The 51619-nt window shown below is 42.6% G+C and carries 40 protein-coding genes and 2 pseudogenes; 4 read left to right on the top strand and 38 right to left on the bottom strand.

Annotation, left to right across the window (positions count from 1 at the left end; all coding sequences use genetic code 11):
- Positions 1-489: pseudogene (locus JL57_RS19725) on the top strand (hypothetical protein); the annotation flags it as partial.
- Here JL57_RS19725 and JL57_RS34925 read toward each other — a convergent pair.
- From JL57_RS34925 to JL57_RS19885, 34 genes and pseudogenes are all read right to left on the bottom strand, one after another.
- On the bottom strand, positions 433-918 hold the full coding sequence (locus JL57_RS34925) for a hypothetical protein (RefSeq protein WP_291300311.1): 486 nt from the start codon (positions 916-918) through the stop codon (positions 433-435). The pseudogene JL57_RS19725 and the gene JL57_RS34925 sit on opposite strands and share 57 nt — an antisense overlap.
- A gap of 24 nt (positions 919-942) precedes the next feature.
- Positions 943-1947 (bottom strand): LacI family DNA-binding transcriptional regulator, encoded by a 1005-nt coding sequence (locus JL57_RS19730; RefSeq protein ID WP_034143690.1) that lies wholly within the window; start codon positions 1945-1947, stop codon positions 943-945.
- Positions 1948-2225: 278 nt separating this feature from the next.
- Positions 2226-4871, bottom strand: a complete 2646-nt coding sequence (locus tag JL57_RS34930; RefSeq protein WP_045691705.1) for an EAL domain-containing protein — start codon at positions 4869-4871, stop codon at positions 2226-2228.
- A 466-nt stretch (positions 4872-5337) separates the two neighbouring features.
- On the bottom strand, positions 5338-7596 hold the full coding sequence (locus tag JL57_RS34935; RefSeq protein ID WP_291300312.1) for an ATP-binding protein: 2259 nt from the start codon (positions 7594-7596) through the stop codon (positions 5338-5340).
- On the bottom strand, positions 7596-8768 hold the full coding sequence (locus tag JL57_RS19750; protein WP_034143691.1) for an ABC transporter substrate-binding protein: 1173 nt from the start codon (positions 8766-8768) through the stop codon (positions 7596-7598). The genes JL57_RS34935 and JL57_RS19750 overlap by 1 nt, the downstream gene beginning before the upstream one ends.
- A gap of 526 nt (positions 8769-9294) precedes the next feature.
- Positions 9295-10176, bottom strand: coding sequence for an HPr(Ser) kinase/phosphatase (gene hprK / locus JL57_RS19755; protein WP_034143692.1), 882 nt, complete (start codon positions 10174-10176; stop codon positions 9295-9297).
- Between the two features lie 78 nt (positions 10177-10254).
- A complete protein-coding gene (gene ptsP, locus JL57_RS19760) occupies positions 10255-11955 on the bottom strand; it encodes a phosphoenolpyruvate--protein phosphotransferase (RefSeq protein WP_034143693.1) in 1701 nt (566 codons plus the stop codon).
- Position 11956: 1 nt separating this feature from the next.
- Positions 11957-12226: an HPr family phosphocarrier protein gene (locus tag JL57_RS19765; RefSeq protein ID WP_034143694.1), complete on the bottom strand. Its 270-nt coding sequence runs from the start codon at positions 12224-12226 to the stop codon at positions 11957-11959.
- A 21-nt stretch (positions 12227-12247) separates the two neighbouring features.
- Entirely contained in the window at positions 12248-13627 is a 1380-nt protein-coding gene (locus JL57_RS19770) for a PTS fructose transporter subunit IIC (protein WP_034143695.1), read from the bottom strand.
- A gap of 25 nt (positions 13628-13652) precedes the next feature.
- Positions 13653-14108: a PTS sugar transporter subunit IIA gene (locus tag JL57_RS19775; protein WP_034143696.1), complete on the bottom strand. Its 456-nt coding sequence runs from the start codon at positions 14106-14108 to the stop codon at positions 13653-13655.
- A 2-nt stretch (positions 14109-14110) separates the two neighbouring features.
- Entirely contained in the window at positions 14111-15067 is a 957-nt protein-coding gene (pfkB, locus tag JL57_RS19780) for a 1-phosphofructokinase (protein WP_034143697.1), read from the bottom strand.
- 67 nt (positions 15068-15134) lie between these two features.
- Entirely contained in the window at positions 15135-15896 is a 762-nt protein-coding gene (locus JL57_RS19785; RefSeq protein ID WP_291300313.1) for a DeoR/GlpR family DNA-binding transcription regulator, read from the bottom strand.
- A 414-nt stretch (positions 15897-16310) separates the two neighbouring features.
- Positions 16311-16511 (bottom strand): annotated as a pseudogene (locus JL57_RS34940) (Ni/Fe-hydrogenase, b-type cytochrome subunit); the annotation flags it as partial.
- A gap of 110 nt (positions 16512-16621) precedes the next feature.
- Positions 16622-17383 (bottom strand): amino acid ABC transporter ATP-binding protein, encoded by a 762-nt coding sequence (locus JL57_RS19790; protein WP_034143699.1) that lies wholly within the window; start codon positions 17381-17383, stop codon positions 16622-16624.
- The gene (locus JL57_RS19795) at positions 17380-18054 is read right to left on the bottom strand and encodes an amino acid ABC transporter permease (RefSeq protein ID WP_034143700.1); all 675 of its coding nucleotides are present in this window, start codon (positions 18052-18054) and stop codon (positions 17380-17382) included. Before JL57_RS19795 ends, JL57_RS19790 begins: the two co-directional genes overlap by 4 nt.
- A gap of 158 nt (positions 18055-18212) precedes the next feature.
- Positions 18213-19016 carry a transporter substrate-binding domain-containing protein gene (locus JL57_RS19800; RefSeq protein ID WP_034143701.1) on the bottom strand — a complete coding sequence of 268 codons (804 nt, stop codon included), beginning with the start codon at positions 19014-19016 and terminating at the stop codon, positions 18213-18215.
- Positions 19017-19268: 252 nt separating this feature from the next.
- Entirely contained in the window at positions 19269-20624 is a 1356-nt protein-coding gene (locus tag JL57_RS19805) for a sigma-54 dependent transcriptional regulator (RefSeq protein ID WP_034143702.1), read from the bottom strand.
- Positions 20621-22630: a transporter substrate-binding domain-containing protein gene (locus tag JL57_RS19810; RefSeq protein WP_034143703.1), complete on the bottom strand. Its 2010-nt coding sequence runs from the start codon at positions 22628-22630 to the stop codon at positions 20621-20623. Before JL57_RS19810 ends, JL57_RS19805 begins: the two co-directional genes overlap by 4 nt.
- 262 nt (positions 22631-22892) lie before the next feature.
- On the bottom strand, positions 22893-23021 hold the full coding sequence (locus JL57_RS34945; protein ID WP_291300314.1) for a hypothetical protein: 129 nt from the start codon (positions 23019-23021) through the stop codon (positions 22893-22895).
- A 168-nt stretch (positions 23022-23189) separates the two neighbouring features.
- Positions 23190-26096: a VWA domain-containing protein gene (locus JL57_RS19815; protein WP_034143704.1), complete on the bottom strand. Its 2907-nt coding sequence runs from the start codon at positions 26094-26096 to the stop codon at positions 23190-23192.
- Positions 26086-27906 carry a BatA and WFA domain-containing protein gene (locus tag JL57_RS19820; RefSeq protein WP_034143705.1) on the bottom strand — a complete coding sequence of 607 codons (1821 nt, stop codon included), beginning with the start codon at positions 27904-27906 and terminating at the stop codon, positions 26086-26088. Before JL57_RS19820 ends, JL57_RS19815 begins: the two co-directional genes overlap by 11 nt.
- A gap of 396 nt (positions 27907-28302) precedes the next feature.
- On the bottom strand, positions 28303-29838 hold the full coding sequence (locus JL57_RS19825; protein ID WP_034143706.1) for a hypothetical protein: 1536 nt from the start codon (positions 29836-29838) through the stop codon (positions 28303-28305).
- 1558 nt (positions 29839-31396) lie between these two features.
- Entirely contained in the window at positions 31397-31597 is a 201-nt protein-coding gene (locus JL57_RS19830; RefSeq protein ID WP_034143707.1) for a hypothetical protein, read from the bottom strand.
- A 372-nt stretch (positions 31598-31969) separates the two neighbouring features.
- Positions 31970-32752 carry a hypothetical protein gene (locus tag JL57_RS19835; protein ID WP_034143708.1) on the bottom strand — a complete coding sequence of 261 codons (783 nt, stop codon included), beginning with the start codon at positions 32750-32752 and terminating at the stop codon, positions 31970-31972.
- Between the two features lie 172 nt (positions 32753-32924).
- Positions 32925-35090: a S8 family serine peptidase gene (locus JL57_RS19840; RefSeq protein ID WP_291300315.1), complete on the bottom strand. Its 2166-nt coding sequence runs from the start codon at positions 35088-35090 to the stop codon at positions 32925-32927.
- Positions 35087-35803 carry a BatA and WFA domain-containing protein gene (locus tag JL57_RS19845; RefSeq protein ID WP_291300316.1) on the bottom strand — a complete coding sequence of 239 codons (717 nt, stop codon included), beginning with the start codon at positions 35801-35803 and terminating at the stop codon, positions 35087-35089. The genes JL57_RS19840 and JL57_RS19845 overlap by 4 nt, the downstream gene beginning before the upstream one ends.
- A gap of 29 nt (positions 35804-35832) precedes the next feature.
- On the bottom strand, positions 35833-36723 hold the full coding sequence (locus tag JL57_RS19850) for a DUF58 domain-containing protein (protein ID WP_045691000.1): 891 nt from the start codon (positions 36721-36723) through the stop codon (positions 35833-35835).
- Positions 36724-36952: 229 nt separating this feature from the next.
- The gene (locus JL57_RS19855) at positions 36953-37939 is read right to left on the bottom strand and encodes a MoxR family ATPase (RefSeq protein ID WP_291300317.1); all 987 of its coding nucleotides are present in this window, start codon (positions 37937-37939) and stop codon (positions 36953-36955) included.
- Positions 37940-37963: 24 nt separating this feature from the next.
- A complete protein-coding gene (locus JL57_RS34950; protein ID WP_291300318.1) occupies positions 37964-39763 on the bottom strand; it encodes a hypothetical protein in 1800 nt (599 codons plus the stop codon).
- 2 nt (positions 39764-39765) lie between these two features.
- Complete coding sequence (locus JL57_RS34955) at positions 39766-40680, bottom strand: ABC transporter permease (RefSeq protein WP_291300319.1); 915 nt, start codon at positions 40678-40680, stop codon at positions 39766-39768.
- The gene (locus tag JL57_RS19870) at positions 40677-41606 is read right to left on the bottom strand and encodes an ABC transporter ATP-binding protein (protein ID WP_034143709.1); all 930 of its coding nucleotides are present in this window, start codon (positions 41604-41606) and stop codon (positions 40677-40679) included. The genes JL57_RS34955 and JL57_RS19870 overlap by 4 nt, the downstream gene beginning before the upstream one ends.
- The gene (locus JL57_RS19875) at positions 41607-44114 is read right to left on the bottom strand and encodes a hypothetical protein (protein WP_291300320.1); all 2508 of its coding nucleotides are present in this window, start codon (positions 44112-44114) and stop codon (positions 41607-41609) included. It abuts the gene before it with no gap.
- A 625-nt stretch (positions 44115-44739) separates the two neighbouring features.
- Positions 44740-45666, bottom strand: a complete 927-nt coding sequence (locus JL57_RS19880) for an arginine deiminase family protein (protein WP_034143711.1) — start codon at positions 45664-45666, stop codon at positions 44740-44742.
- 52 nt (positions 45667-45718) lie between these two features.
- Entirely contained in the window at positions 45719-46039 is a 321-nt protein-coding gene (locus JL57_RS19885) for a hypothetical protein (RefSeq protein WP_034143712.1), read from the bottom strand.
- 686 nt (positions 46040-46725) lie between these two features.
- Here JL57_RS19885 and JL57_RS19895 point away from each other — a divergent pair.
- Complete coding sequence (locus JL57_RS19895; protein WP_034143714.1) at positions 46726-47013, top strand: ABC transporter permease subunit; 288 nt, start codon at positions 46726-46728, stop codon at positions 47011-47013.
- Positions 47014-47074: 61 nt separating this feature from the next.
- On the opposite strand, the gene JL57_RS19900 is transcribed toward JL57_RS19895, so the two are convergent.
- Positions 47075-47275 (bottom strand): hypothetical protein, encoded by a 201-nt coding sequence (locus JL57_RS19900; RefSeq protein ID WP_034143715.1) that lies wholly within the window; start codon positions 47273-47275, stop codon positions 47075-47077.
- A gap of 489 nt (positions 47276-47764) precedes the next feature.
- On the opposite strand from JL57_RS19900, the gene JL57_RS19905 reads away from it, so the two are divergent.
- Positions 47765-48010: a hypothetical protein gene (locus JL57_RS19905; RefSeq protein WP_034143716.1), complete on the top strand. Its 246-nt coding sequence runs from the start codon at positions 47765-47767 to the stop codon at positions 48008-48010.
- Between the two features lie 176 nt (positions 48011-48186).
- Here JL57_RS19905 and JL57_RS19910 read toward each other — a convergent pair whose 3' ends face one another.
- The 3 genes from JL57_RS19910 to JL57_RS34960 form a co-directional block, all read right to left on the bottom strand.
- Positions 48187-48999: an RMD1 family protein gene (locus tag JL57_RS19910; protein WP_034143717.1), complete on the bottom strand. Its 813-nt coding sequence runs from the start codon at positions 48997-48999 to the stop codon at positions 48187-48189.
- Between the two features lie 13 nt (positions 49000-49012).
- Positions 49013-49837 (bottom strand): RMD1 family protein, encoded by an 825-nt coding sequence (locus JL57_RS19915; protein ID WP_034143718.1) that lies wholly within the window; start codon positions 49835-49837, stop codon positions 49013-49015.
- A gap of 552 nt (positions 49838-50389) precedes the next feature.
- Positions 50390-50527 (bottom strand): hypothetical protein, encoded by a 138-nt coding sequence (locus JL57_RS34960; protein ID WP_291300321.1) that lies wholly within the window; start codon positions 50525-50527, stop codon positions 50390-50392.
- Between the two features lie 243 nt (positions 50528-50770).
- On the opposite strand from JL57_RS34960, the gene JL57_RS19920 reads away from it, so the two are divergent.
- On the top strand, positions 50771-51619 hold an 849-nt coding region (locus JL57_RS19920; protein WP_034143719.1), incomplete at its 3' end, for a metallophosphoesterase.

Consider the following 51619-nt stretch of genomic DNA (forward strand, 5'->3'; position numbering starts at 1 on the left):
ACCCTGAATGAAGAGGAATACTGCAAATACCTCCTCATCCGCAGCTCGGAGAAATCCCCTTCCGGTTACACCATCAGCATTAAAGAGAATGTAATCAATAAGGAATTGGAAACAGCAGGCTGGTTGGTCATCATAACGAATGATGTGGCTGATGCCAAAGAATCAATCAGAATTTACCGGGAAAAGGATGTTGTTGAAAAGGGCTTCCTCCGTTTAAAAAACAGTCTAGACCTTGGGAGATTAAGAGTGCATAGAGAAGACATCATGCAGAACAAGCTATTTGTCGGTTTCATCTCATTAATACTTGCAGCACATATCCATAAGGTCATGCTGGAAAAAGAACTATACAAAAGGATGACTATGAAGAAGTTGCTGATTTCTCTGTCGAAACTTCGCTTACAAATAATAAATGGGACTCGAATTCTATTTCCACTAACCAAAGATCAAAAGGCGATCTATAAGGCATTTAATGTGGATGAGCCTGTGTAGGTATAATTTTTCAAGGGATTTTAGGATAACTTTGAAGAAAGCTTTAATCCTGTTGGCCCCAAGGCTTTCTACTGCCTCCATAAGTTCGGGCTCTATATTTTCCATTACGCCCACCAGGGTAGTAAGCAGTGGGAATACAGTGCACGCAATAAGTAATCCTCTTACTTTTTGTGAACTCTTCGAAATGAAATATGCCACTGGTATGCCCAAAATCGCACATACAACAGCTGCCATCAACGATATTTTCAGAGTTCTTACAAATATCCTCTGGAAATAGTCATCCATAAAAAAGTCTAAATAACGTACCAGAGTCAATGAATTACCTTCAAAGAAAGTAGGAAACGTGGTTAGCAGCAGTGGATATATAAGAAAAAATAAAATCATTGATAAACTCGGAACAAAAAGCATATAAAATAATCTTTTTTTCACCTGCAACCTCCATTTTAAAACATGCTATTCTCTACTTTTAACAGATCCGGTACTTTCTCTGACAACCAGCTTGGGGAAAAGTGTCAAGGCTTCTACACTGTTCCCATTGTCATTGATCTGTCTTAGAATCAATTCAATGACCACTTCACTCATCCTTACTATGGGATACTCTACTGTCGTTAATGAGGGAGTAATGCTTCCTGCCAGTTCAATATTATCAAAACCGAGTACTGAAACATCTTCAGGCACCTTTCTACCCGATTTATGCAAATAGTTTATTACTCCTATAGCCATCAAGTCATTGACTGCCAGTACTGCAGTAATTTCTTGATTATCTTTTAGCAGCATTTCAGCACATTCATAACCGCTTTGCATTGTATAATTGCCATAACTTATATTTCTTTCATCAACTGTTACATTATAAGTTTCAAGCGCTCTTATATATCCCATCTTTCTTTTTGTGGATATTTCCATATTCTTCGCTGCACCGATATAGGCTATGTTTTTATGGCCTAGCTTTATCAGATGCTCGGTAGCTATAAAAGCACCATAGTCGTTGTTTACACTAACAGATGTAATTTTATCATTCTTGATTTCCCTATCCAGAACAACTACAGGAATACCTTTATCCTGGGCAATATGTGCTATTTCCAGACTCCTGTATGAAGAAGCATAAATCAGTCCGTTTACCCTGTTATTCAATAAATCGACTAGAACTTCGTCCTTGTTCTCTTCAATACACTTAATATTGATGAGCAACAAATTATAGTTGAAAGAATTGGCGACACTACTTAAATGATTGGCCATTTTCCCATAGAAAGGATTTTCTATGTTCGGGACAATAAGTCCGAATGTTGTTGTTGCTTTTGCTCCGCCACTTCTTTCAAGAGGCTTATATCCAAGGGTCTTAATAGTTTCTTCTATTCTCTTTCTTGTTTCCAGTTTTACATATCCGCTATTATTTATAGCCCTTGAAACTGTAGTTATTGATGTATTAGACAGCCTGGCAACTTCTTTTATATTAATCATAAATCTCCTTTATGAAAGTATTTTCATATTGTATTCTGTATTGGAACTTGATATACAACCATTTATGCTTCATTCTAACATGAAAACATTTTCACATCTATACCAAATTTAAATATTTTATAATTTATCACATGACAAGTATACTTGTTCAATAAACAAAATTGATTTTCTAACAGAGAAAAACCCCTTTTGAATTGTGTTACTGCCTCTCGACACTTTCATCCTAACACTCTTCAAAAGGAGTTTCCCGGAAACTCAGTATATTCTTTTTTATAGCATTAAGGTATGCTTGCGTCAACATCTAAATCCTTGTACTTTGTTACAACATCAATCGGTAAATCCTTTAAAGTTGCTGGCCTTCCCAAAAAATAACCTTGTCCAAAATCAATCTTCAAATCGCCCAAGATTCTCCATATTTCCTCGTTCTCAACGTATTCTGCGATAGTGGCTTTACTGAGGGCATGGGCGACGGCGTTGATCGCTTGAACCAATGCCTTGTTAATCGGATCAACATCGAGATTTCGAATAAAGGAGCCATCAATTTTGAGATAATCAACCGGAAGCCTTTGGAGATGAGTAAACGTAAGAAAACCTACTCCAAAGTCATCTAGGGCGAACTTGCACCCAGTCAATTTCAACCTTCGAATCCAGTGCTCCGCTTGATCTAAATCCTTAATAGCTGCAGTTTCCGTAATTTCAAATCCGATTCGTGAAGGCAACACAGAACTCTCTGTGATTCTTAATTCAATAAATTTTAGCAGCTCTTCATCAGCAAAACTAGAAGCCGATAGATTCACAAAGAGAGATAGCTCCGTATGTTTAGTTAAAAATTCAATGGCCGAATTGACGACCCATCGATCAATTTGGGACATTAAGCCAAAACGTTCAGCAATCGGTAAAAACTCATTTGGAAAAATAAGATCTCCCTGTTGATCAAGCATTCTGAGTAAAGCCTCATAATGAACAATACTCCCGTCCATCTTAACAACGGGTTGAAAGTATAAGGTGAATCGATCTTCTTTCAAAGCATTGTTGATTAGAAGGATCGTTCGGTTTGACTTCAATAATCTTGCGCTATCGTAACTGGACTGAATCGAACTAATTCTATTTTTACCCTCTTCCTTGGCAGTGTATAAAGCTACATCCGCGTAAGAAAAAAGTGTCTGAGTATCTAGTGTCCCATCGATTATCATGATCCCGATACTCGCTGTCAATTTAATAGTTACCTGATGACCTTCCACTTTGAAGTCTTCCATCCGCAAGGCTTGTAGTAATTGGTTAGCGACGGAACTTGCCTTCTCTAAGCTAGTGTCCTTCAATACAACAGCAAATTCATCTCCACCAAGCCTAGCCAAAAAAGCAGTATCGCCCAAATGCATATCTAACTGTTTAATAACACTAAGCAGTATTTGATCTCCACTTGCGTGTCCAAAGGAGTCGTTAACTACTTTGAAATTATCAAGGTCAATAAATAAAAGAGCACTTTCCATGCGTTTACCAGTATTACTGAGCATTAGCTTATTGAGATATTCCTCTAAGTAATAGCGATTAGGGATATCCGTCAGAAAATCATGAGTAGCCAAGTAATGAAGTTGTTTGATTTCTTTGTTCCTTTGGGAGAGATGCTCCTTTTCACGGACTAACTCTTTCCGATTATAGTCTATGCAATTGCTTATGTGATTTGTCCCTTGCAAAACTGATTTAGCGAACTCCTGGCAATTGCCGAATCCACAGGCATAACAATTGACATTGCGAGATGCTTCTGTCGTTTTATGCAACTGTGTAAAAATCTGCTCAAGGTCAGAAATCTCATGATTACCAAGGACTCCAGACTTATCTTCATATAGCCTGCCAAAATCACTCAGACGGAGGTCCTTATAGAATAACTCATACTCCGAAAGAATCCCTGAACCTTGATTCCTTTTATGATACGTTTGAATTTTTTCCTTTATTAGTGCATTCATTTTATCATCAATATCATCAACACTGATTTTTCCACAGGTTCCAGTGCCGTTGTTACACCCACTCTGGCAGTTCAAAATGTCCACAATCAGCGGTAGTGGTTGATGCTCAATCATTCGTTTGGAGTATTCGTCTAGATATTTATAAACACGCTCTGGTCCTTCTATCTGTCTAATCCACGCATCAGGTGTGCGCAATTCTACGTTTTCTCTTAGTCCACCCGGACGACTGAAAGCAAGCCCAATCCCACAACCAACTTCATCGTAATCAGCTTCTTGATACTTATATAGATCGATATGGTTATTTATTAAATAATTCTTAATTTTTTTATACGTAACATTATATTCGATGAGCCCATCTGCATTTTTTTCACTAATCTCATCTATTTTACCGATACATGGGGATAAAAACGCAATTTGATCATGAACGTTTAGGTATTTTCTCAGATAGATAGCTGTGCACATCATTGGACTATGGATCGGCGCTAAATTTTTAATTAACTCCGGGCGATACTTCTGAATGTAGTTGACAATTACCGGACAAGGTTGAGCAATGATCGAATCTAATTTCTGCTCTTCAATGGCTTTCAAATAAGCCCAGGTTGTAATATCCGCTCCAAGGGACACATCATAAATCCGCGTTACTTCTAACGATTTAAGATAGCCGAATAATCGTTTATACTGAGGAACGTTAAATCGAATGGACGGAGCAACTATGACCGAAATTTTATGCCCCCGCTTCAAGTCAGAGAAAAACCTTTCAGTGTCATCCGCAAAGTCTCTCGCATGATGATCACACACATCAATACACGCTCCGCAGTGAATACACTTCAAGTGATCCACCTTAACCCTATTCTCTCCATTATAAAGGAACGCTACGTTAGCTTTAATCGGGCATTTAGCAATGCACTTATTACAACCAACACAAAGCTCCTTGTTAGTGATCAAAACCTCTAAATTCACAAGTAGTCTCCTTCTTTGATGTTGAATTTTTTCAGACTGCGACTAAGCATACATAAAAGAACATCGTCAAAGATGCTAAAAGATCCGAATCTCTATCAGAATCCGGATCTTTTTATTCTAAACTCTAGCTATATACTTTAAATTTGGCAAGGGCATAATAGCCCCGGAAAAATCCATTACCAAACTTGTCATAAAGGTTGTCCCTAATCTCACTTACTTCCACCGTCCTACTTCTATGTGTTATCCATTATTTCGACATCACAAAAGATATTTCCTTCTTTAAAACTACACCCGAAAGCGACATCCTCGTAAATTTCCAGACTGATAATTTGATTATAGGGTTACAAAAATCGAGAAAAATACGCTCTTTAAGCAGCTGTACAGGCGGGTTAAAGAGTGTAGCAATTAGAGCGTTAATGTCCAGATCAGTACAACACAAAAAACAGCCAGGTGGCTGTTTTTTTGCTCAACCATGCCGCTCAACATCCTCGAGATGCGACAAAATGGGAATTACGTTAAAGTTAACTTGTGCTTGCGCCAGCATTTGTTCAAGTGTTGTTAATTCCACTGGTTTTGCGAGGTGTCGATCAAAACCAGCTTCAAAGGCTTTCTTTATATCTTCAGGTAACGCATAGCCAGTTATGGCTACAAGGAAAATATCCTTAAGTTCCTGGTCGGCGCGAAAAGCCCTCGCTACCTCATAACCGTTCATGCCAGGTAGCCCGATATCACACAGTAAGATTTCCGGCCGGAACACTTGGGCCTTAACGATCCCGTCTGGACCGTCATAGGCAACCTCAACTGTATAACCAATGTGCTTTAGTAAAGCACTAAACATTTCTGCAATATCCACGTTATCATCGATGATAAGCACCCGCTGGGAACGATGGTGAATTTCCGGTTGCACGGCTTCTTGAGGCATTTCAATCACAGTATCATCAAAAGGAATACGTACTATAAACTCCGATCCTTTGTCAAGTCCGGCGCTAAAGACGCTCACGTCACCACCGTGCATTTCCACAAGCCCTTTGACCAACGCCAACCCGAGACCAAGCCCACCACGACCCCGGTCAAGAGCCATGCCTACTTGCATAAAGGGCTGGAACAAAAGTGGAAGCATTTCTGGTGCTATACCGACACCGGTATCAACGATACGAACGATAGCCAGTTTCCGCGAGGTGTCACTTACTATAGATACTTGCGTAGTTCCACTACGGTTTGTAAATTTGGCGGCATTATGAAGTAGATTTCCAACTACCTGGATCAAACGTGATTTATCAGCATTAACCATTATCGCAGATGGAGCATACTCGGCTCTTAGGAGCACGTCGTTCTGCTCGAAGATCGATTGATAGTCTTCAATCGTACACCGAACGATTTCATTAAGCTCAAACATCTGACATTGTAGCTGAATCTTATTCTGCGTAATACGCGTGACGTCAAGTAAATCATCGACCATGCGAGAGAGCTGCGTCACTTGTCGATTGATAACATCTTTTGCTTTTTTAACCTGTCTTCCACCTGGCATCACACGATCAAGGAAAGCGAGGCTGCTGCAGATTGAGGCAAGTGGGTTTCGCAGCTCATGGGAGAGCACCCCGAGAAACTCATTTTTTCGTTGGTCTGCTTCGCTCAGCTCGTGCGCAAGGGTTCGCAGTGAGGTTTCACGTTCTTGGAGGCTGTTACTCATGAACTGAAAGTCGGTCGCAAGCTTATTTAATTCAAAATAAGCAGTAGGAATGGAAGACAATAAGTTGACCTGACTGAAATCTCCAATCATCAGATCATTGGTTACTTGGCTAAGTTGCTCCAGCGGTGCGCTCACGTATCTCTGGAGTTGATTACGTAGGTTCCATGCTAAAATCAGCCAGATGATTGATGCTACCAGAAGTATCAGCCCTACTGTCCATACATATGAACCCCAAAAAACAGACACTGGGATTTGATCTACAACAATCCAACCAGTTCGTTCTAACCGGGAAGCACTACCCAAAACCCTAGTTCCGTCGTATAGATAAAACGCGTTTGTCTTTCCGGCTAGGCTATCGTGAAATATTTCCAAGTTACTCAGGTTGGTTTGCTGTTTGACCAGATCAAAAGAGGGATGAGCTAACAGCGTGCCGTATTGATCCATAATGAAAACAAAGTCCTTACCTGATCTAGTAGTTATGTTTGTGATCTCTTTCTGAAATAATCCTAGGTTCAATTCTCCTACCACACGACCTCCACTAGAAAGGGGTCTAACCAAGTAAACTGTGGGTTCACCCGTACGAAGTGAAATAAATGGCCGAGAAATACCAAGGCTTTTCTTTTCTACTGTTTGCTGAAAATCCGGTAACTTGGACATATCCAAGCCTAAATAACGCGGATTGGAAGGCATCAATAATTTGACTATGTTACCTTCATCCAAATAGTATAAGGTATCAAAGTAACCATAGGCTTCCCAGGTGCTTTTCAGGAAAATCGGCAACCTTTCCGTTCCTGAGTTCTCTGCTACCCGAGCAATTGTATCCAAGATTCGACCCCCTTGGTCCAGATGATGATCAACTATCTGAGCCATAGATTGTGCGATCTGGGATTGCTGAATTTCAAGATTTTGTTCTCCTATATAGCTTACTCCGACCACTACTGCCAACCCCAAGACCATTAGAGGAAGAAACAGACGTAAGAGTACCAAACGCCAGAACACCTGACGGAGAGAAGGTAAATCTTTTCCGTTTGCCATTATTCACCTCCAGGGTCGGTTAAGGTTAAATCCTCAAGAGTAATAAATTTACCGTCACGAATGGTGCTTAAATATATGGGCCGCTCAACATCGCCGAAGCGATCAAAAGAGAACGTATTCATCAGCCCCTGAAAATCATGTGTTTCTAGCAACGCTTGTCGTAATCCTTCAGGCCTTCCTCCGGTCTTTTCCAGAGCAGCTGCCAATACTAGGAAGGAGTCATAAGCAAGAGCGGCACCGAAGGAAGGGGCCTGTCCAAACCTGGTTTGATAACGGGCTTGGAAATCCAACAAAGTCGGTGATTGGCTGGTTAATGCATAGGCTTGTTCGAATTTTATCCCTTCAACTGCTTGGCCGCCATTGTTGATCAGGGTTTTTGTCGGAGCCCAACACGAGGTAAATAGTGGGGTCTGCCAGCCCATAAGGCGGGTTCTTTGAGCAATGAGTGCCGTATCAATATCTGAAGCGATAATAAGCAGTCCTTCCGCTTTGCTCGCACTCAACTTCAAGAGTAATGGGGAAAAGTCCGACTGTGCCACCGAAGAAAAGCTGATTTCACTTGTTATCGCACCGCCCATAGACTGGTATTTACTAGAAAAGGTTGAGCAATAAGTCTTGGAGTATGCAGCATTGTCACTATCATAAATAATGGCCAGCCGGGTTATTCCACTTCGTTGATAGATATATTGGGCGAAAGCTTGAGCGCTGTTTTTGAATGAAGGATAAACTCGAAAAAAATAATCATCTATACCACTCAGATCTGGAGTTGAGACAGTTGGACCAAGCAATACGACTTTAGCAGGGTTTGTTACCTCCAACCCTGCAAGTGTTTGCTCACTGGTTGTATGACCAATGATGGCAAGTACCCCAGCCTTAATCAGCTCACGATCGGCAGCCTGAGCCTTTTCAGGGATACCATGATCATCACGTATGATCAATTCGATCTTACGTCCGTCAACACCACCCGTTGCGTTAATCGTCTCTAGCGCCATTTGAACTCCGTTTCGTTCTTGAACTCCCAATTCAGCTTGAACACCGGTCAATTGAGCAGCGAAGCCAATGAGGATGGTTTTTTTCATCATAGACTCTTCAGCTAAGAATAATGTTCCAATTAACAAAACTACCAAGATAAGTCGCAACCACGAATTGTTAATTAAATTTTGCCTTTTCATATCTTCTTTGGCCTCCTTGAATCACATATTTAGGGGCCTTATTTAGACAGTAATATATTGATTATCTATTTTTAAAAAATATTGCTCTTTAAAAGGTAGGAAGTTACTAATGATATTGTTGGGTTATTTTACCTTATAAAATTTTATAATATTCTTTTAATTCAATATATTGTCGATTTTTCCCTTTATTTTATCGGGTAATTCCTCCAAATTCTTATCGAATAATCTTTGGAAATTACGACAATTAATACAAATATTTAGTCAAAATAGTTGATTTAATTACTTTTTGACCCGAGAACTGCCTTTTAAATTAGTGAAAAAATCTCGCTTTCTGTCATTTTTTAATGGAGAAATGCGAGATTTAATCTTATTTCTTATTAAGTGAAAATTTGGATTTAATAAACATCGGGAGGCGTTTGCACAACGACCTCGACCTCGACCTCGAATGCTTGAGTTAAACTTTATTTAAGCTACTAAATGATATTCTCAACCTCCGGTGCAATACGACAATGCTTTTGCAAACAGACTAAAAAGAACGGAATGGGTGTCCTGACGAGGGTATTTGCCTTTGCATCACTGCGACTTCAATGATGGTGGCTAGATTACGCCCCGGACGAACAGGAACGGTGATCTCCGGAATTGAGATCCCTAAGATCTGCCGTGTCTGAGGTGGATCAATTCCTAGCCGGTCGTATAACTTTTCTTGCTGCCATTCTTCCAGGTGTACGATAAACTGGATATCTTTTTCATCTCGTACGGCACCCGCCCCAAATAGGGTCGTTACATCAAGAATTCCTAAACCGCGCACTTCAAGCAGGTGCCTAATCCGAATAGGGGCAGCGCCTCGCAAACTTTCTTCATCGACCCGACGAACTTCCACAGCATCATCAGCCACCAACAAATGACCACTTTTGATTAATTCTAAAGCCGCCTCACTTTTGCCAATCCCACTCTCACCGGTAATCAAAACACCGACGCCGTATACGTCGACTAACACTCCGTGGACTAGGGTACGGGGAGCTAACTGGTTTGTAAGGTAGCGAATTAACAGATAAAAAAGTTGGGTCGTCGATCGGTAAGTTGTTAAGAGAGGGATGTTGCGCTCCTCGGCTAATTCAATAAACTCACTGGGGATCATCAATCCTCGGGTGATGATCACGCAGGGGACTCCTGCCACCATCACTTGGGCCAGATGTGCGAGCCGTACTGTCTCTTCATATTGCTGGATGAGTCCTAACTCAGTCCTCCCATACACTTGCAGGCGCTGGGGAGTTAAATGCGCTAAATATCCCGCCAATTCTGCACTCGGACGCTTTAAGCTGTAGTCCGAAATTTCTTTGTTTAATCCCTCATGTCCGGCTTGAACCTCAAATTTAAATTCCTCAACTAACTGGCGTACCGTAAGCAATGTTCCCCCTTCTTTCTAACGAGAATAAATACAAGGGTTGAATCTCAAAAATTCAACCCTTGTTTAAATAGTACCGCTTCATGCACTAAATATATTTAATTGCTCCATGACCTCCGCTGCAGTGGCACAATCCAGAACTGAGTCCACTAATGTCTGTTTGTCCACACCCTTAAACGTCAACTTGCTCAGGGTCTGACGGACTTTAGGCAATGACCCAGGGGCCATACTTAGTTCCTTGATCCCCAATGCGGCGAAGAAAGGTGCCAAAATACTGTCTCCTCCGGCCTCACCACAAATGCCCACCCAAATGCCAGCCTTTTCTGCGGCTTGGCTCACTCGGGCAATCATGCCCAATACCGCGGGGTGATGCGGTTGATATAAGTCTGCCAGCTCATTATTTTCTCGATCCACTGCCAACATATACTGAGTCAGATCATTCGTACCGATACTAAAGAAATCAACCTCTGCGGCTAACCGCTTAGAATTCCAAGCGGCTGCAGGAATTTCGATCATCATGCCTACTTCAAGCTTGCCGATAGCCCATCCTTCTCGTACCACTTCGTCCCGAGCTATCTGGAGCAGTTCCTTAGCTTGGAGCAATTCCTCAAGCGTGGCAATCATAGGAAACATCACAGCCGACGGACCTGCAGCCGAAGCACGCCAGATCGCCCGAAGCTGGACCTTAAATACCTCTGGTCTGCGCAAGCACAGGCGCAAGGCCCGTACACCTAAGAAGGGGTTTTGTTCCTTCGGCAGCTCTAAAGCAGGTGCTCTTTTATCCCCACCAATATCCAACGTTCGGATAACGGTCAAATGAGGTGCACAGGCGGCAATCACTTTGCTGTAAGCCTCTACCTGCTCTTCCTCTGAAGGTAGTTGATCCCCCATAAACAAGAATTCAGTCCGGTAAAGCCCTACTCCCTGCGCTTTAAATTTCTGCACCAGCGGTAAATCCTCCGGACTTCCGACATTGGCCGCTAGAACCATATTTCCGAATATCCCAGTCAGACACTCTTGTTCCTCTTCGTCAGAATCATTTCCTTTAATAAAGGTAATGCCCTCTGGAGATCGCTTGACAGAACCTTCATCTCCGTCTAGTTCGGCCCATGTTAAGTCCGTCAATTCCTCCCATGAAGCGTCAACCCCACTAACCGCCGGGATCCCGTAAGTCCGGGCCAGAATGGCTGCATGGGATGTTTTGCCTCCTTTGCGTACGATAAAACCCAGTACCCGATCCTTAGGCAACGCAATGGTTTGAGCCGGCGTCAGTTCTTCAGCCACAACGATCCAATCCCCTGTTTTTGGAAATGAGGTAGCCCCAGACCCCTGGGCGCCGAGCAAATTCTGGAGCAGTTGTTCCAGCACATCTTGCACGTCGACAGCGCGTTCCTGAAAGTACGGATCAGGGATATTCTGTAGCATCTGAACCGCTTCTGCTGCTACTTCTTTCAAAGCTTGCTCGGCCAGTAAATTTCGTGATTTAATCCTCTTTTGGGCCTCTCCTATAAAGGCAGGATCGGTAAGCAATAGTTTATGGGCTGTAAAGATCTGCGCGAACTCTTCTCCTTTTTCAGTCCGAACTTGTTGCTCGTATTGGGTAAGTCTGTGGTTGGTGAGTTCAACGGCCTTTTGCGATCGTGCCAATTCTTGTTCTGCATCGATCTCACCCTCCTGTTTATACTCCAACTCCGACGTAAAGGTCTGAAGAAGCCAAACTTTGCCTGCGGCTCGACCCGCAGATACCCCTAATCCAAGCCAACTATTTTTATCCATATCCATTTTACTCACCTTGGTTTTCCAAGTTATTTACGAGAGTTTCTAAGCTCTCGGCCGCTTCCTGTTCATCTTTACCGTCCACGATCAACTCAAATTGACTGCCTGAAGCTAACCCTAGCGACAGAATCCCTAGAATACTTTTACCATCCACCTCAGAATTGTTGGATTTGATTTTGATACTGCTTTGATAACGACTAGCCATCTGGACCCACATAGAAGCAGGTCGGGCATGGAGCCCTGAGCTGTTCCTAATGGTAATTTCTTTGATAATCATTTCCAATACCTCCCAAGGAGTCTATTTTGTAACGGGTCTTTTAACCGCTGAAAGGATGAAAGCTGATACAAAGGTTCCTACGAGCAGAGCTAGAATATAGGGTACCAAATTAGCTACAACATGAGGAATCGCTAAGACCCATATTCCGCCATGGGGCACGATGATGGTACTCCCAAACGCCATAGATATTCCCCCGGCAACTGCTGAGCCAACCATGATGGATGGCAAAACTCTCAAGGGATCGGCTGCCGCAAACGGAATGGCACCTTCCGTGATAAAGGATAAACCTAGTGCCCAATTAGCCTTTCCGGCTTCTCTCTCTTCCAGGGTATATTTATTCTTCGTTAGAACCGTTGAAAGAGCAATGGCCAGGGGAGGTACCATTCCAGCGATCATCACTGCAGCCATGATCGCGGATGGGTTACCAGTGGCGACCGTTGCGGCTCCAAATGTGTAAGCAGCTTTATTGACCGGACCACCCATGTCAAAGGCCATCATCGCACCTAATATTATGCCCAGTAATGCAGCGTTTGTACCGCTTAAGGAGGTTAACCAGGCTGCTAAAGTCGTGTTAAATGAAGTCATAGGTTTACCAATCACGTAGACCATCAGCAGGCCCATAATGGCCGTTGAAAGCACGGGGATAATCAGAATTGGCATTAATCCTTGCAGGGATTTCGGAAGTTTAACATACTTTTTAATCGCCAACACGATATACCCTGCCGCAAAACCGGCAACCATAGCTCCTAAGAAGCCTGAGCCATTATTAGCGGCCATTAAACCACCAATCATACCCGGGACAATACCAGGTCTGTCAGCGATCGAAAAGGCAATATAAGCACCTAAGACTGGAACCATCAACGTAAAGGCGGCTTTACCAGCCGAGAATAACGTTTCTCCAAAACTTCCTGGAACATTGTAAACATAAATTCCACCCACGGCAAAGCCTAAAGCAATCAGCAATCCCCCTGCCACCACGAACGGAATCATAAAGGACACGCCCGTCATCAGATGTTTATAAACACCTGTTTTGGATTCCTTTCTCTCAGGTCTACTCAGACCGTTCTGAGTAGTTTGATCCACCGGATTGATTGCGCCTCCTTTTGCGTTTGCCGCCGTGGTAAGCAGCCCTTTAGCGTCTTTAATTGCCTCTTTCGTTGAAACTTCAATAATGGTCATTCCAGCAAATCTACTCTTGTCGATCGACGTGTCCGCAGCAATAATGACAGCCTTTACGTGCGCCAGATCCTCATGAGTAAGAACGTTTTCAGCACCAACAGATCCTTGTGTCTCGACTTTAATCTCATGTCCCATTTCCTTTGCGGCCACCTGCAGGGCCTCTGCCGCCATATAGGTATGGGCTATCCCTGTAGGGCAGGATGTGATGGCTACGAATTTCATAAACTTTCCCCCTCCTTCATAATGTTTAACTCTCGTGCGCTTCTATCGCCGCCTTGACTTCTGCTTGGGTTTTAGCCGTTCTGAGAGACTCCAAAAAGGAACCATGCATCAGCAACCTCGCTAATTTCGAAAGAGCCCGCAGGTGAATATCCTCCCCTTGGGTGGGCGCCGCGATCAGGAAGAAAAGATCTGCTGGGGAACCATCCATCGACTGAACATCGATTTTCTTTTCCAGACGGGCCATGGCCAAGGCCGGCCTGGTAACCCCTTCAGATTTGGCATGGGGAATGGCTACACCAAACCCAACTCCCGTCGTGCCCTTCGCTTCCCTTACGGCTACGTCTGCTAAATACTGCTCTACATTATGAACCGCCCCGATTTCCTGAAAGCTGTGAGCCAAAGTTTTCCAAACGTCTTCCTTGGTCTCAGCCTTAAGGCCTAATAGAATCGAATCATCCACCAATAGCTCCGTAATTTTCATTGTTACACCTCCCATTCTTTAATAATGACGTTGGGTATAAGTTTTTCTACTTCATAAAGCTGGCCGGCTTGGGTTCCCGGTTGAGCAACGGAGGCAGCGGCAACCGCTGTGGCCCAACGGGCCTGTTCCTCCAAGGACATTCCTTGAGCTTCTCCATAGACCATCCCGGCAACCAGAGCATCTCCAGCCCCCACAGTACTGCTAACCCTGACATCGGGTGGTCGAACTAATAGACGTTGCCTTCCATCTGCGATTAACGCCCCTTTTCCTCCCAGTGAAATCACGACTTTAGCGATCCCTCCAGATATTAACGTCTCAACCGCGTTTAAAACATCTCTTTCCTGTTCTAGGGAGTGACCAATAAGCTGCTCTAATTCAGACAGATTCGGTTTGATGGCATAGGGTTTCGCTTTAAGTCCCTCCGCCAAGGCACCTCCACTGGTATCCAGAAAGACCTTGCAATCATAACTCTTCAGGATTTCAGTAAACTCCCGGTAGAGATCCAGAGGTGCATTTCCCGGCAAGCTCCCTGAGAGAACAAAAAGCTTAGCTTCCTCGGCTAACTGCATAATGACGTTTTTCAGTTCCTGAAAATTCGAAGCATTATATTGAATACCCGGAAAATTAATCTCGCTGACCTGCCCAGTGCTCTCATCGATAATTTTAGTGTTGACTCTCGTAGCCCCATCGACTCTAATAAAATGGTCGGAAATTCCTGCCGCTTGAAAATACTGTTCAAAGAAATAGGCATTCTCCCGTCCTAAAAAACCGCTCACTGCCACATCGTGGCCTAAACTTTGAATAACCTTGGCAACATTAATGCCCTTTCCTGCAGGATCTAAACATTTTCTACCAACCCTATTAACTTGCCCGACGTGGAATTGGGAGAAGTATAGGGTTTGGTCTATCGCTGGATTAAGGGTTATAGTAACAATTTTCGTCTTTTTTTGCTTATTCATGGTACATCCCTTCGCCCCTAATTAAGTTCTTCCTAGTTTCTCCTGTCCACTTCTAGTTTACCCAATTTTAAACCGAAATCTGCACTTGAACATACTGGCTTAACCTTTTTACATCCTCATCCTCAATTCCATCATCCGTGAGTAGTAAATTGATCTCACTAAGACTACAAATTTTACACATCGCTTTTTCCCATAGTTTAGAATGATCTATCAGTAAGATTACTTCTTTACCGGCTTTCAGCATTTGTCTTTTGGTTTCAGCTTCGATAAGATTGGGAGTCGATACCCCGAAATCGGGGTCAACAGCGTTCGCTGCCAGAAAAACCTTGTCAAAATGAAGCCGAGTTAGCATCTCATTAGCTAAGAAGCCGACCAAGGCACGAGTATTTTTTCTTAAACTACCACCTATGACCATCACTTCGATCTGAAGATCCTCCGCAAAAGCTTGAGCAATCTCCATACTATTTGTCGCAACTGTAAACGTTTTTCCCCGCAAGGCGTAGGCCATTTGCAGCGTGGTCGTTCCTGCGTCCAAAAAAACCGTTTCTCCATCCTTAACGAGATCCGCCGCCGCTTTGGCGATTTTTTGTTTTTCCTCATAAAAGCGGATCTCTTTTTCCTGATAACTCAACTCAAAACTTGATTGAATCGAAATTGCCCCTCCATGAGTCCTTTGGATCATCCCAGCATTCTCCAGTTCCTGCAAATCCCGACGTATCGTTGATTCGGAAACTTCAAATCTTTGACTCAGATCTCCCACTTTGACAGGTTTACCGGATTCCATAAGTTGCAAAATCTCCGCTTTGCGCTCTTCAGCAAACATATTCATTACCTTCCTCATCGCCTTAATCCTGGTCCATGCACGTTTCCATGACTCGTTTTTGCTCATTTCTACGATTTCTTTTGCGCATTTATGATTACTTGTGCTCATTATAACCTATGCAAGCATTTTTTACAAGCAAAATAGCCAGTATATTCTCACTTTATATATGAGAATATACTGGCCAAATTATTTGGCGATTATTTACCTTCTCCAATGTAAGCTTCAATTCCACGATCGACAGATCAGGAGAAAAGAAAGGCAAAATTTAAATCATTGCTCTGTTGTAATTAATTGTAATTATTTTATTTTTTTGGTCATATCCACAATCTTTCTAAAACTAATCAACAAAAACACCCTTAGAAATCACGAGACTTCCCAAGGGTGTTTGCGAGAAGAACTATCTTTTACCTAGGATCTAATCTACTTTTCTAGAAGCCTGCGCTCTTGCGTCTCTTCTTCCAGAGCATCAGTGCGCAATATCATGAATTTATAGCCGTTAACCATTGCAGATATCGTACCGTCATCATCTAATAGATCTTGGCGGATGACCATATAAAGGTGGCTCAATAAGAAAATAGCGTATCCCCAGGCGACAAGGTGGTGAAGATTACGAACCTGATACGACTCAAAAAATCTCGCGCAGGCTTCTGGTAAGGTAATCCAACAATTTTCCGGAGGAATGGAGAAATATGATGGAGCATAACGTTTTTCTGAAAGAGTTTGTATCGGTCTTATTCACAATGTAACACTTTACTCAAGAACGTGCGTGTTCTAGGATTGTCAGGATGCGAAAAAATTTTTTCCGGCGGCCCTTCTTCGATCAACCGGCCATCATCCATTACCAAAACACGGTTAGCCACTTCCCTGGCGAAACTCATTTCGTGGGTTACAACAACCATGGTCATTCCCTCTTCGGCTAAATTTTTCATAACTGCTAAAACCTCCCCGACTAATTCCGGATCAAGCGCGGAAGTCGGCTCGTCAAAGAGCATCACTTTAGGTTTCATTGCTAAGGCCCTAGCGATGGCCACACGCTGTTTTTGCCCACCAGACAAGTTGTCCGGATAAGCCTTAACTTTATCTAACAATCCCACCTTCTGCAACAGCTCATGGGCGAGTTCGGTAGCTTCCTGTTTATTTACTCTGTTCAGGGTCACAGGAGCCATTAAAATGTTTTCCTCCACGTTACAATGTGGAAAGAGGTTGAAACCCTGGAAGACCATCCCGACTTGGGCTCGCATTTCGTTGATCTCACTTTGAGGCATTTCGATCAACTTTCCATTTTTAGAGATCAACCCTATAGGTCGACCTTCAATTTCAATTTGGCCTTCTTGGATTTGTTCTAAATAATTGATGCATCGAAGTAACGTACTCTTCCCTGACCCACTTGGTCCAATAATGACAACCACTTCACCCTGCTGAACATTGAGGCTAACATCTTTTAGGACATGATTATCCCCGAAATATTTATTTACCCTGTCAATTTTAATCATGTCTGTCTCCCCTCTACATTCATTCTTCTCTCCAAGAATTGAATTGTCCGAGAGATGGCGGTATTGACAATGAAGTACATAACAGCAACCCCAAGATATATTTCAAAATACCTAAAATTGGTTGAGACGATTAAATTTGCCTCCCTCATCAACTCCGACACTGTGATTACAGACAAGAGGGATGAATTCTTGGTTAAGGCAATAAATTCGTTACCAAGAGGCGGTAGCATCCTGCGGACTGCCTGGGGAAGAATCACTTTACGCATAGTCTGCCAATGGCTCATCCCTAGTGACCGCCCTGCTTCTATTTGACCGCGATCAATAGATTGGATGGCCCCGCGGACGATTTCAGAGACATAGGCTCCACTGTACATGCCAAGCCCCAGGACCCCCGCCACCCCTGCACTTAAATCGATCCTCATCCCTATGGCTAGGCCGTAATACAAAATCATAAGTTGAACTAAGAGCGGAGTACCTCTGAACCAAGCCAAATAAGCAGAACATAAGCCAGATGCCACTTTATTCTTCGACATTCCACCTAACCCTACTACCAGCCCGATCGTGGAGCTTAAAAGTAAAGCTAAAAAGGTCATGCTAACTGTCGTCCACAACCCACGCAAGAGGTATACCAGATTATTGCCTTCAAATAAGACCAAAAAGTCTAGCTGCATTACTTACCTCCTTGTAAGATAACTTGGCTTGTGCAAGCCTTTGGCACTGCCAGAACCAAGTTGCACTTTATGTCACCAAAGTTATAACTTCTGAATTGTGTAAAAAGAGGAGCCCAATAGGCTCCCCGTCCTTACCTATCACTATTTCGAGGTGCATCCTATTTACCAAACCATTTATCAGCAATGGTTTGGTACTTACCATTGTCTTTAAGGGTTTTTATAGCCTTATTCACCTCAGCTGTAAATTGAGGGTTTTCCTTACGGATCCCATAACCATAGTCTTCCTGGGTTATGGGGTCATTTAATACCGTTACGGAAGTGTTTTGTTTGGCATAGACCTTAGCAGCCGGCATACCAGTAACGACTGCATCAGCTCGTCCGCTCTCCAGGGACATAAACATTTCAACGTTTTTCTCAACTTGCACTAACTTGATGTCCGGATATTTCTCTTGAAGATACTTATCAGATTTCGTGCCAATTTGCACGGCTACTTTCTTACCTTTCAAGTCCTCAATACCCTTGACACTGTTGTTATCCTTATTAATCATCACTGAAAGTCCACCAGGATAATACGTATCGGAAAAATCGATGGTCTTCTTTCTTTCGTCAGTAATATACATAGCTGATACAATAAGATCAAACTTATTCCCTTGAATTCCAGGGATCAGTCCTTTGAACTCTGTATCAACAAATGTAACTTTCTCCGCACCGAGCACTGAAGCCACAGCACGCATTAAGTCAACATCGAAACCGTCCAATTCGCCCTTTTCATTTTTAAATTCAAACGGTGGGAATGTTGCATCTGTGCCTACTGTTAAGGTCTTAGTGTCCTTGATCTTTTGTAACACGGCATCGACTTCTTTGTCTGAGCTGACAACTTTTTGTCCCCCACACCCGGCTAACAACAGTGTCAAGACGAGCAGGCCTGAAAGCAGAGCACTTAGTTTATTAAACTTCTTCATTCTTATACCTCCCGGTTTTCTTTTTACTTTCTTCATATCAATGCAAACTCTATGCCAACTCTTTTTTTATAATTTTGAATCTTAAGCTATATAAGATAGTCGTAATGAACGCACACCAGCTTTCACCTGCCCAATTGGGCATGATAGGCATTGATATAAGCCAATAGATATGTTCCTAATAGAATAAATAAAAGGCGGCAAAAATTGCCGCCCTGCCATTTATGCCGCCTATATTAAGTTTTTCGCACATCTCTACTCTTTTTCATACCTTTTTAACTTCTCTCGAATAGTACGTTCCCCGATGCCAATCATTTGCGCAGTCCTACGGCGGTTCCCCCCACAAAAAGTTAGGTTGTATAAGATCAGCTTTCTCTCGACCTGTTCCAAAGACTCCCCAATATAAACGGGTATTAGCTTGTCACTTATACTGATTGTTTGTATCCCTTGAACTTCATCCGGCAAATCCCGTTTCTGAATATGCGAAGAGTTTGTTAGCGCGATTGCCCGTTCTACAATGTTCTGTAACTCTCTGACGTTCCCCGGAAAACTGTAGTTTTCCAGGATCTGCTGGGCTTCCCGGGAGATTCCATCGATGGGTTTACCCATTCGTTCACTGAGCTTTTGAATGAAAAAGTGAGTCAATAAGGGAATGTCCTCTTTCCTTTCACGCAGGGATGGAACGTGGATGGGGATAACATTTAACCGATAAAAGAGATCCTCACGAAAACGGTTAGCCTTTACTTCTTTGAGAAGTTCACAGTTAGTTGCGGCGATGATCCGGACATCGATTCCTTTTTCCTCAGTGCTCCCGAGTGGAGTCACTTTTCGTTCTTGAACCACTCTCAGAAGTTTACTCTGTAAAGCAAAATCCATTTCTCCAATTTCATCAAGAAAAATGGTTCCTCGGTCCGCTAAAACAAACTGTCCGGGTTTCCTTTGTGTTGCTCCAGTAAAGGCCCCCTTTTCATACCCAAACAGTTCTGACTCTAGCAATTTTTCGGGAATAGCAGCACAGTTTACGGTTTGAAAACGCTTTGTGCAGCGATTTCCTTGGAAATGTATGGCTCTGGCAACGATCTCCTTACCAGTGCCGCTTTCACCAGTAATTAGTACATTGGAATTTATGTCTCTTGTCTTTTCAATCAGCGCTATTATCTTATTTATGGCAGGACTTTTACCAATAAGCCCATAGCCTTCCGAAACTTTTTGTAATTCTTCACTGAGCCATTGAACTTTAGAATGCAAATCATAAAATTCTTCTGCGTTTTTTAGAAGCACCTCGAGTTCTTCCATTTGAAATGGCTTAGTAATATAATAAAAAGCCCCTTTACGCATAGCCTCAACAGACGAAGGAATACTACCGTAGGCTGTCATGACGATAATCACTGTGTTAGGAGAAATTCGTTTAATATCCTGCAGAACTTCAAGGCCATCATAAAGACCGATCTTAAGATCAAGTAACACTAATGAAATTTCTAACTGTTCAAAAAGAGGCAATGCCTCTCTAGGATTAATAGACGTATAAATATGGTACCTATCCTCTAAAGCAAATTCTAGGGATTGGCAGATTGCCGATTCATCATCAATCACCACCAAGTTCTTTTTCATAATTTATCCCCTTCTTTAACTTTCGGTAATTGGATGATAATTGTCGTGCCATGATGAGGGCTACTTTTCACATCCACATACCCGTTATTGGCTTTAAGCAATTGGTAGGTTATCGATAGCCCCAGACCGACACCGCTGGCCTTCTTCGTATAAAACGGTTCGAAAATCTTATCCATATCGCTTTCGATAATTCCAAATCCGTTATCTTCGATCTCGATAACTACCAGATGGTCCCGATTATACCCACGAATTTTTATTTCTCCGCCCTCATTTACAGCCTCAATGGCATTCAAGATAATATTAATAAACACCTGCTTTATCTGTTGTAGGTCGGCGAATACTCTTAAAGCATCGGCCAGTTCCAACGAGACTTTAACCTTCTTTTCCTGTAGCTTTTGTCTAAATAACTGTGTCACGGAATCGATCAATTGATTAAATGAAAAAGGAGTTGGTTCAGACTTTTTTGGACGAGCAAAATCCAATAATTCATTAACGAGTCCATTAAGTCGGTTTATTTCCTCTGGAACCTGCTGCGCGAAAAGTTCCCTGAATTGTTGATTGTCAATTTTCTTGGGAAGGAGCTGAGTGTACGTAAGAATGGACATGAGAGGATTGCGGATTTCATGGGCAATTCCTAAAACGAGCTGCCCTAGCGAACGTAAACGATCTTCGCGTTCAATCGCCTTTTCCATTCCTTTCTGTTCCGTGATATCCTGCAAGTTAATAATTACTCCACTTATTTCTTGAGAAGCCAGAATAATAGGGTAAAGACTGTAGCCTAATATCCTTTTTTCCTGCCCGGGAGCGTTGGGCTTCTCCCAAGTCTTTTCTTTATTGGGATATATTATTCCATTTCTTAATACTTCATCAATCTCAAGCAGGGGAACAATCTGACCAATGATAGTCGATCCTACTGATCGTCCTATCAATTCTTCGCAAAGATTAAAATAGTCAATCGCCTTGCGATTAATGTTGGAGATCTTGGCCGAGTGGTCAAGGGTAATTAGGAAGTAATAGGTACTGTCCAAAAGTTGTTTTTGAAAATGAAGATTAGCTTGGAGTTGAATCATTTTTTCCTGAAGCTCTTCATTTATCTCGCTGATCTCAACGACACGTTGAGAGACTTCTCTTTTGAGTATTCTATTCCACCACAAAATAATTAAAAAGACCACAGTTGCAACAGCAACACCAATTTTGCTATAGAAAAGAATTTTATCTAAATCGATTTTTGTCGGCAAATCATACCGACTGAACCACTTTTTTTGTATCTTATCATAGGTGCCATTATTCTTAATTTTAGTAATTCCGTCGTTAAAAAGGTCTAACAATTCTTTGTTTTGGGGTAAGACTGCGATACAATAATCCGCAGGGTCTAAAAGTTTGCCTACAATTTTGATCTGAGACTGCTTATCTTCCTGCTCCAGAAAATATTGCCCTGTGATGCGATTTCCGACAAAAGCATCAACTTGCCCTTGGAGAAGGAGCTGAATAGCTTCTTCCTGACTTTCGGTCGTGACAATCTTCGCCCGCTGCAAAGAGCTAAGAAGATCATAGGCGATATCACCTTTTTGGACAGCAACTCTCCTGCCCTCTAGGTCGCCTATCTCAAATATATAAATGTTCTCCTTTATGATAAAAATTCCTTCGGAACTCAGCAAATAGGGCTGAGAAAAACTAAACAGGCCCTCGCGGTATTCACTGTATTTCATCCCCTGAATCGCATCGACTTCTCCAGTTTTCAAAGCGACCAAGGCCTCACTCCAAGGCATAGGATGGTATTCAATTTTTGTCCCGGTCTCAATAGTAATAGCGTTCATGATATCAATATTAAAGCCATCATAGACACCGGTACTGCTTAAATACTCGAACGGCGGGAAATTGTTGTCTCCGGCAACCCGAATAACCCTTTGTTTCCCTAACTCAACATCCGCTAATGCCATAGTCACAAGACTAACTAATAAAGTAATTAAAATGACTAGAAAAAAACGCAATTTCCGAAGTTTCATTGACTCATTCCTATCGATTCATTTCACGTTATTAATGCCTCCTTATCTAAATTCTCTCTCAATTCCCTATTTCCTTTATAAAAAGAAGCTAGGGTTTATTATTAATTGGCCAGCGAACAAGGTGCTCCACGACAACACGCGAGACACCTTGTTTTTTATGTATTGGCTGCAAAAGTATATCAAACCTTAAAAACTGTCGCTTCGCAAAAATGTTTGATTCGAAAATCAAAGAAGCGAATACCCATGTACTGGGCATTCGCTTCTATTGCGATGTTCTAACCACTCTTTCTGGTTTGCTATTCGGTTCATGATCAATTGCCCCGGCGCATAAAGGTTCCAACCCAACGTCGGCCAGAATAGTTTCAATGATACACTTTTCCTGTGCTGTCATACTTGTCTCCTTCTACATTATTTAATGTTTTCTGAATTTTCAATAATTTATTTATTTGTGTTTCATTAGCATAACCTAAAAAGAGCTAAAGGTAAAGCAAAAGGTTTGTCATAATGTGTCAAATAATCGTAAATTGTGTCTCTCGCTAACACTTACTCGACCGAAACCCTATTCTCTCTTCTCATCCTTATCGGCAACCCGTTTCTTTGCCGCTAATAGCCTAGCACTGAAGCCTCCCTCGGGATTATCCACGGTGGTACTCTTCACACCAATCTCCCCGCGGTCTTTCGAGCCTCTCACGCTTCCCCATCTACCCTGAGCATCGCTTGCTGTCTTAGAGCCTTTCTGCCTGTTCCCCTCTTCCGAACTCTGCTCTCCAGGCTTTGTCTCACCCTGAGATTGATAAAGTTGTTCCCTACTTGCTTTACGTTCTTTGATTGATTGGATCAGCGACTCTTGACCATGTTCAACTGGACCGCTACTTACCTTCCTAAGCGACCCCAAGCGTTGCCCTAGGGCTGACACCCATCTTAAGTTCCAATTGAAGCGGCGGGAAGCGATATCCATGGGTAAAAGCAGAACTGCTATCATCAGAAACTTCGGCCAAAGGGGAATTTTCCCCTTGGCTTCCGGGACTATCAGCTTTCCCACCCCATCAAACTGAGCAGAATCAAGGATTTGTCCTCCCCCGGCTGTAGCAAGTTGTTCGATAAATTTACGTTGATCCCCTTGGAGCAAAAATTCCGGGGAATAGGACTGAACGAGACCGGCCGTTTGTTGGTGCACAACCTTGTCGCCCTCTTTTTCAACGACTTGAATGATATAAGTGCCGGGTTGTTCCATCGGAAATTCCACCTGATATTGGCCGGGGCTGATCGCTGGCAAAATCAGATCCGTGGAACTTCCCTTAGGTTCAATAACTGTAGCCTGAATATCGGCTGCTTTACGACCTTCCAGCGGGATATCCACTCTAATCCTGCCTAAGCCGCCGTCACGAGTTGCCGTTACATTCAAACCGTTCCCCTGTTCTTCAGGTAGGGTCCAACTAATCACCTTTCCCCAAAATTGAGGAAAAGCAGACCAAGCCACCCATTGCTCCGCCCAACGTCCTTTGGCATCACTCGTCCAAGCCACCGTTCGCCCGAGCCCATAGTGCCAACGCGCCAAAACCGGATCACCGTCATGGCTGGTAAGGATAACTTCTGCTGTATCTTTCGGGGTGGTGGCAACATAGCCCAAAAGCTGAGGAAGTCCCTCCATAGCAGGCAACATGCTGGTAGACCCTGTGACGATCGGAGTAAAAGGCTCTTGCACAAAATAACTGCGGGTCACCATCATCGTTTCTTTAGCGAAAATCTTGGGAATATTGTCAATCTGATCCGTATAGTAATACCGACCATGTCCTTCCTGGGCTAAATACCTCAATAAAGACGTATCCGAATCACCGCCAATGGCGACCACAGACAAGGTTATATTATCTGCTGCCATTTGTTTTAGCAGGTTTTCATAATCTCCCCCATATTTGGAAACCCCATCGGATAAAAGAATAATATGCTTAACCTTGACCTTGGCTTCTTTAAGAGCCTTATACGCTTCTTCCAAAGAGGGGTACATGTTCGTACCACCACTAGGTTCAATAGAGCCAATCTGCTCTTGGACCCATTTTTTATCAATTAACGGTGCGGTTCTGACCACCCATTTGTACTCACTATCAAAGGTAATCACACCCAGTTGATCCTTCTCGTCTAAGATTTCGGTCGTCAGAAGAGCAGCCTGCTTAGCCATATCCATTTTGGTTATGTTATTTTGTGTGTGACACATACTGCCCGATTTATCAATGATCAGATTCAAGCCCACACTAGGGAGTTCCGCCTTACCCGTAATCTCCATATTAACGGGCAGTGCTTTCTCCACAAGAGTTTTAAAATACCCTCCTGGTCCGTAACTATTCTCTCCTCCGACCATGACTAAACCCCGTCCTAAATCCCGGACAAAGTTCTCTAGTGCTTGCATTGTTGAGTCTTGCATGTCAGTCGCAGGCACATTAACGAGGACAACCGCAGAGTACTGAGCCAGTCCTGTTAAAGTTTTCGGCATAGAGCTGGGTTGAACCGTTTCGACTTGAAAATTAACCGAGGCTAATGCCGTGCCAAGTGCCTTACTATCCTCTGGTTTCCCTTCTACAATCAAGATCCTTGGTACGCCTTCAACTTGGGTAATGGCTTGTCCAAGGTTGTTTTCTTTACGCGTATCTTTAGCACTGATCACCTCGACTTTATAGGTATGCAAGCCTGCCTTTTCAGCACTTAATCCCCAGACTAATCGACTCGTTCCCTTGCCAATCTCAATGTCTTCTTCCCGTAAAACTTTGTTACCGACCATAATTCGCACAGTGCCGCTGGTTGAAATCGAACTTTCCAGCGTTGCCTTCAAGTCAAAGAACTCTCCTTCGTTGAGGCGAGAAGGTAGATCAACGGTCTTCACCAAGACCTCTGGCCCACTAGAGGGAGTGATCGGCAAAACATCGATCCGGATCCCTTGCTGATTTAACAATTTGGCCTGTTCCAGGGCATTGCCCCGATTTTGTTTGCCGTCCGTCAACAAGACAATATGTTTGCCAAGTTCCTCAGGCATTATAGAGCGGGCTAACCTCAAACCCGTTGCTAAATCTGTATAGTTAGGGTCAATCACCCCTTGCAATCCTTTAAAATCCGGATGAGGTTCCACCGGATATTCGACCATCGGCTTTTTCCCGAGACTTACGATCCCGGCCCCCATAGTTGCAGGTAGGGTAGCCAGGGACTTAGTGATCCACTCACTGATATCCTTGCTTTTTTCCTGTAACGAAGCCGATCGGTCCGCCACATAAACCACCGATTTTTCCTTATGTCGGAAATTAAATTCTATTCCGGCCAGCGAAAGAACCAGCAAGGTCACTAAAACTAGGCGCACCCCTAGAAAGGCCTTTTGTTGCGGGGTTGTAAAGGCCTTAGGACTTGTTTTCCAGAGATAAACAAAATACCCAACTAAGCTAAACAAGAGCAAATAGAGAGGTTGGGAAAAACTAATGCCCACGCAAATACACCCACCATTCCACCGCTAAAAGCAGCAAGGCTGTCAAAACTACCCAGGGCCATAACTCCCATATTACCTTGGTACTGACTTCCACATTCAAATCCTTTTTACCAAGCATTAGATGAATCACCGGCTTAACTTGAGATTCTTGTGGAGACATAAAATTGACCGCGATGGGGCTAAGCTCTTTCTTGCCCTTACTTATCTGCTCCGACGTATATAATCCCGGGCTAAACTTATCGGTAGCTTTCATGATCGGGAAGGGTGGCGCAAGCGAGATCTTCTGTCCATCCGGATCATAGAGATTCACCTCATCCACCTGAGGCCTGACTCTTAGTTCCCAGGGTGTCCCGATCTTGACTTGGGTTTCTGTAGGGTTCACCCCGGGAAGCAGCCAATGGGTTAAATTCTGAATCAAGATAGGAAACGCAGCCCTGAGGGCTAGATCCGACTGGTGCAAATCAAAGCCAAACACTGCCGCTCTTACTTGGTCGACTTTGCCGACAGCTAATAGGGTCCGCTCCCCACTCTTCAAAAGCGCTTGCCCGTCAGTGGGAAGTTTAACGTCTTTACTCGTGGCCACATGAACATCCGACCATGAGACATGGTCCAAGAGGGGTTGCTCAGGCAGAGGTTGTAATGGTTCTGTTACTAACCCAACACTTTCTCCAATTAATCCGCTTGAAGCAGGGGGATTGAAGACCAGCAGTTGCCCGTCCGGCGGTTTTTCCGGCCAAAACCCATCAAACACATAAAGGTCGTATTGATCTTTAACACCAGGATAACCTTCAGTCTTGACTTTATGAACTTCCAGCAGAGGATTCAATTTAAGGACCAGCTCCAGAAAAGAATTTCCCTCCGTTACCAGCAACGCTTTACTTAAGTCCTCCTTACGCGGGACTAGCCAAGCGGAGTTATCCAAGTCCAAGGCATCATTACCTTCCAAATATACCTCTAAATATGAAGCTTGTTTGGGAATGGGCCAAAATAGATACCCTGGTTTCCCTGGTTTAACTATAACTACCCGGACGTCTTGTAGTTGACCTTCAGAAAGCAGATTGACAGTGACCTCCTGCTCTGTTACACCATAATTATCAATCCTTGTCATAGCAACCGGGCCATCTGGACCATCACGCCAGGAAAAAGCTCCAATCGCCAGATTATCCTCCCGGGTACCAATCCGTCGATATTGGAATTCTTTCACTCCCACAGGCCCTTCCGGCGAACTCACACCTCCGTCACTGTAAAAGATGACCGGAGCCATGGTTCCCTTTTCTAGAAGCGCCGAAACCAACGAGAGTGTATGATCGAGATTAGCTTCCTGATAACCCGGCTGCATCCCCTGTAAGGCGTCCATAACTTCGTGCTGATCACTTTGATTGGACAGTATTTCCGGAACCGGACCTACGCCAATCAACGTAAATTTGGTTCCGCTACTCTGCGCCTTAATCAGCTTTTCAGCCTCGGCTTTGGCCAAGTCCATCCGAGTTCCCCCCTCCTCCTTGGTCAACATACTTGCCGAGGTGTCCACAAGGAGAATGAAACTAGCACCGGCCTGCTGATCACGCTCTAAAAAAGGGCGAGTTAAAGCCAGGACCAAGAGCAAAGCCAGCAGAAGCTGTATGAATAAAAGCAGGTTGCGGCGTAGTTTCTGCCAAGGAGTTTGCGAAATAGTATCCGCTAAAGCCTTTTGCCAGAGTAATGTACTACTCACCATTTGCTGTTGTTTCTTTTGTTTTAATAAATAAAACAGGATGATGACTGGAATCGTTAGTAAAAAAACCAACGCCCAAGGTGCCAGGAAGTGCATCACACCAACTCTTTTCTAATTTCTTCACCTTCTACAGTAAGGAACGATAAGATTTTAAAATTTAATAAATTTGAAATGTCTGGAGTAGAAGAATTTTCAAGTGGGTTCCGTTATATGAGAACCTCAGCCCCCCGTAACGACCGCAACAGTATATCTTCCAAATTGTCATCCGACCCCACCATATGGTAAGAAATCTCTCTACTTTTCGTGTTAAAATTAATTTCCGTCTGAATTTTCTCCCCTGCGTTGAGTGCACCGATTTTCATAAACCAATTAGGGGAAGAGACGATCACACCGTCTGTAAAATTGTACTGAGTACCATTTGTGATCGTTGCCAGCCACTTATTGTCTTTGAAAGAGATTTCCCCGCTGATGGACCTGGTTACGGAAGCATCTTCAAACCGAAGAAAACCCTCTCATAACCCATGAACGCATTTGAAAGAAGTCTAAATTCGTTTTTCCAGGGGTTTGTTCGACACGGATCATAGCGTTTGGTCTTTGATTTGTCCCAGTGTCAACTCTCTTTCCTCCATCGAGGTTGGGCAAAGCCCTGACGAGATGGTTGCCTGGCAATTCAAGATGATACCTGGCATGGGTTGGGGCAAATATGCCTGTAACCGCTGTAATTTTAGCCAAAGAATTTCCTGACATCATCTCAACAACATTAATCTGGTGAGCAATTATTTCCGCTGGGCGGGTTTTAAACGATGTGAAATAAATCAAGAGAACAAATAAAATTGACAAGGCAGGTACGATGATCCAAGTCAATTCCCGTTTGTCCAATTTCTTAAGGAGTAAATAGTTGAACAGACCCGCTAATAAAAGATAAGGCCCGATCATCCAGGCCATAGTCTGCAGGGAAGGAAGAGCCTTGTCCTCAATATTCCCCAAGGCATTCGCCATGCCGTATGAATTATCGGATTGCCCTTTGAACAAAGTACCGCCCAACTGAACAGCTCCTGAGCTATTCGCAAAATCATACTTCTTATCGACCAAGAGGTCCATCCACAGGACCTTGCTCCCTGTCCAGTTGGACATAGGTTCTATAGCAGGATCAAAAGCCAGGTATAAAACCTCGCCTTCCCCCAACGAATACTTTATGCCTAGAGGTTTTCCTTGTTCAGAAAAAAGCGGCTTACCTTTCGAACTTTGGAGATTAGCTATACGTACGGGACCCGATATAGCTTCACTGATCGGTTCACTTAAGTTACATGGGAGAGCACTCAGCGTAATAGTATCAACTCCGGAAACCGTGACTTCCTGAAGTTCCGGCGGCATATTCGGGAGCACCTTATGCCAGCCTGAAACTCCGCCCACTACTAAGGTCCCTCCCCGACTCACCCAGTGAGTTAAGGCAGTTGATTGTTCCTTTGTAAGTTTCAAATTAACATCATTAATAAGCAGCACATCAAAAAAATTAAGCTGCTCCGCCTTCTCCGGCAGATTTTCATTTTTAACTGTCGCTAAAATGGGTCCCATCCAACTTGCTTGCTTTAGCCCATTCAAAGAGTTTAATCCTTCCTCCGAACGATCTAGCAAACCAATGATCAGCTCATTGTTACTCGGAATAGCAAATTTGACAGTCTGCTTAGCAAGGACTTTATCCCCACTAACCAACTCAATCAGCACACTAGTGAAAGCACCGGGAATATAATAATTGAAGCCCTTCGTCGATCCCTGAGGAAGAACTGCACTGCTAACATAGTCCATGGTGTTAAGTTCAAGGTTATTTTCATTCGGCGTAACTCTCAACTCTCCTTGAAGGTCCGTTCCCTGGTTCGTCACTTCAACTTGAAGAGGAAGCCATACACCTTGTTTTGTGTAGTTTCCGTAGATCCCCTTTGCTTTAATTATGATGGCTGGATTTTGATCTTCATCCTCTGGAGCAGCCAAAACAGCTTTTGCCGATACCCACAGACGATAGAAGTACAAACACAGCTACGATTAGAAGTATCCAGTTCCTTAGTTTTGACAACATCTCAGCTCCTCGTAATCCTTTAATAAAAAATTCTCTTTCCACCTTTTTGCCCCCTAAATTCACTATTCTCCCAGAATCCAATAAATACCTTCTTTTCCAGCATAAATTTTCAGTTTCTGTAGAAATAAGGCTAGATGCATATAGATGCATCTAGCCTTATTTAATTATGTACTGTTGACCAATGAACACGATTATTAGGGTTCAAATTCTTTTTTATATTCCAATTGGTTATTCTTATCGTACCTTATCCAAATTCCATTTTTCTTGCCATTCTCAAAATTTCCAACTTGCCACAACTAACCCGTTTCCTGATAGGGCTTCCATTCACCTATCATTAGCTCGTTTTCGTAAGTCCCTTCAACTTTCACTTTTCCATTTTTGAAAAAGTAAGTGAGCTGATTGCCGATTAATTCGTGGGCTTTTGACCGTTTTTATAGAATTTTTATTTAACATCGTTATAACCTTCCTTTCGCTTCCGAATCAGGTAAGGGGGCAGTATTATTTAATTTAATCAATTGCCATATTAACTTTATAGTTTGGCGACAGGGGGCATAGAAAATATCATTTTGGATGATTTTGTGCGGGCTTTAACGTAAGTATTAAACAATTTATAGGTGTTTTAGATAAGTGCTATTGCCAATCGAGGTAAAGATTTTGGGGAACTAATCAACTTAGTGAATGAACAATATTTGGTTATAAAACCACACAAAATAAAACTGATACCTATCAACAAGCTAACGGCACGAGTATGCTGAAGGTTGAAAATTTAGGCCCTAATATTGAAAAAGAGGTTACTCTAGATCAAGTTCATACTTTGATTCCATTTAATTTAGCTATTCCACGGTATCTTCCAACTGAAACCGTTTAAGACGAATTATGCTTACATCTTTAGGATCAGATGTTTATCAAGTTATCATTGAATACAATTTAAGCTATAAAGGGGTAGGGCCAACCAAATGACGTGAAACCCTCGCTAAGACATTATATGGTAACAATAAGTCGACTTTACCAACGCTAAAGGGAAAGTTCGGCTTATTGTCAAAAATGATCGTTTTTGGTTCCTTAATATAAAAGCTTTAGAACAATGGATTTTTGCTATTTTTAAGTATCAAAACTTCTCCCAATAACAACATATCAGAATGCTGGCATGTAACCGTTTTAGGTACATATTTATGGATAATAACGGCTTAACGTGGTTAAAATTCATAATTTTATTCCACATATTATCTTAGCATGGGTTTTTCGGAAATGTTGGCGACACCCCCACAAGAAAGAGTAATGGAGAACATCCAATAGCTCTTTCATATATAAATCCCTAACGGACAATGTTATTAAGGTACCTAGATTCCAGTTCTTTTCAGAGTATTATCGACAAGTTACAAACGTGAACTGAGGAACCGCTACGTACTGAAAGTTACGCAGGTGGTATGGGAGGTCGGCCAACCAAATAATGGATGGCCTCCTACACGATTGAATCGAAGTTGGGATCAAAACTGCGTTAATTAAACTTCTTTAGAATTTTTTATCTACTTTTAAACATAAATAAGCTACTCCTAAACCTATCATGTAAGAAGCAATAGCTATTAAAATAATAAGATACATGTCGTTGGGTGTTGAAACTATGTTAAGAAGATATTCTTTAAATACTGTTTCTGAAATAAAAATCAAAATTGGTAAAATAAAAAGAGGTAGTATTTTAATAAAAATACGCATTTTTTCACTCCAAATTTTTTAAAATATACATCTAAATTGAATAATATGCTCTGTTAGAGCCATCAATAGGTTAAGGTTGAGCCACCCTCACGCAAGCTGAGTCTGGGGCAGACTTGACATGGGACCCTACTTCGGATGCTTCAATGGGTCGAGGGATGAGGCTCCTATGATGTATTCCTCTTGGGTAAGCCCCATCCCCTTTTTAGGGTAGCATCCTCAGGCCCCATGTGAAGTTATACTATGGGGTTGACGGGGTTGACTGTTAACTGCTATTTAACAAAGTGTTTTAATCAGCAACATGTGGATCATTTTCAGAGTGACAGTGGCTCGGTCCAGAGCGTATTGATGGCTCTGCCACACCGAAATATTCATCTAAATAGAATACCAAATTCCAGGCCAATAGATGTCAAGCCAATTCCCCATACCTGTTTTAAATCGACCAAGATAATCTCCATTATAGACTGGATTATGATCATTTCTTAGAGAATCAGGTGAATAGAAATCAAAAGAACCATCGGAATTTCCTTCTGACCAAAGTCTGTAAACTATTGTATATGCAATACCGCCACAAACAACAGCAGCTGCAAAAGCAGTCATAACGCCAGTAGCAACAAGAGCAGCCCCAAGTAATGCACATACAGCAAGTCCTGTATCTTGTACAAATGTACGGTCAACTGGAACAAGTTTAACATGTTTACCCCATCCAGTTGAAGAGTCCCAATAACTCTCAACATAACTTCCGTGTCCCCAGAAATAAGATGCTTGGACAGAATAATTTCTTATAGTATTTTTGGGGGGTGACGCATCTTTTTTAGCTATGTCTTTAGCTTGTTCTAAATCATCAGCAAATGCTAAATACCATCTTTCTCCGATTACTTCCTTATTAACACTTTTACTAGCTAGATCCTTAAGTTTTGTTTCATCGGAAAGATCGTTAATTTTTTGTCCTTTAGCTACTATTACATATACTTTCTCACCATTATCTTTAGTACCTGCTACTACTTGATTGCCATTATTTTCATCCGTATAAACAACTTCGGCTTTATTTGGGGTTGTTTCTGTCTTTACCTGGGCGCTTGCCGGGATGCCGGTAGCTAAAATAAAAATACCTACAAGAAACATACTCAAGAGCTTTTTAAATAATTTAGATTTCATTCATACACACTTCTTAATTTACATAATTTTAATAATTTGAATATAATTAACTCCTTTCCTATTATTTAACTATTTTCCCAACTCTTATATAATCATATATCTTGAAATTATAATAGGTTTTCGCGATTATCAGTCATCTTTATTGATTATTTGATAAATAGTACTGAATGTTTTACTCGTTCCGATCGGCGCCTGGATCCCGACCAATCATAATTGCACCTGAAGGCATAGATGTTCCCGTGTTTATTAAATAGAGAATCGAATTATTGACTGTGGCCAAAACGCTACCTGTCAGGGCATCAGGAAAATCTTCGCCGGAAGCAACAGTAATTAATTTTCCAGCCGATGGGAAAGCGTCAATCACCATTTGGTTTGTAGCGTATCGGTCAACACCCGCTAAACGTACTGGCCCGGGCAATTGTTCTAAGGCAGCACTAGAAACAACTGCGCTCCCTCCAACCACAAGGGTATCCGTAACCCATAAGGTGTTGAGAGCATTTAGGGTTTCTAAAGGAACTGAATCATCATTATCCGTTAACAGAATCGGTTCTCCTCGTTCGGCTGCAATAGACGCAATTGATAAGGCATCTGGAAAATTCTCTCCACTAACTATAACAGCCTTGCCTATTGTTCCTAAAGTTAGTGCTATTTGAGCAGCTGTAGCATATCGGTTTGCTCCAGCTAAACGATAGACAGAGCTTATCTGAGATAAATCTAATTCAATCCCAGAAGAAATGGCTCCTGTTCCACCAAGTAAATAGATAGATTTAGGGGAAAGATGCTGAATCGCTGCCATAACTCTCGAATCCAAAGAATCAGGATAGGTCAATAATATCGGCGCTGAGTATTTATAAGCGAGAGGAACACCGGCTAAAGCATCCGAATAATCATCTGCTCGCGCTAAAATTACTGTGTCAGCTCCCGTGGGATAAGCGGAATCAGCTACTTGAATAGCAGTCGCGATCCGGTCATCCCCATTTAAATGGAGAGACGTGGTCAAAGGCATCTGTCCGATCCGGTAAATACCTTGCTCAAAGATGCCGACCTTAAGCATGCTTCCAGTAACTCCTCCCGCCACGCGTATCCATCGAGAACCGTTCCACCGAAAAAGATAGTTAGCCAGTGTTGAGTGTTCCGTTACTGGGATAGACAAAGAAAGGATTTTATGGGGTATTTCCGATGTCTCCCAGGAAACACGCACCATTTCTGAGCCAGGGATAATTCCAGATGGAAACGGAGCGGGAACATCAGCAGGTTGTAAGTTTACACTACCGGTACTGTTCCAAGTCAAAGGAGAAACCAATAAAGAGGCTCCGCTTGAAGTATCTTTAATAAGAGCGCCAGCAAAGTCAATTATTTCAGGGTCAGTCAGGGTTTGTAGATCTGCAATTTTTACAGCTCTATAAGCATTGGGTAACCCAAATCCGAATTGTGAAGAACGCCCGGATACGTCGAGTCTCTGAGCGGATTGTTTAATATTAGATGCAACTTGCTGTGCGGACCAGTCAGGGTGAGCACTCCAGATCAGAGCCGCCACTCCAGACACAAACGGGGCTGCCATAGATGTACCTTCGTCTAAAATAAGTTTGTTTACACCGGAAATTCCAACGACATCTGTTAAAATATCCGTTCCTGGAGCGATAAAATCGAGATTTGATCCAGTCTTTGAAAAAGAGGCTATTTTATAATTTTTAGTCATTGCCCCAACGGCTACGACTCCAGGTAAAGATGCAGGATATAAAATATTAGGCTCTTCTGTATATAAGTGATTGCCAGCCGCGGCTACGATAAGACAGTCTTTAGCTTGAGCATATTTAACTGCCTCTTGAAGCGGAGCATCTAATGTCGAACTACCCATACTTAAATTGATAATTTTTGCTCCGTGATCTGCCGCCCAGCGGATCCCAGACTGTACACTTTGAACTTCGCCATTACCAGAACTATCAAACACCTTTACTGGTAAAATCTTTGCTTCAGGTGCGACTCCGAAAAGTCCAAGTCCCTGACCGTTTCCTGCAATAAGGCTTGCAACTTGTGTTCCGTGTCCATTGTCATCAACGGTATCAACAAAGCTTGTCCCTTTGGTGAGAGCATTATAACCAAGGATTAAATTCCCCTTGAGATCACCGATACTAGCATTCACGCCAGTATCAACGACAGCAACATTGATACCTTTGCCAGTAATCCCCATTGACCAAACTTTTGGGGCTTCTACTGCCTGTAGTCCCCACTCTTCTGCTTCTCTAGGACTTATGGGTAGTGAAGAAGCAGCGGTATTCCGTATTGGAAATGTCAATGTGATTAGAACTAATACAAAAATGATTAACCGATTTTTCATTTAATAACACTGCCCTCCATATCAGATTGACCTTCACGCCAGGAAAAAGCTCCAATCGCCAGATTATCCTCCCGGGTACCAATCCGCCGATATTGGAATTCCTTCACTCCCACAGGCCCTTCTGGCGAACTAACTCCTCCGTCACTATAAAAAATCACCGGAGCCATGGTTCCTTTTTCTAGAAGTGCAGAAACCAACGACAGTGTATTATCAAGATTGGCTTCCTGATAACCCGGCTGCATGCCCTGTAATGCGTCCAAAACTTCGTGCTGATCACTTTGATTAGACAGTATTTCCGGAACCGGACCTACGCCAATTAACGTAAACTTGGTTCCGCTACTCTGCGCCTTAATCAGTTTTTCAGCCTCGGCTTTGGCCAAGTCCATCCGGGTTCCCCCCTCCTCCTTGGTCAACATACTTGCCGAGGTGTCCACAAGGAGAATGAAACTAGCACCGGCCTGTTGATCACGCTCCAAAAAGGGGCGAGTTAAAGCCAAGACCAAGAGCAAAGCCAGCAGAAGCTGTATGAATAAAAGCAGGTTGCGGCGTAGTTTCTGCCAAGGAGTTTGCGAAATAGTATCCGCTAAAGCCTTTTGCCAGAGTAATGTACTACTCACCATTTGCTGTTGTTTCTTTTGCTTTAATAAATAAAATAGAATGATAACAGGAATCGTCAGTAAAAAGACCAACGCCAAAGGCGAGAGGAACTGCATCACACCAACTCTTTTCTCAAAAATCCAGTCTATACGAGAACTTCAGCCCCGCGTAACGACCGCAAAAGTATATCTTCCAAATTGTCATCTGACCCTACAGTATGGTAAGTAATCTCTCTGCTGAGACAAAATTCTTTGATACTATGCAAAAATACTTCTAAGTGTTCCTTATAGGTCTTAAGGAGGATCGGCGTGATACTCACTTCTTTTTCCAACCCTGTTTCACAATCAACCAAGCGGAAATTCCCCATTAACTGAGGATTTCTTTCCTCAGGTGCCAGAATATGCAGAACGACAACTTGCTGCCCTAAATGTTGCAAGTATTTAAGCCCCTCTTCAAAACCAGACGAACTTAACATATCCGAGAGCACAATGGTAAGGCCCGGCCTTTTAATGTATTTACCACTTTGACGCAAACCCACATTTAAGTCTGTTTCTCCTCCTGCTTCCAATTGGGACAAGAATACCCAAAGCCTGCTGATCGCGTTTCTTCCTCGTTGAAGTGGCAGACAGCGATTCGTTCCTGAGTTTAAGGGGATCACACCCACTTGTTCCATATTAACCAAGGCTAAATAACCCAAAGCTCCCGCCAATTGTTTGGCTAGTTGATACTTTGAGCTTCCCTCCAAGGCCATAGAACCGCTGGTATCCAGTAAGAGATGAACACTTAGATCATTCTCTTCCATAAATAATTTAATAAATAATTTATCCAAGCGAGCATAAGCATGCCAATCCACTTGGCGAAAATCATCCCCAGCAACATATGCTCGATAATCGGCAAATTCTACGGACTGTCCTTTGCGGGTTGAACGATGCAGTCCACTATACCGTCCAGCCCGAGCCTTTTTTAAGAGAAACGCCATGTTCTCGAGCTTTTTTAGAAATTCCTTTTCAAAGAGTAGTTCTGTCAGAATGTTCACCCCCTACTCGATGTTCGATGTTCGATGTTCGATATTCGATGTTCGAACCACGACTTTGCAACATTAACCTCGGTTATGAATTTCATACTTATTTCATATTTTATTCATCGTACTTTACGCCACAGCCCTAGACTGCTTCCCCAGTGTTACCTCGAATCGAAGTTCGATGTCGTTCCTGAACTCTCGCACCTCGTAAATCGTGCCTTGTGCCTCGAACTTCCTGCCTCGATTATCTTGGCACAGATTCAAGTAATTCTTGAACTAACTTATCAGTTGTAACTCCTTCTGCTTCCCCTTCAAAGTTAATGAACATGCGGTGTCTCAACGCCGGCAAAGCGACTGCAAAAACATCCTCAAAAGCGACATTAAATCTTCCGTCCAATAAGGCCCTAATCCGCGCAGTCGTTAAGATCGCTTGAGCACCTCGGGGACTGGCTCCATAACGAACATATTTTTTAATTCTCTCAACCGCCCCCGGCTGTTCAGGATGGGTGGCGAGTATAAGCCTTACGATATAATCTGCAACATGATCCGCCACCGGAATATGTTTAGCTACTTTAATAAGCCGGGCCAGTCCTTCATCGTTAACCACGTTTTCCGGCTCAACGCTTTGTTCCGTCGTCGTCATGGTCAAAATCTTCTTTAAATCCTCGGCCGAGGGAAAGGCAACCATGACTTTAAAAAGAAAGCGATCCAGCTGAGCTTCTGGCAATGGATACGTCCCTTCCATCTCCAATGGGTTCTGAGTTGCTAACACAAAAAAAGGATTCGGTAACGCCCTTGTAACCCCACCGACTGAGACCGTTCGTTCCTGCATGGCCTCAAGTAATGCACTCTGAGTTTTTGGAGTTGCCCTGTTAATCTCATCAGCTAAGACTAAATTAGCAAAAATTGATCCCGGTTGAAATTGAAAGCTTCGTCCATCTCCCGTATCTGTCATAATGTTCGTACCCACGATATCAGCAGGCATTAAATCCGGGGTGAACTGAATCCGTGCAAATTTCAACCCTAAGACCTGGCTCAGGGACCTGACCAAAAGCGTCTTGCCTAAGCCAGGGACACCTTCCAGTAAAACGTGTCCTCCAGAAATTAGACATAATAAGACCTGCCTAATGGCATCCTGCTGGCCGACCATTACCTTAGCGACTTCCCTTTCGATCCCTCGGACTTTATCTACAATTTCAGCCAATTGCGCTTCTCCGATATCTGACGGCAAATTTATCCCTCCATACATTTGTTATTACTCCCCTGACAAATCCAAAAAATAATTCCTAACCAAAGCCTTCAAATTATCTGGTACATACTCTTTGTCCATACTTTCTCGTGCATCGGCCTCGTATTGAGTATACACCTCCGAATAGGGTAGCAACATTCCGCCCTGAGCAAGTCCGCCAGCTGAATCAACCAGCGTTGAATCTCCTGAACCACTACCTGCCGAACCACTAACCCGGCTTTCTACTCCCCCATTCTCAATCCTACCATTCGGAACATACACTTGATCCCAGTGCCCTTCACGACTGTCTTGAGTCCCACTTAAACCGCTGGAACTGGGACCCCCAACCTGAGTTTTCCCCTTCATTCCGCTTGTCTGGTTGCTCGATCCGCTCCCCGCATCATTGCCACTTTTCCCGCCACCACTGCCACTGCCGCCTCCTGAGCCTCCACCAGCTCCACCGCTTCCCGCGGAACTCCCACTTGCTCCACTACCGCTTCCTGTCCCCGAGCCCGAGCCTGTCCCTGTCCCTGATCCTGTCCCAGAGTCTGTTCCTGCTCCGGTTCCTGTCCCCGAGCCAGTTCCTGCTCCAGAACCTACTCCACTCCCCTTATCGCTCCCGCTTCCACTTTGACTTCCATCATTTCCCCCATTGTTAGCCCCAGCTCCAGCAGGAGCGGTTCCCTTTCCTGAACGATTGGCCGCTGCCAAGATTTTCCCCTTTGCGCTACTCAGTCCTTTTGTCAAATCCCCTGCTAAACGGGCTGCAGCTTCCTCCGAGGCAAGTTGCTCAGCTAGTTGCTCTGACAAATCAGCCATCTCCTCAGCGCCTGCTTGTCCAGAGGAACCGATTGCCTGGCTCAGCTTGTTTAGATCAGCGGCTAGATTAGGGTTACCCGCTTTTTCCAGAGACTTAGCGATCTCCTCAAAAAACTTCGAGAGCTTCTCTCTTTCTGCCGGATCCATTTCTTTCATCTTCTTTTCTAGTTCTTCCGCCTGTTGCCGAAAATCTGGGGCATCCCGCTTTTGCAAAGCGGCTCCAGCTTCTTTAGTCGTAGGACTTTGCTGTAACCTAAAGGCCAATTTATCTAGGATTTGCTTTTCTTCAGCCTGACTTAGCCTCTTGGTCATTTCCTTTTGGGTTTTAGCTAGAGCTTCGACCCCTGCTTCTAAAGATTTCGCTTTTTTAAGTTCCTGTTGTAACTTGGTTAATTGATCGGAAAGCTGTCTCTTTAAATCAGCCGATAGTTTGGGATCATTCTTTAATAGCTCTTCAACTTCATTAACCATACTTTGTGTGGCGATCAGTTCCTCTTTCGCTTGATGGTTGGCTAGAGCGATCTCATCCATCCGATTCGGCCAAAAAGACAAAGCAAGAACAGCCACCAGCAGAGCTGTGAGGATTCCCAATGGTTGGTTCAGTCTCGGCCAAGGGATTGCCTTTTTATACGCCACCCCCTTTAAATGCTCTAACGCATCTTGACGTTGACGCTGGGCTAAAAGGTCTGAGGAATCCTGCAATTGCCAGGCCGTCGTCATCCGTTCTTTAAGCCCTGCCCGGTCTAAGGTTAGAGCAGTTTCCCACAAACCAGGACGCAACATATACGCCCTTAGCATAACTGAAGCAAAAACTAACAAGCTAAGGCCAACCGCCCAGGAGCTACTGGCATAGAGGGGGAAAATCCGGGCGACAATAAACACCGACAAAGCAGCCCCAGCAGCCATTGTCAGTCCTCTAAGGAGCCACTTAGTATAATGCTGCCGAGTAATATGCCTTAAAACGGGCTTTAAGGCCTTAATTAAGGTTAGCCCTTTTTTCGATTCCACGCCTAACCCCCTTTCTTGTTGCCAGCCCGCAGGGGACGAATTAGCCAAACCGTTAGCCCTAAGGAAACCAAGATGATCAAAGCATCTAACATTAGATTCACTTGCCAGACAGGCCTAGGCTTAACTGGTATTGGTTGGGGCACCGGTTTACCATCAATAAACGTCGTTGACGTTATCCCCGTAAATTGGACATTCATCGGTCGTACATAAGGTATTAATTCCATCCCTGTCGGTAAGACAGAACCTAACGCCACTATAGGATTGAAATTTACGATAAAAGGGGTAGGCGGCGGCTGGTTTAACCTCGCCCATTTTTCCATAGTCAAACTCTGGACTACTGCGGCTGAGATTAAAGTACCCCCAAACAGAAAGAAGGTCAGCAGATAGCTAATCACTATTGCCGTAATCGTCCGTTTAAATAGGGCTGAGCAAAGCAGGCCGATACTAGCAATAGTCACTGTCGTAACCAGGGAAATCAGAACAACGACCAGTAAGTCACCCATAGCCACTGCCCCAAAAAGAAAAATCGTGCTGTAAATCGGCATGGAAACTAAGATCAGTAATACCATATAACTAATTGCGGATAAAAGTTTACCTGACACAATGGAGAAGGGGGAAAGTCGGGTCACCAGCAAAAGTGGCCAAGTCTGTCTCTCCTTTTCCCCACTGATAATCGAGGCTGTCATTCCTGGGGTTAAAAAAGCAATCAGAATGAGCTGTACAATCACAAGGATCGCAAAAATCGTCATTCCCAAGCGTAAAGCCTGAGTGCCGCCATAACTATAGCGGGTTTGGAGATAATAAGCGAAACCCCCAATTCCGGCTAAGGCCATTAAATAGATGCTTATTAAAAGCGGCGACCGCCAGGTACGCACTCTATCTCGCAATTCTTTAGCTAACACTGGATTTAAGATCATCGTGCTGCCCCCTTAGTAATCTGCATAAACAGATCTTCTAAACTATTTGAGGATTCCGCAAAGGAAAGAACGGGGAGTTCAGCAAGAACCAAAGCACGTAATAGCTTTTGTTGCTCCTCTGGATTGCCTGAAAAACGAACCTGTAAAACTCCATCTGCGGTCTCATTCACGGCCGCTACCCAGGGATTTTCTTCCATCATGGCCCTAGCCGCGCTGATATTGTCCTGAACCTTAACTTGGATCAATCGTTCCTGCTGAAGTTGGGCAGTGATACTATCCATACTCCCAACGGCAACCAACTCTCCCCCCTCAATAATCCCTACTTCAGTACACAGCTCCGCCAGTTCCGGCAAAATATGGGACGAAATAATAATACTCTTACCCATATTCTTGAGTTCCCGTAGCAATTCCCGCATCTCTACCCTGGCCCTGGGATCCAAACCTGAGGCAGGCTCATCTAGGAGAAGCACTTTTGGGTCATGAACCAAACTCCGGGCCAAACACAACCTTTGCTTCATGCCACGGGACAACGAATCAACATAAGCATCCGCTTTGAAATTGAGATCCGTCAGCTCTAAAAGATCCGCGATGATACTCCTTCGTTTCCCCCTGGAGATCCCGTAGCAGGAGGCATAAAAATCCAGATACTCAGTCACTTTAATCCGCTCATACACCCCAAAAAAGTCAGGCATATAACCCATTAGACTACGAACCTTCTTGGGATGTTTGGTCACATCCACCCCATCAATATAGGCTTTACCCTCTGTCGGAACCATCAGGGTCGCCAGAATTTTCATAGTTGTCGTCTTACCGGCTCCATTCGGTCCCACAAAACCAAAAATACTGCCCTGTTCAATTTCTAAACTTATTCCTTTAAGGGCTTCCATCTTGCCATAGATCTTTCTCAAACCTTCAACCCTAATCACTTACAATGCCCCCCCCTTACTACTAAGAGAGATATTTACTCCAAAAAATTCTTGGTCTTGAAACTGTTGTGGTTGGTTGAACTGTGATTGTGATTGTGATTGTGATTGTAATTCGGGCTGATTCGATATTTTGAAGCGAACCAAGCGGCCACTGTTGAAATAGTTTGTAGGATCTTTGATCACTGTGTTATCTGAGGTCATATTAATATCGTCCCAAGCAGCTGTTTTCCAGTTATAAAGGTACCCCTTTACCGCTGCAGAAAAAGAGGCGCCATTTCTCTTATGAATGTTCAACTGCATTTCACTAAATTTACCCTCGGGGAGTTGCATTTGGTAAACCGCTTCTGAATTAGCTTGCATCATAATACTTCCAGGGCCAAACCCTACATTTTGAGAACTTAATAACGTCCCTGAAATGAAGCCCTCTGGTACTTCAAGACGTTCAGGGTCAAATTTTAAGTGCAAGGGAACTTGAAACAAGGTAGTATAGTACTTCTTCACCTTATTATCCTCAATGCTCAGTCCCCCTTGGAGAGGTTCTGCTGACCAACCAAAAAACAGTAATTTGCTCTCAGACCCAGGGTCCCACCCATTGCCTAGTTGACTTTCGAAAATTTGTTGCCGCATCATGTCTCTGGCTTGAGGTCGTGGCGGGGGTCCTGACCCTTGCCAATTCACCTGAGGATTATAGATTTGATAAGCTATAGGGGCACCATTGTTCAGATTATTGTTCGTATTTAGGTTAATTTCCGTCTCAGTCTTCTCCCCTGCGTTGAGCGCAGCGATCTTCGTAAACCAATTGGGGGAAGAGACTATTACACCGTCCGTAAAATTATACTGAGTACCATTTGTGATCGTTGCCAGCCACTTATTGTCTTTGAACGAGATTTCCCCGCTGATGGACCCGGTAAGGGAAGCATCTTCAACCGCTGAAAACCCTCTCATAACCCAGGAACGCATTTGAAGGAAATCTATATTCGTTTGTCCAGGTGTTTGTTCTACACGGAGCGTTGCGTTGGGTCTCTGATTTGTCCGAGGATCAATTCTCATTCCTCCATCGAGATTGGGCAAAGCGCTGACGAGATGTTTACCTGGTAATTCCAGATGATAGGTTGCATGGGTTGGGGCAAATAAGCCTGTAACCGCTGTAACTTTCGCCAGAGAAGTTCCTGGCATCATCTCAACGACATTGATCTGGTGAGCAATGATTTCCGCAGGGCGGGTTTTAAAGGATGTGAAATAAATCAAGAGCACGAAAATTACTGACAAGGCGGGTACAGTAAGCCAAGTCCATTCCCGTCTGTCCAATTTCTTCAGGACCAGATAGTTGAGAAGGCCTGCTAATAAAAGATACGGGCCGATCATCCAGGCCATCGTCCTCAGGGAGGGAAGAGCCATGTCCTCAATATTCCCCAAAGCATTGGCCATGCCGTATGCATTATTGAATTGCCCTTTGAAAAAAGGCCCCCCCAACTGACCAGGTACTAGGCCATTCCCAAACTCAGGCTTCTCAGCGAATACAAGATCCTTCCAAAGGACCTCGCTCCCTGTCCAGTTGGACATAGGCTCTAGAGCAGGATCAAAAGCCAGGTATAAAACCTCGCCTTCCCCGAATGGATACTTGATAGCTAAAGGTCGTCCTTGTTCCGAAAAAAGAGGCTTACCTTTAGAACTTTGGAGCTTAGCTATACGTACGGGACCTGATATAGCTTCACTGATCGGTTTACTTAAGCTACTTGGGAGAGCACTCAGGGTAAGAGTTTCAACTCCAGAAACCGTGACTGCTTGCAATTCCTGTGGCAAATTCGGGAGCACCTTTTGCCAACCTGAACCTCCCCCCACGACTAAGGTACCGCCCCGACTCACCCAGTGGGTTAAGGCAGTGGACTGTTCCTTACTAAGTTTCAAATTAACATCATTAAAAAGCAGCACATTAAAGAAACCCAGCAGATCTGCCTTCTCCGGCAGATCTTCATTTTTGATCGTCGTTACAACCGGGCCCAACCAACTCGCTTGCTTTAGCCCATTCAGAGGGGCTAACCCTTCCTCAGAACGATCTAGCAAACCAATAATCAATTCATTATTACTCAGAAACGCAAATTTGACGGTCTGCTTAGCGAGGACTTGATCCCCACTTACTAACTCAATGTTCACACTCGTCAAACCCTGAACAGGTATATAAAAATTAAAGCCCTTCGTCGATCCCTGAGGAATGACTGCACTGCTAACATAGTCCATGGTGTTAAATTCCAGGTTATTTTCATTAGGCGTAACTCTCAAATCTCCTTGAAGATCCGCTCCCTGGTTCGTCACTTCAACTTGAAGAGGAAGCCAAACACCTTGTTTTGTGTAGTTTCCATAGGTCCCCTTTGCTTTAATTATGATGGAAGGGTTTTGATCTTCATCCTCTGGAGCAGCCAAAACAGCCTTTGTCGATAGACCTACAGATGATAGAAGCATAAACATAGCAATAAATAGAAGTATCCAGTTCCTTAGCTTTGACAACATCTCAGCTCCTTTTTCTTATCTTTCACTGAAAAAATCTCTTTCCCACTTTTTGCTCTTAAATTCACTATTCTACCACAATCCATTAAATACCTCTTTTTCCAGCATAGACAAAAGTATGCCTTGCGCTAAATCATTTGTGATATGTGCAAAATTTACAACATCTCGTGGTAGTTAATCCGGTTGGTTTTATTCGCTCTAAGAGCAAATCATATGTTTCGGGTGATCAAGTTTTTCGGCATGGCTCAGAGATCGTGTTCATGCCCAATGACCTTTGTGACACCCTCTCACTTCAATATTTCATATAAGCCGTTAAAATCTAGCCTTAACCTTTTGGACTAAATACCAACCCTCCCCCTTTACCATCTTTGTTTACTCTATATAGAGAGTAAATAAAGATGGTAAAAGGTTACAAAATAAGCGTTTTTTTATTTTAATTAACTTTATCTTCGGCAACACACGTATGCGAAATACTATGTATAAAGAGCTTCCTCTTCAATAGAAATTAGATTTCTAGGAAGAGAAAGCCCTTTTCTTGTGCTTGTTACTTACTCAGCTGTAATATAACTCTTCAGACCAAGTTTGAGCTAATAGTAGCCAATTTTCAATACCTTGGAATTTCTTATACTCAGGCCCGCCAAAGCCTTAGAGTCAGGCAACGAAGACTCCCACCACCGGCCAATAGGGCATCGGGATGAAATTCAATGATCTGGACGCCACGTTGCTTCAATTTCTTTTTAGTCTGATCGTTGAGGGCGATATCGTAGTGAATAAGAATCTTGGGCTCCAGTGGAACAAAGCTACAACCCCAATTCTGCTGCTCTTCATCATTGATCTCCATGAGTTCTATATTTCTCTTGCCTAAGAAAGCCTTTAGGTCAATTTCAATCCGCTTCTCTCTGCGAACCAAATAAGTTCTGAGCAAGGCCGGAGGAAAATACAGGGCTAAATCTTCACTGATCCTGTTGAAAATCATATCTGCATGCATGAACCGTCGCGCCTGTGGTGCCTTGATATATATCACTTCCTCGAAACTATCTAAGGCTTTAGCAAAAAAACCTTCGATTGTACTGGGTTTATGCCGTTCAGTATCCACAATAATTAGCGTAGTAGGAGACAGAATTAAGCAGCCTTCAAACTCTTCCTGGGTTTCAAATTCATGAAGGATAGGTATGCCGATATTTGTGAGAACTTCCTTAACGACCTTTTCCTCCCCCGCCCGGGTTCCTGGACACATTTCGGATAAAATAGCCCCTTTACTCGTGATGACGGCTGTGTCATGAAGATAAGGTAGATTCGGAAGTTTGGCTAACAAATCCTTAGTCTGGTGGGCAAAATTTCTAACGAACAGCACCTCAACATTGTTTGCTTTTAACAACTGAGCATACTGCTCATGCTCCCTTAAATACTGATCAACCTTTGGAACATAATTAAATAAATGATACTTGTAGTTTGATTGATTGATGGTTGAGAGCGATTCGATAGGGTTATGCAGTAAAACCTTCTTTAATCTTGCTAGTTTTTCAGTTCCAAACCTTGGTTTTGTCCCGCTCATTTTCTACATCCTATCTTATGGTTTTCTTGACCCTATCAATAAACACACTACATTACTGAACCATATCAGGGCTTTTAGGATTTACATAGTCGACTAATGCCCGGTTTAAATCAAAAAATTGGCGACTTATTTCCGGGGCTTCCTGCCACTGACTATCCTCGGAATGTCGAGCGAAATGATCTAGAAACTCTGGCAAGTGGTCATCGCTATAAGCGTCCCGGAATCCCTGCAAACTGAAATGGGATAAGAAATTGCAATTCAAGTTTAAATGATTATACAACTCCTCGCTGATGTAGCGAGAATCTCGCTTGTCCACAACCTGCTGAAAAGATTCAAGCACTTCTTGCTGTTGTCGTTCAGTCAGAGTATACACTATTACTCCCCCTTTTGTTTCACTAGCCAATCAGTTAAACTCTAAAAAGTAGTGCCCTTCGCCATTATTATACCCACTAAGTTAATTGACTACCGATAAGGAAACTATTAGTATTAGTGGCGCTGTACATAAGAAAATTAGAGTTCTGCAGTATACTATCCTGTCTTTCAATTTGTTATAACACTAATCCTTCCGCTATCATTACTAAGATATACCAGCACCTTACACCCGGGTTTATCCCGGGTTTTCTTTTTGAAAACTACCAGGTAAAATCTTGATACAATATTGCACTTTCTGGAAATTATGACATTTCAAATGTCCTCCAAAAGATATATAATAAATTATAATTAGGAAAGAAGGTAGAACTATGTCGGTTTCATTGGTATTTGTGAATAACAAAATAGAGTTTCGATATGTTTCAGATCAAAATAAAATCTTTATTTTTGATCTGAAGAATGATAAAGCGTTGCCAACGTATTTATTACCTGCTAAATCAACTGAACTCGATAAGAGTACTTTTATTGACATTTGTCTAAATATCCGTAAGCAAATTGACAAAGGAAGACATACCCTTAAACAGAGTAAGGACACAATTTAGTAAATCTTAACTCTCACTCAATTCTTGGGTTATTAAAAGCAAATTCATAGTTATTCCTTGAAATAAGATGGTCAATGGGGCCACGACAATGCTCAGTCAATTTAACGTAATATTCAGCGCTATACCTGCTTTGATTTTTAGCATTATCCTCCTCAAAATGGACTTTTTCCTGGCCTTAGACAAACGACAATCAATCATTGCTTTTGTCTTGGTATTAACTTTCGTCGGATGGGCCAAATTGGCGACCCTAGTGATGGAGAGGGTCAGGGAGGTTTTAAATAAACCGTTTATCACAGCTGAATCGGCCATAGGTAAGGGCAAACTAAGGATTGCACTGGAAAATGTGCTTCCCCACTTAGCCCCGTTTCGATTCTAAATTAAAGAACCTTACTAAATAGTAAGGTTCCTAACCCAATACTTAAATTGAATGTAATTTATTATTGGAGTTTTTCCAGTTCTCTGGGGTTGTATGCAAATTCACCAAGCATAACATCTAACCTTACAACAATAAAGACACCCATTTCATCACGATCAACACGTACAACTATTCCAGTACAGTGATTACAAGTCTCTACGCGATCTCCGACTTCGAATAAGCCTTCATTACGGAAGAAGAACTTCTTCTTGGCTTCTATCATAATTCACCCTCCCCTTTCTCCAACAGCAACTAGTTAACATACCGCTCACGGGATAAGGAATAAACCAATTCCCACCTTAAAATACGTGAATATTTTCACTAGTCACAACAAACATTTTATCGGCTGGATAGTTCAACGATTTCGCTTTCTCACTAAAAGTGTACCATTATGTGAAACCCAAGTCTATAGCATATCCAAATTGTCATAATAGGTTTTATTGATAGGCAAGGCAACCCATCCAACTTGTTGGAAGTTATGTCTGAACTCTGATACTACCAGTGGCTTTAAGAACTCGAGTGGGAAACCACAGTTATACCAATTATGTTAATAGACTACTCTGAATATTGAGACTTTGTAATATTAGGTACTAATTACTTAACTCTGTTCTATACTATAGTAGTAAGACTGAACAAAGGAAATTCGTAGACGTACTGCTGACCTGACTGGAAACTGTTCAATTAAATTGTAAAGAAATGGGAGGTACGCAATATGTTAGAAAGAAAATCTTATGAAATTAGTGAACTATACGAGAAAATTAATTTAATTATGGGAGTATCTTATGGTAGTGAAGGCATAATACCATGCCATAGATGTTGTGATAATAATTGTTGCATTAGCGACTCAGGTGACGTTCTATGCGGAGGGTATATGGAACATTCAGAAGTGACAGAGACAGTAACAGGTGCTAAATTATATGTAGTTAAATGTCACAATGCAGTGGAATTCAACCTTTAAAGACACGCTTTTTATATTGAGATCCACTGCGAGTAAAAAGCAGGAATATCTATTAATCGACTTGCGCTAATAATAATGTTTTTCATACTCCGGCACTGTACCAAGAGTTAAGATCTTAGATACAACTCGTTTTACCTCAAAATTGATTATGAATGTATATCCCTAACTCCAGGTTATTACGACAGGATGTGTAGAAGCGGAAAGCTAGCAAGAAGCAATATTTCAAAGAGCAGAAGTCTCCTCTCTGATTGTTTAGTTCCAAAGCTTAAATATTCTCCCGTTATTGAGTCCACAATTTTCCACTGATTTGATAAAACCGCATATCTTTCATTAAGCTCAAAATACTCACTCATCTTGTCAAATATTTGTCTTAATTCAAGGGTTCTGCTAAACTCTGAGGGTCTATCAAGAAGCCTTACGCTTTCAATGCTCCTGTATTTAAACCGGATGCTTTTGGCAAGGGTTGAAGACACCTTTTTAGTATTTGCCCATAGAAATCCCTTATTAAGTTGACTTATAAAATTTCCCGCCTCATCTAAAACCTCGGAAAGCTCGGTTTCAATCTTATAAAGCTCGGTAGACTTTGCTAAAACTGCGGCAGCTATATCATCCACTTGTTGGTGATAATCAAATATTCCCTCGTCTCCTTCCCATAAGTTTACATGGACGTCGCTCGAGAGGATCATCTCATGGGTCTCATTAAATTTAGAAAGCAATTTATAATCTAAGTCAATGAACAGCGTCCCCAAATACTCTAGAAAAATAGAGATTTCGTCTTGATTGAAGTTTAAGAAGGTAATACACCCATATTTATATAAGTACACTGCCTTGTTTGCTGAAGTATATTTTAGGATCTTTTCAACTTCCGTCCCGTTAAATTTAATATATTCCTTCCAGCCTACGTCCTTCCTAAGATTAATAAATGTGGCTATCCGCACGAGAGGCAGTCTAGTTGCAACTTTATAGGTATTAAGGATTATTCTTTCCATATTACACCTGTCTTTACCTGATTAATTCAAGCACCATAAGCACTACTTCAATAACGATCAGCAGAACAATCACCCATTCAACAAACAATCCGCGTATGGAATGGCTTATGGTAGCAAACCCATCAATGATACTTTTCAGGATTTCAGTCTTGCTTTTTATCACCTCGTACCGGTCATTTAGCTCAAAAAACTCTGACATCTTTTCGTAAAAATCTGCTGCATCACTGTTAGTCCAGGTTATGTCGGGTTTATCAAGAATCATGATATACGCAATGGTATTGTATTCATGCCTGACAATCCTTGAAGTTGTCTTGGCAAGTTCTTTGTTCCCGATATTCAGTTTACCCTTCTCCAGTCTATCAATTTTGCTTTCAAGATCATCAAGAATCTTGCTCAGCTGCTCTTCTATCCTTTCAAGTGCTACAGACTTGGCAATCACGATGGATATTAATTCAGGGTAAAACAACTCCATATTTGGAATCTGAACATAGCGATCCGTAAAATCAATTTCTTCACCTTCAACCGGATGAAGTACATAATCTTCCTGAAACCTGTCATAACGTCCGATATCGATATCGGGCTTTATTGCTTTCAGATAGCGCATCAATGTTTCAGTATGCTGTTTGTTCGAGTTAATAAAAACTATACTCCCAAAAGAAAAAACTAGGATTTTTTCATCCTTCCCGGGTTCCTCGCCAATAATTATTCCAAGCACCTCATCTTGAAGAAGAAGAGGCTCCTCCCAGGTATACTTTTTCCTGATCTTGCATTCTACAGCGATCTTATTAAGATCGATTTCATTTGTCACTGCAAAGGCTTTAAACTTTAAGTCATTCATATGATTCCCTTAACTTTCTGTTTAATATCAAGCGACAATAGGTAGTTTTTTATAGTATATACAGTAAGAGTATTTTTCTATTACTTTCCCTACATCTGAACAGTTACTCGATGTAAAGATAGTTAAACGATCGCTAACTATCTTGAGTTTTTTCAACAAAAATACCCTCAGAAATCTTAGGACTTCCCAGGGTGTCCGTTACATTCAACAAAATCCTCTGAGCCGGGTTACCTTCCTGGAGTGCTCGAAACTGTAAAGCAATAGGTGCTCTACGGGCACCTTTCGCATAGACATTACCCCCTTGTCCCATTATATCATGCCAAATGCATATAAAACAGGCATATGGTATTTTTTACTAAATTCTTAATGGATCCCCTTGTTAAAGAGCTCAAGAGTACAAATGGTTAACAACCACAAAAATGTTGTGCTTTATCTTTAACCTCTGGAATATCTTAACTAAATACTCACCATTATTCCTTGAATTTGCTTGTTAATTAAAATACCAAAAGGAGAGCCTATCTGCTCTCCTTTTGATATTTTTAATGGAATCGCTTAACGACTTTTCCCGCTATTTCCAGCCGCATCGTCTTTTAATGCATTATAAGCCTGTTCCAACCGTGAATACTTATCTTTAAGTTGTGCTAATTCACTGGCTAAAGCTTCTCTTGTATCTTCATCTTTATGGCTCAAATAAAACACCTCCCTAATATATTTACCATAACAGTATTTCCTGCATTTCATGAATTATGTTGAGCTTAGTACACATTTGGCTCCTTGAGCAAACAATAAAAGGGGTATCGCCGTTACTAGCCTCAAAACAACCCTAAGTGGTTGTTTTTTTATTTGCCCTGTTTGCTACTCACCCTTCTTCTTTAACTCAAATATATTAAGTTAATAGATCTTCCGATTTTCAATTATTGGAGGAGGCAAAAAATGAATAATCTTAAACGTATTTCTAAAGTTTTTGAATCAGCAGAAGAAATCCCCTTTGACGACTCCTCCAGAATTATTCTAATGAGTGACGTCCATAGAGGTGATGGAGGCTGGGCGGATGATTTCTCAAAGAATCAAAATCTATATTTTGCTGCGTTAACCCATTATTATAATGAAGATTACACCTATATAGAAATTGGTGATGGCGATGAACTTTGGAAAAATAAAAGACTTTCTGAAGTAATATACGTGCATAGCCATGCTTTTTGGCTTCTTTCAAAATTTTTCAAGGAAGGTAGACTTTATTCAATTTTTGGAAACCATGATATGGTAAAGAGAGACCATGAATTCGTGAAAAACAACATGTATCAGTACTTTGATGAACGGGAGAAAAAGTATTTCCCTTTATTCGAGAATATAAAGGTGCATGAGGGGCTAGTTTTAAAGCATAAGCTGACCAACCAAAAAATCCTCTTGATCCACGGGCATCAAGTAAGTTTTATAGATTATGAAATGTGGAGGTTAAGTAGATTTCTAGTTCGGTATTTATGGCGACCTCTTGAATCATTTGGCGTCAATGACCCTACCAGTACCGCCAAGAATTATGACAAAAAAGACGCAGTCGAAAAACAACTTATTGAGTGGGTAACACGGGAAAAGCATATGCTTATTGCTGGTCATACTCATAGACCTAGGTTTCCTCAAGTAGGTGAACCTCCATACTTTAATGACGGGAGTAGTGTCCATCCTCGTTGTATTACGGGAATCGAAATTACAGATGGTAATATTACACTCGTCAAATGGGACGTCAAAACAAAGATTGACGGCACCTTGTTCATAGGCAGAGAA

The sequence above is a fragment of the Desulfosporosinus sp. BICA1-9 genome (assembly GCF_000802135.1).

Bases quoted from the DNA above. Each gene is read 5' to 3' on its own strand.
- JL57_RS19810 (WP_034143703.1), bottom strand. From the start codon at position 22,630: ATGAAACTTCGGAAATTGCGTTTTTTTCTAGTCATTTTAATTACTTTA.
- JL57_RS19895 (WP_034143714.1), top strand. From the start codon at position 46,726: ATGCTCAGTCAATTTAACGTAATATTCAGCGCTATACCTGCTTTGATT.
- JL57_RS19910 (WP_034143717.1), bottom strand. From the start codon at position 48,999: ATGGAAAGAATAATCCTTAATACCTATAAAGTTGCAACTAGACTGCCT.
- JL57_RS19835 (WP_034143708.1), bottom strand. From the start codon at position 32,752: ATGAAATCTAAATTATTTAAAAAGCTCTTGAGTATGTTTCTTGTAGGT.
- JL57_RS19785 (WP_291300313.1), bottom strand. From the start codon at position 15,896: ATGAATATGTTTGCTGAAGAGCGCAAAGCGGAGATTTTGCAACTTATG.
- JL57_RS19905 (WP_034143716.1), top strand. From the start codon at position 47,765: ATGTTAGAAAGAAAATCTTATGAAATTAGTGAACTATACGAGAAAATT.
- JL57_RS19845 (WP_291300316.1), bottom strand. From the start codon at position 35,803: ATGCAGTTCCTCTCGCCTTTGGCGTTGGTCTTTTTACTGACGATTCCT.
- JL57_RS19800 (WP_034143701.1), bottom strand. From the start codon at position 19,016: ATGAAGAAGTTTAATAAACTAAGTGCTCTGCTTTCAGGCCTGCTCGTC.
- JL57_RS19880 (WP_034143711.1), bottom strand. From the start codon at position 45,666: ATGAGCGGGACAAAACCAAGGTTTGGAACTGAAAAACTAGCAAGATTA.
- JL57_RS19765 (WP_034143694.1), bottom strand. From the start codon at position 12,226: ATGATTATCAAAGAAATTACCATTAGGAACAGCTCAGGGCTCCATGCC.
- JL57_RS19830 (WP_034143707.1), bottom strand. From the start codon at position 31,597: ATGCGTATTTTTATTAAAATACTACCTCTTTTTATTTTACCAATTTTG.
- JL57_RS34945 (WP_291300314.1), bottom strand. From the start codon at position 23,021: ATGACAGCACAGGAAAAGTGTATCATTGAAACTATTCTGGCCGACGTT.
- JL57_RS19775 (WP_034143696.1), bottom strand. From the start codon at position 14,108: ATGAAAATTACGGAGCTATTGGTGGATGATTCGATTCTATTAGGCCTT.
- JL57_RS19915 (WP_034143718.1), bottom strand. From the start codon at position 49,837: ATGAATGACTTAAAGTTTAAAGCCTTTGCAGTGACAAATGAAATCGAT.
- ptsP (WP_034143693.1), bottom strand. From the start codon at position 11,955: ATGGATATGGATAAAAATAGTTGGCTTGGATTAGGGGTATCTGCGGGT.
- JL57_RS34955 (WP_291300319.1), bottom strand. From the start codon at position 40,680: ATGATCTTAAATCCAGTGTTAGCTAAAGAATTGCGAGATAGAGTGCGT.
- JL57_RS19805 (WP_034143702.1), bottom strand. From the start codon at position 20,624: ATGAAAAAGAACTTGGTGGTGATTGATGATGAATCGGCAATCTGCCAA.
- JL57_RS19875 (WP_291300320.1), bottom strand. From the start codon at position 44,114: ATGTTGTCAAAGCTAAGGAACTGGATACTTCTATTTATTGCTATGTTT.
- JL57_RS19790 (WP_034143699.1), bottom strand. From the start codon at position 17,383: ATGATTAAAATTGACAGGGTAAATAAATATTTCGGGGATAATCATGTC.
- JL57_RS19795 (WP_034143700.1), bottom strand. From the start codon at position 18,054: ATGCAGCTAGACTTTTTGGTCTTATTTGAAGGCAATAATCTGGTATAC.
- JL57_RS19840 (WP_291300315.1), bottom strand. From the start codon at position 35,090: ATGAAAAATCGGTTAATCATTTTTGTATTAGTTCTAATCACATTGACA.
- JL57_RS19900 (WP_034143715.1), bottom strand. From the start codon at position 47,275: ATGATAGAAGCCAAGAAGAAGTTCTTCTTCCGTAATGAAGGCTTATTC.
- JL57_RS19770 (WP_034143695.1), bottom strand. From the start codon at position 13,627: ATGAAATTCGTAGCCATCACATCCTGCCCTACAGGGATAGCCCATACC.
- pfkB (WP_034143697.1), bottom strand. From the start codon at position 15,067: ATGAATAAGCAAAAAAAGACGAAAATTGTTACTATAACCCTTAATCCA.
- JL57_RS34935 (WP_291300312.1), bottom strand. From the start codon at position 7,596: ATGGCAAACGGAAAAGATTTACCTTCTCTCCGTCAGGTGTTCTGGCGT.
- JL57_RS19750 (WP_034143691.1), bottom strand. From the start codon at position 8,768: ATGAAAAGGCAAAATTTAATTAACAATTCGTGGTTGCGACTTATCTTG.
- JL57_RS19820 (WP_034143705.1), bottom strand. From the start codon at position 27,906: ATGCACTTCCTGGCACCTTGGGCGTTGGTTTTTTTACTAACGATTCCA.
- JL57_RS19730 (WP_034143690.1), bottom strand. From the start codon at position 1,947: ATGATTAATATAAAAGAAGTTGCCAGGCTGTCTAATACATCAATAACT.